Annotated in this window: 49 protein-coding genes, 1 tRNA gene and 1 pseudogene (1 of these 51 only partly in view); 30 read left to right on the forward strand and 21 right to left on the reverse strand. The window is 73.3% G+C overall.

Going from position 1 to position 57,037, the window contains the following annotated elements; all coding sequences use genetic code 11:
- A protein-coding gene (locus IH44_RS0101510; protein ID WP_030457506.1) for an RNA-guided endonuclease TnpB family protein crosses the window boundary here: on the reverse strand, nt 1–829 show its 5' portion. The gene continues 428 nt to the left of window position 1, outside the view; only the first 829 of its 1,257 coding nucleotides appear in the window; it begins with the start codon at nt 827–829; its stop codon lies beyond the left edge, outside the window.
- Nucleotides 830–955: 126 nt separating this feature from the next.
- Here IH44_RS0101510 and IH44_RS0101515 point away from each other — a divergent pair, with 126 nt between their 5' ends.
- Complete coding sequence (locus tag IH44_RS0101515) at nt 956–2,203, forward strand: RNA polymerase sigma factor (RefSeq protein ID WP_030457507.1); 1,248 nt, start codon at nt 956–958, stop codon at nt 2,201–2,203.
- Nucleotides 2,204–2,228: 25 nt separating this feature from the next.
- Here IH44_RS0101515 and IH44_RS0101520 read toward each other — a convergent pair whose 3' ends face one another.
- Nucleotides 2,229–3,416, reverse strand: a complete 1,188-nt coding sequence (locus tag IH44_RS0101520) for an ROK family transcriptional regulator (protein ID WP_035953543.1) — start codon at nt 3,414–3,416, stop codon at nt 2,229–2,231.
- A 160-nt stretch (nt 3,417–3,576) separates the two neighbouring features.
- Between IH44_RS0101520 and IH44_RS0101525 the strand changes: the two genes are divergently transcribed.
- Nucleotides 3,577–3,804 (forward strand): hypothetical protein, encoded by a 228-nt coding sequence (locus tag IH44_RS0101525; RefSeq protein WP_030457509.1) that lies wholly within the window; start codon nt 3,577–3,579, stop codon nt 3,802–3,804.
- Nucleotides 3,805–3,852: 48 nt separating this feature from the next.
- Here IH44_RS0101525 and IH44_RS0101530 read toward each other — a convergent pair whose 3' ends face one another.
- From IH44_RS0101530 to IH44_RS0101540, 3 genes are read right to left on the reverse strand one after another with little or no spacing between them, the layout of a single operon-like run.
- Nucleotides 3,853–5,172 (reverse strand): ABC transporter permease, encoded by a 1,320-nt coding sequence (locus IH44_RS0101530; RefSeq protein ID WP_051816429.1) that lies wholly within the window; start codon nt 5,170–5,172, stop codon nt 3,853–3,855.
- On the reverse strand, nt 5,169–5,951 hold the full coding sequence (locus tag IH44_RS0101535) for an ATP-binding cassette domain-containing protein (RefSeq protein WP_369794874.1): 783 nt from the start codon (nt 5,949–5,951) through the stop codon (nt 5,169–5,171). The genes IH44_RS0101530 and IH44_RS0101535 overlap by 4 nt, the downstream gene beginning before the upstream one ends.
- Nucleotides 5,952–5,981: 30 nt before the next feature.
- Nucleotides 5,982–7,085 carry a sugar ABC transporter substrate-binding protein gene (locus tag IH44_RS0101540; protein ID WP_030457512.1) on the reverse strand — a complete coding sequence of 368 codons (1,104 nt, stop codon included), beginning with the start codon at nt 7,083–7,085 and terminating at the stop codon, nt 5,982–5,984.
- Between the two features lie 222 nt (nt 7,086–7,307).
- On the opposite strand from IH44_RS0101540, the gene IH44_RS0101545 reads away from it, so the two are divergent.
- Together IH44_RS0101545 and IH44_RS0101550 are read left to right on the forward strand one after the other, a co-directional pair.
- The gene (locus IH44_RS0101545) at nt 7,308–8,822 is read left to right on the forward strand and encodes an LCP family protein (protein ID WP_030457513.1); all 1,515 of its coding nucleotides are present in this window, start codon (nt 7,308–7,310) and stop codon (nt 8,820–8,822) included.
- A gap of 92 nt (nt 8,823–8,914) precedes the next feature.
- Nucleotides 8,915–9,532 (forward strand): hypothetical protein, encoded by a 618-nt coding sequence (locus IH44_RS0101550; RefSeq protein ID WP_051816430.1) that lies wholly within the window; start codon nt 8,915–8,917, stop codon nt 9,530–9,532.
- Between the two features lie 33 nt (nt 9,533–9,565).
- Here IH44_RS0101550 and IH44_RS0101555 read toward each other — a convergent pair whose 3' ends face one another.
- Entirely contained in the window at nt 9,566–10,111 is a 546-nt protein-coding gene (locus IH44_RS0101555; RefSeq protein ID WP_030457515.1) for an alpha/beta hydrolase, read from the reverse strand.
- Between the two features lie 469 nt (nt 10,112–10,580).
- Between IH44_RS0101555 and IH44_RS0101560 the strand changes: the two genes are divergently transcribed.
- From IH44_RS0101560 to IH44_RS0101585, 6 genes are all read left to right on the forward strand, one after another.
- Nucleotides 10,581–11,843, forward strand: a complete 1,263-nt coding sequence (locus IH44_RS0101560) for an ATP-binding protein (RefSeq protein WP_030457516.1) — start codon at nt 10,581–10,583, stop codon at nt 11,841–11,843.
- Complete coding sequence (locus tag IH44_RS0101565) at nt 11,840–12,241, forward strand: roadblock/LC7 domain-containing protein (RefSeq protein ID WP_030457517.1); 402 nt, start codon at nt 11,840–11,842, stop codon at nt 12,239–12,241. Before IH44_RS0101560 ends, IH44_RS0101565 begins: the two co-directional genes overlap by 4 nt.
- Entirely contained in the window at nt 12,238–12,618 is a 381-nt protein-coding gene (locus IH44_RS0101570; protein ID WP_030457518.1) for a DUF742 domain-containing protein, read from the forward strand. Before IH44_RS0101565 ends, IH44_RS0101570 begins: the two co-directional genes overlap by 4 nt.
- Nucleotides 12,593–13,204 carry an ATP/GTP-binding protein gene (locus tag IH44_RS0101575; RefSeq protein WP_030457519.1) on the forward strand — a complete coding sequence of 204 codons (612 nt, stop codon included), beginning with the start codon at nt 12,593–12,595 and terminating at the stop codon, nt 13,202–13,204. The genes IH44_RS0101570 and IH44_RS0101575 overlap by 26 nt, the downstream gene beginning before the upstream one ends.
- A gap of 15 nt (nt 13,205–13,219) precedes the next feature.
- The gene (locus IH44_RS0101580) at nt 13,220–14,542 is read left to right on the forward strand and encodes a cytochrome P450 (RefSeq protein WP_030457520.1); all 1,323 of its coding nucleotides are present in this window, start codon (nt 13,220–13,222) and stop codon (nt 14,540–14,542) included.
- Between the two features lie 240 nt (nt 14,543–14,782).
- Entirely contained in the window at nt 14,783–15,892 is a 1,110-nt protein-coding gene (locus IH44_RS0101585) for a tryptophan dimethylallyltransferase family protein (RefSeq protein WP_232794781.1), read from the forward strand.
- 121 nt (nt 15,893–16,013) lie between these two features.
- On the opposite strand, the gene IH44_RS0101590 is transcribed toward IH44_RS0101585, so the two are convergent.
- Both IH44_RS0101590 and IH44_RS0101595 read right to left on the reverse strand, forming a co-directional pair.
- The gene (locus tag IH44_RS0101590) at nt 16,014–17,303 is read right to left on the reverse strand and encodes an NAD(P)/FAD-dependent oxidoreductase (protein ID WP_030457522.1); all 1,290 of its coding nucleotides are present in this window, start codon (nt 17,301–17,303) and stop codon (nt 16,014–16,016) included.
- Nucleotides 17,304–17,515: 212 nt separating this feature from the next.
- Nucleotides 17,516–17,586, reverse strand: a tRNA-Gly gene (locus IH44_RS0101595).
- A 449-nt stretch (nt 17,587–18,035) separates the two neighbouring features.
- Between IH44_RS0101595 and dcd the strand changes: the two genes are divergently transcribed.
- Nucleotides 18,036–18,611 carry a dCTP deaminase gene (gene dcd, locus IH44_RS0101605; RefSeq protein WP_030457523.1) on the forward strand — a complete coding sequence of 192 codons (576 nt, stop codon included), beginning with the start codon at nt 18,036–18,038 and terminating at the stop codon, nt 18,609–18,611.
- A gap of 64 nt (nt 18,612–18,675) precedes the next feature.
- Here the strand turns inward: dcd and IH44_RS49285 are convergent, their stop codons facing one another.
- The 4 genes and pseudogenes from IH44_RS49285 to IH44_RS0101625 form a co-directional block, all read right to left on the reverse strand.
- A complete protein-coding gene (locus IH44_RS49285; protein WP_030457524.1) occupies nt 18,676–19,569 on the reverse strand; it encodes a metal-dependent hydrolase in 894 nt (297 codons plus the stop codon).
- Nucleotides 19,570–19,639: 70 nt separating this feature from the next.
- A complete protein-coding gene (locus tag IH44_RS40450; protein ID WP_035953550.1) occupies nt 19,640–20,599 on the reverse strand; it encodes a Yip1 family protein in 960 nt (319 codons plus the stop codon).
- Between the two features lie 199 nt (nt 20,600–20,798).
- A pseudogene (locus tag IH44_RS0101620) lies at nt 20,799–21,872 on the reverse strand (sugar phosphate nucleotidyltransferase); the annotation flags it as partial.
- 358 nt (nt 21,873–22,230) lie between these two features.
- On the reverse strand, nt 22,231–24,444 hold the full coding sequence (locus IH44_RS0101625) for a (Fe-S)-binding protein (RefSeq protein WP_030457527.1): 2,214 nt from the start codon (nt 24,442–24,444) through the stop codon (nt 22,231–22,233).
- 302 nt (nt 24,445–24,746) lie between these two features.
- Between IH44_RS0101625 and dnaK the strand changes: the two genes are divergently transcribed.
- The 5 genes from dnaK (at nt 24,747) to IH44_RS0101650 (ending at nt 30,238) form a co-directional block, all read left to right on the forward strand.
- Complete coding sequence (gene dnaK / locus IH44_RS0101630) at nt 24,747–26,594, forward strand: molecular chaperone DnaK (protein ID WP_030457528.1); 1,848 nt, start codon at nt 24,747–24,749, stop codon at nt 26,592–26,594.
- A complete protein-coding gene (gene grpE, locus IH44_RS0101635; protein ID WP_030457529.1) occupies nt 26,591–27,181 on the forward strand; it encodes a nucleotide exchange factor GrpE in 591 nt (196 codons plus the stop codon). The genes dnaK and grpE overlap by 4 nt, the downstream gene beginning before the upstream one ends.
- Before the next feature lie 136 nt (nt 27,182–27,317).
- Entirely contained in the window at nt 27,318–28,469 is a 1,152-nt protein-coding gene (gene dnaJ, locus IH44_RS0101640; RefSeq protein ID WP_030457530.1) for a molecular chaperone DnaJ, read from the forward strand.
- Between the two features lie 7 nt (nt 28,470–28,476).
- Nucleotides 28,477–29,007: a heat shock protein transcriptional repressor HspR gene (locus tag IH44_RS0101645; protein ID WP_030457531.1), complete on the forward strand. Its 531-nt coding sequence runs from the start codon at nt 28,477–28,479 to the stop codon at nt 29,005–29,007.
- A 205-nt stretch (nt 29,008–29,212) separates the two neighbouring features.
- Entirely contained in the window at nt 29,213–30,238 is a 1,026-nt protein-coding gene (locus IH44_RS0101650; RefSeq protein WP_030457532.1) for a hypothetical protein, read from the forward strand.
- 20 nt (nt 30,239–30,258) lie between these two features.
- Here IH44_RS0101650 and IH44_RS46160 read toward each other — a convergent pair whose 3' ends face one another.
- Nucleotides 30,259–30,429 (reverse strand): hypothetical protein, encoded by a 171-nt coding sequence (locus tag IH44_RS46160; protein ID WP_157852055.1) that lies wholly within the window; start codon nt 30,427–30,429, stop codon nt 30,259–30,261.
- Nucleotides 30,430–30,769: 340 nt separating this feature from the next.
- On the opposite strand from IH44_RS46160, the gene IH44_RS0101660 reads away from it, so the two are divergent.
- Entirely contained in the window at nt 30,770–31,378 is a 609-nt protein-coding gene (locus tag IH44_RS0101660) for a hypothetical protein (protein WP_157852057.1), read from the forward strand.
- A gap of 15 nt (nt 31,379–31,393) precedes the next feature.
- Here the strand turns inward: IH44_RS0101660 and IH44_RS0101665 are convergent, their stop codons facing one another.
- The 7 genes from IH44_RS0101665 to IH44_RS0101695 form a co-directional block, all read right to left on the reverse strand.
- Nucleotides 31,394–32,359, reverse strand: coding sequence for a LuxR C-terminal-related transcriptional regulator (locus IH44_RS0101665; protein ID WP_030457534.1), 966 nt, complete (start codon nt 32,357–32,359; stop codon nt 31,394–31,396).
- Complete coding sequence (locus tag IH44_RS42305) at nt 32,356–33,369, reverse strand: LuxR C-terminal-related transcriptional regulator (RefSeq protein WP_051816431.1); 1,014 nt, start codon at nt 33,367–33,369, stop codon at nt 32,356–32,358. Before IH44_RS42305 ends, IH44_RS0101665 begins: the two co-directional genes overlap by 4 nt.
- Entirely contained in the window at nt 33,366–34,319 is a 954-nt protein-coding gene (locus IH44_RS0101675) for a LuxR C-terminal-related transcriptional regulator (RefSeq protein WP_051816432.1), read from the reverse strand. Before IH44_RS0101675 ends, IH44_RS42305 begins: the two co-directional genes overlap by 4 nt.
- On the reverse strand, nt 34,316–35,305 hold the full coding sequence (locus IH44_RS0101680) for a LuxR C-terminal-related transcriptional regulator (RefSeq protein WP_081966672.1): 990 nt from the start codon (nt 35,303–35,305) through the stop codon (nt 34,316–34,318). Before IH44_RS0101680 ends, IH44_RS0101675 begins: the two co-directional genes overlap by 4 nt.
- Complete coding sequence (locus IH44_RS49290; RefSeq protein WP_051816433.1) at nt 35,298–36,371, reverse strand: LuxR C-terminal-related transcriptional regulator; 1,074 nt, start codon at nt 36,369–36,371, stop codon at nt 35,298–35,300. The genes IH44_RS0101680 and IH44_RS49290 overlap by 8 nt, the downstream gene beginning before the upstream one ends.
- Nucleotides 36,364–37,611, reverse strand: a complete 1,248-nt coding sequence (locus IH44_RS0101690) for a LuxR family transcriptional regulator (RefSeq protein WP_157852059.1) — start codon at nt 37,609–37,611, stop codon at nt 36,364–36,366. Before IH44_RS0101690 ends, IH44_RS49290 begins: the two co-directional genes overlap by 8 nt.
- 701 nt (nt 37,612–38,312) lie before the next feature.
- Entirely contained in the window at nt 38,313–39,413 is a 1,101-nt protein-coding gene (locus IH44_RS0101695) for a C4-dicarboxylate ABC transporter (protein WP_030457540.1), read from the reverse strand.
- 70 nt (nt 39,414–39,483) lie between these two features.
- Between IH44_RS0101695 and IH44_RS0101700 the strand changes: the two genes are divergently transcribed.
- From IH44_RS0101700 to pyrE, 13 genes are all read left to right on the forward strand, one after another.
- Nucleotides 39,484–40,413, forward strand: coding sequence for a LysR family transcriptional regulator (locus IH44_RS0101700; protein WP_030457541.1), 930 nt, complete (start codon nt 39,484–39,486; stop codon nt 40,411–40,413).
- Nucleotides 40,414–40,514: 101 nt separating this feature from the next.
- A complete protein-coding gene (gene clpB, locus IH44_RS0101705) occupies nt 40,515–43,118 on the forward strand; it encodes an ATP-dependent chaperone ClpB (protein ID WP_030457542.1) in 2,604 nt (867 codons plus the stop codon).
- 179 nt (nt 43,119–43,297) lie between these two features.
- Entirely contained in the window at nt 43,298–43,858 is a 561-nt protein-coding gene (locus tag IH44_RS0101710) for a YbjN domain-containing protein (protein ID WP_030457543.1), read from the forward strand.
- Nucleotides 43,859–44,052: 194 nt separating this feature from the next.
- Complete coding sequence (locus IH44_RS0101715) at nt 44,053–45,231, forward strand: pyridoxal phosphate-dependent aminotransferase (protein ID WP_035953556.1); 1,179 nt, start codon at nt 44,053–44,055, stop codon at nt 45,229–45,231.
- A gap of 195 nt (nt 45,232–45,426) precedes the next feature.
- The gene (locus tag IH44_RS0101720; protein ID WP_081966675.1) at nt 45,427–47,325 is read left to right on the forward strand and encodes an alpha-galactosidase; all 1,899 of its coding nucleotides are present in this window, start codon (nt 45,427–45,429) and stop codon (nt 47,323–47,325) included.
- Between the two features lie 35 nt (nt 47,326–47,360).
- Nucleotides 47,361–48,650 carry a hypothetical protein gene (locus tag IH44_RS0101725; RefSeq protein ID WP_051816434.1) on the forward strand — a complete coding sequence of 430 codons (1,290 nt, stop codon included), beginning with the start codon at nt 47,361–47,363 and terminating at the stop codon, nt 48,648–48,650.
- Nucleotides 48,641–49,612 carry a dimethylarginine dimethylaminohydrolase family protein gene (locus IH44_RS42315; RefSeq protein ID WP_051816435.1) on the forward strand — a complete coding sequence of 324 codons (972 nt, stop codon included), beginning with the start codon at nt 48,641–48,643 and terminating at the stop codon, nt 49,610–49,612. Before IH44_RS0101725 ends, IH44_RS42315 begins: the two co-directional genes overlap by 10 nt.
- Before the next feature lie 9 nt (nt 49,613–49,621).
- Nucleotides 49,622–50,596 carry a glycosyltransferase family 2 protein gene (locus tag IH44_RS0101735; RefSeq protein ID WP_030457548.1) on the forward strand — a complete coding sequence of 325 codons (975 nt, stop codon included), beginning with the start codon at nt 49,622–49,624 and terminating at the stop codon, nt 50,594–50,596.
- Nucleotides 50,586–51,836 (forward strand): MFS transporter, encoded by a 1,251-nt coding sequence (locus tag IH44_RS0101740; RefSeq protein WP_051816436.1) that lies wholly within the window; start codon nt 50,586–50,588, stop codon nt 51,834–51,836. Before IH44_RS0101735 ends, IH44_RS0101740 begins: the two co-directional genes overlap by 11 nt.
- Nucleotides 51,837–52,213: 377 nt before the next feature.
- Nucleotides 52,214–52,801: a DUF2617 family protein gene (locus tag IH44_RS0101745; protein WP_051816437.1), complete on the forward strand. Its 588-nt coding sequence runs from the start codon at nt 52,214–52,216 to the stop codon at nt 52,799–52,801.
- A gap of 79 nt (nt 52,802–52,880) precedes the next feature.
- Nucleotides 52,881–54,566, forward strand: a complete 1,686-nt coding sequence (locus IH44_RS0101750) for a hypothetical protein (protein ID WP_081966676.1) — start codon at nt 52,881–52,883, stop codon at nt 54,564–54,566.
- Nucleotides 54,567–54,715: 149 nt separating this feature from the next.
- Entirely contained in the window at nt 54,716–55,597 is an 882-nt protein-coding gene (locus IH44_RS0101755; RefSeq protein ID WP_081966677.1) for a CoxG family protein, read from the forward strand.
- Between the two features lie 31 nt (nt 55,598–55,628).
- Nucleotides 55,629–56,165 carry an orotate phosphoribosyltransferase gene (gene pyrE, locus IH44_RS0101760; RefSeq protein WP_030457553.1) on the forward strand — a complete coding sequence of 179 codons (537 nt, stop codon included), beginning with the start codon at nt 55,629–55,631 and terminating at the stop codon, nt 56,163–56,165.
- 102 nt (nt 56,166–56,267) lie between these two features.
- On the opposite strand, the gene IH44_RS0101765 is transcribed toward pyrE, so the two are convergent.
- On the reverse strand, nt 56,268–56,996 hold the full coding sequence (locus IH44_RS0101765; RefSeq protein WP_030457554.1) for a DedA family protein: 729 nt from the start codon (nt 56,994–56,996) through the stop codon (nt 56,268–56,270).
- Nucleotides 56,997–57,037 lie beyond the last annotated feature (41 nt).

Consider the following 57,037-nt stretch of genomic DNA (forward strand, 5'->3'; position numbering starts at 1 on the left):
GGTCCTCCAGGTACACCGCTTGGTTCTCGCGGACGATCCCGGTGGTCAGCTTGTGCAGCCAGTCCCGGCGGCTGTCGGCCACCTTGGCGTGCGCCCTGGCGGCCTTCCGGCGGGCCTTCTCCCGGTTCTTCGAGCCCTTCGCCTTGCGGGACAGCTCCCGCTGCGCGGCCTTCAGCCGTTTCTCCGCCTTGCGCAGCAAACGCGGGTTGTCGACCACTTCCCCGGTCGACAGCACCGCATAGGAGGCCAGGCCGAGGTCGATCCCGACCTCGCCACCGGCCTCCGGCAGCGGTTCGGGTTCGACGTCCACCACGAACGAGGCGTGGTACCGACCCGCTGCGTCCAGCACCACCGTCACCGACGACGGCACGGCAGGCAGCGCACGCGACCACCGCACCCGCACGTCACCGATCTTCGCCAGGTTCAGCTTCCCGTTCGACCGGATCCGGAACCCGTTGCGGGTGAACCGCAACGACTGCCGGGAGTCCTTGCGCGACTTGAACCGCGGCAGCCCCACCGGCCGCCCGGCACGCTTGCCGGAGACGGAGTCGAAGAAGTTCCGGTATCCCGCGTCCAGATCCCGCAACGACTGGATCAGCGGATCCGCCCCCACCGAAGCCAGCCACGAACGCTCGGTGGTCTTCTTCGCCGCGGTGATCACCAGCTTCTGCAGCTCCGCGACCTTCGGATACGGCAGACCGGCCCTCCGGGCCTCACGCCGCACCTCCAACGCGTCGTTGTACACCACCCGAGCACACCCGAACGTCCGCGCCAGCACGGCCCGCTGGACCGACGTCGGATACAGCCGGTACGAGTACCGAAGATGCACCAGGCCAGCCTGTCCGGGACCACTGACAACGACCCGCGCCAGAACTCCTGATGACTGCCCCGCCACCATGAGCCAAGGACCTTCTCCTCACCCGGTTCGAAGGTCAGCACCTCTCGGGAGGACAAGATGGGATTCCCCGTCCCGGCCGCCGACCAGGACCTGCTGCGCGCGCTCGCGCCGCAGGTCCTGGCGGCGTTGCTGCGCCGTCACGCCGGTGCCTTCGACGCCTGCGAGGACGCGGTGCAGGAGGCGCTGCTCGCGGCGGCCGAGCAGTGGCCGCGGGAGGGGCGGCCGGCCAATCCGCGCGGCTGGCTGGTGACGGTCGCCTCGCGCCGGCTGGTGGACCTGGTCCGGGCCGACCGGGCCCGCCGGGAGCGGGAGGAGCGGCTGTTCCTGGCCACCCCGCAGTCCGAGCTGCTCGGCCGCCCGGCGGACGCCGACCCGGACGCCGACCGGGACGACTCGCTGGCCCTGCTGTTCCTGTGCTGCCACCCGGCGCTGACCGCGCCGAGCCGGATCGCGCTGACGCTGCGGGCGGTGGGCGGCCTGAGCACCGCGCAGATCGCGGCGGCGTTCCTGGTCCCCGAGGCCACCATGGCGCAGCGGATCAGCCGGGCCAAGCAGACCATCCGCTCCTCGGGCCTGCCGTTCGCGCTGCCCGCCCCGGCCGAGGCGGACGGCCGGCTGCGCGAGGTGCTGCAGGTGCTGTACCTGGTCTTCAACGAGGGCTACACGTCCACCGCGGGCGGTGACCTGACGGCCCCCCGGCTGTCCGACGAGGCGATCCGGCTGACCAGGCTGCTGCACCGGCTGCTGCCGCGGGACGCCGAGGTGATGGGCCTGCTGGCGCTGATGCTGCTGACGGACGCCCGGCGCCCGGCCCGGACCGGCCCGAACGGCGAGCTGGTGCCGCTGGCCGAGCAGGACCGCACCCGGTGGGACGCGGCGGCGGTCGCGGAGGGCACCGCCCTGGTCGAACGGGCCCTGCCGGCCGGGCGGGTGGGCCCGTACCAGCTGCAGGCGGCGATCGCGGCGCTGCACGACGAGGCCCCGGACGTGACCGCCACCGACTGGCCGCAGATCCTGGCCCTGTACGACCTGCTGCTCCGGGTCGCCCCGGGCCCGGTGCCCGCGCTGAACCGCGCCGTGGCCCTGGCCGAGGTCCGCGGCCCGGCCGCCGCCCTGGCCGAACTCGACTCGCTCTCAGCCGAGTTGGACCGCCACCACCGCTACCACGCGGTCCGCGCCGAGCTCCTCTCCCGCACCGGCGACACCCCCGCCGCCACCACCGCCTTCCACCGCGCCGCGGCCCTGGCCCCCACCCTCCCCGAACGCCGCTACCTCACCGAACGCGCCCACGCCCTCCCTCAGTAGCCCCGCCGGCCCCGCGCAGCGGCCTTCACCCCCCGACCGCCACCGCCACCGCCGCGTCGATCGCCCCGTACAGCTCCGAGCGCAGCCCGAGCCGACTGGTCCGGATCTCGACGGCCTCGGCGACGGCGGGCTGGGCGTAGCGGTCCACCGACTCGCGGATGCCGTGGACGAGCGGGGCGCCGGCCTGGCCGAGTTCGCCGCCGATGACGATGGCGGCGGGGTTGAGGCAGTTGACCAGGTCGGCGAGGACGCGGCCGATGGTGCGGCCGGCTTCGCCGATGACGCGGGCGGCGGCCGGGATGTCGGCGAGCCGGTCGAGCGGCGGGAGGTCGACGTGTTCGCCGGGGCGGGCGCCGGGGGCGAGGACGTGGGCCAGGCGGCGGCGGACCTCGACGATGGAGGCGACGGACTCCAGGCAGCCGCGGTTGCCGCAGCGGCACCAGGTGCCGGTGTCGGGGAGCTGGATGTGGCCGATCTCGCCGGAGATGCCGCTGGCGCCGCGGTAGATGCGTCCGTCGAGCAGGAGTCCGGCGCCGATGCCGGTGGAGGCCTTGACGTAGACGAGGTCGTTGACGGTGCCGCCGGTGCCGTGGGCGCGTTCCCCGCGGGCGCCCATCTCGGCGTCGTTGCCGACGGTGACGGGCCGGTCGAAGACCCGGCCGAGTTCGGCGGCGGGGTCCATGCCGATCCACTGGGAGAGGGTGGAGGGGGCGCGGACCACGTTGGTGCGGGTGTCGAGGGCGCCGGGGATGCCGGCGGCGATGGCGGTGATCTCGTCGAGGCGGTGCCCGGCGGCGTCGAGGGCCTGGCGGGCGAGCGTCTCGGCGGCTTCGAGGACTTCGCGCGGGTGGTTGTCGACGTCGAGGTGGGCGGTGGCTTCGCCGAGGACGGTGCCGGAGGTGTCGGCGACGGCGGCGGTGACGTGGGTGTGGCCGAAGTCGAAGGCGAGCACCAGGGCGTGGGCGCGGCGCAGGGTGACGGCGGCGGCGCGGCGGCCGCGGCCGGCGGTCGTCGCCGCGGTGGCGGTGGTCTCGCTGACGAGCCCTTCGTCGAGCAGGTCGGTGACGGCGCTGCTGACGGCGGAGCGGGAGAGCCCGGTGAGCCGGCTGATCTCGGTGCGGCTGAGCGTGCCGTGCTCGCCGAGGACGGCGAGCAGGGCGGCCCGGGTGCGCAGGCGGCGGGCCGAGGGGGCCGGGGTGGCGGGGGCTGTCATGCACGGAACGGTAGCGGACTCGCCGACCATTTTCACCGTTGAACGGATTATTTGACGTTCTGCTCGTCCTCTTGACGGACGAATTGGCCTATACCTATGGTCTAGGGCAGCAGTAGTACCTCATGTGCCGGTACGAGGACGCGCCGGGAGAGGAAGGCCGATGAACGCCACCCAGAGCCGTCATCGCTGGTGCGTCGAGATTCCGCACGCCAACGAGATCCGCTCCGGCCGCCACCTGTTCATCGTGGACGCCGCCGCCGAGGAGGACGCCCGCCGCGAGGCGATCGAGCGCGCCGAGTCGGCCGAGGCCCGCCGCCACCGCCGCGACGCCGACCTGGACCTGGCCCAGGTCACCGTGGTCCACCTGGGACTGCTCCGCACGCACTGATCCCCCGCCGGCCACCGGGCCGACGGGGGATCTCACCGCTCGGAGGCGCTACGCCCGCCCGGCCGACTTCTGGGTCCGCCGCGCCAGCGAGTCGATCACCACGGCGGCCAGCAGCACCGCACCGGTGATCATGAACTGGATCGCGTTGCTCAGTCCCTGGATGTTCATCCCGGACTGGATCGAGCCGATCACCAGCGCACCGAGCAGCGCCGACCAGGTCGACCCCCGCCCGCCGAACAGGCTGGTGCCGCCGATGACGGCCGCCGCGATGGCGTTCATCAGCAGGTTGCCGCCGCCGGAGGTCTGCGAGGCCGACTGGATCTGCGCGGCCAGGAACAGGCCGCCGATCGCCGCCATGGTGGAACAGATCATGAACACCGTGATCCGCACCAGCGAGACGTTGATGCCGGCCCGCCGGGCGCCCTCGATGTTCCCGCCCAGCGCGAACACCTTCCGCCCGTACGGGGTGCGGCGCAGCACGAACTCCAGCACCACCACGAAGACCACGAACACCAGCAGCGCCAGCGGCAGCCCCTTGTACTGGTTGAGCGTGTAGGCCACCAGGAACCCGACCACGGCCAGCGCCGCGCTGCGCACCAGGATGTCGGTGAGCGTCCGGTACGGGACGCCGGAGGCCCGGCGGCGCCGGGCGTCCAGCAGCGAGGAGCCGAGGAAGAGCACCACGCCGGCCGCCGCCAGTCCGTAGGCGGCGATCTGCTGCCCGTAGATGGTGGAGTACAGCCGGGAGACGATGTCCTTGCCGGACAGGTTGACGGTGCCGCTGGCGCCCAGGATCTGCAGCATCAGGCCGTTCCAGCCGAGGTTGCCGGCCAGGGTGACGACGAACGCCGGGACGCCGACCTTGGCGAAGAACAGGCCCTGCACCAGGCCGACCACCGCGCCGCCGACCAGCGCGGACAGCAGCGCCACCCACTGGTTGACGCCGTGGGTGACGTTCATGACCGCGAAGATCGCCGCGCACAGGCCGCTGACCGAGCCGACCGACAGGTCGATCTCGCCGAGCAGCAGCACGAACACCACGCCGAGCGCGATCATGCCGGTGCCGACGATCTGCTGGGAGAGGTTGGAGAGGTTCTGCGCGGACAGGAAGCTGCTGTTCAGCGAGCCGAACACGGCCCAGATGACGATCAGCGCGACCACCACCGGGGCCGAGCCGAGCTCACCGCTGGTCAGCCGCCGCTTGAACTCGATCAGGTAGCCCTTGAGGCCCTCCTGCCGGACGATCAGCCGCGGGTCGACGGCCGGGGTGGCCTCCGCGGCGACCGGCACGGGCGCGTTGACGCCGCCGGCCGGCATGGAGTCCTCGGGCAGCGGCCGGTGCCCGGGCTCCGGGGTGTCCCCGCTCATCGCTCGCCTCCCTCACCGCGGGCCTGCCGGCGGGTCACGGCGTTGTCCGTGGCACCGGTGATGGCCGAGATGATCTGCTCCTGGTTGGTGGAGTGCTTGTCGAAGACCCCGTTGTTGCGGCCCAGCCGCAGCACCGCGACGGTGTCCGCGACCGCCATCACGTCGGCCATGTTGTGGCTGATCAGGATCACCCCGAGGCGCTGGTCGCGCAGCCGCTCGACCAGGTCGAGGACCTGCGCGGTCTGCTCGACGCCGAGCGCGGCGGTCGGTTCGTCCAGGATCACCACCTTGGGCGAGCCGATCAGCGCCCGGGCGATCGCCACCACCTGGCGCTGGCCGCCGGAGAGCGAGGCGATCGGGATCCGCACGCTGGGGATCCGGATGGAGAGGGTGTCCAGCAGCTGCCGGGAGCGCTTCTCCATGGCGACCTCGTCCAGGACCAGCCCGAACTGCTTGATCTCCCGGCCGAGGAACAGGTTGCCGACCACGTCCAGGTTGTCGCACAGCGCGAGGTCCTGGTAGACGGTGGCGATGCCCAGGTGCTGGGCGTCCTGCGGCCGGTGGATGGACACCGGCCGGCCCTCCCACTCGATGACGCCTTCGTCCGGCTGGTTGACCCCGGCGATGGTCTTCACCAGCGTCGACTTGCCGGCGCCGTTGTCGCCGACCAGCGCGACCACCTCGCCGGCCCGCACCTCCAGCTCGATGCCGGTGAGCGCCTGGACGGCGCCGAACCGCTTCGAGATGCCCCGCAGTGCCAGTACGGTCTCACCCGCCACCGCGACCACCTCCTCTCCGGTGGAAGGCGGTCACTGGATCCCGGCGGCCTGGCAGGCCGAGGCGTAGTCGGGGGTGCAGATCTGCTGCGCGGTGTACAGGCCGTCGGCGATCACGGTGGACTTGATGTTGTCCTTGGTGAGCACGGTCGGGGCGATCAGCAGCGAGTCGACCTTGGTGCCGCTGCCGTTGGTCGAGGTGGTGGGCTTCAGCGAGGCGCCCAGGCTCTTGCCCTGGGCCAGCTGCACCGCCATCTCGCCGGCCGCGTCCGCCTCCGGCTTGTACGGCTTGTAGATCGACATGGTCTGCGTCCCGGCCAGGATCCGCTGCACCGCGTCGAGCTGGGCGTCCTGGCCGGTCAGCGGGACGCTCAGGTTGGCCGCCTTGAGGGCGGTGGCGATGCCGGCCGCCATGCCGTCGTTGGCGGAGTAGACGCCGACCACGTTCGGGGCGCCGATCGCGGTGATCGCGGCGGCGGCCTCCTGGTTGGCGGTGTTCGGGTCCCACTGCGGGGTGTCGTATTCCTTGCCGATCTTCAGCTTGCCGTCGATCGCGCTGTGCGCGCCGGCCTTGAAGTCGGCCGCGTTCGGGTCGGTCGGCGAGCCGTTGATCATGACGATCTGGCCGCTGGACGCCTTGTCGCCGACCGCCTTGACCAGCGCCTCGCCCTGCAGTTCGCCGACCTTGTGGTTGTCGAAGGAGACGTACGCGTCCACCGGGCCCTGGGCGAGCCGGTCGTAGGCGATCACCTTGACGCCCGCGTCGTGCGCCTTCTGCACCGAGGACTGGATCGCCTTGGAGTCGACCGCGTCCAGGATCAGCACCTGGTCGCCCTTGGTCAGCGCGGTGTCCACCTGGGTCTGCTGCTGCGTCGCGTCCTGGTTGGCGTTGTAGTAGTCGATCTGCGCGTTCGGCGCCAGCGACTTGATCTTCGCCTCGATCAGCGGGCGGTCGAACTGCTCGTACCGGGTGGTCTTGGACTCCGGCAGCAGCAGGCCGATCTTCACCGCCTGGTTCGCGCTGCCCGAGGAGCCCGAGGAGCCGGACGACTGCTTCGCGCTGCCGCAGGCGGCCAGGCCCGCGGCGAGCGAGGCCGCGGTGACCGCGACGGCGATCCGACGGAGACCGGTGTGCATGATGCCCTCTTCCTGTGGATGGCGCCCCCGTCACCGAGTGTGAGAACGCTCGGCCGCCGCCACGATCGGGACTGGGCCGAGCGGGTGGCGGTGCCCCGTCCGGCCGGTCCGCCGGGGGCCGGGCGAGGACGGGTGTGACTTCACCCGTCCGGGTTTGTATGCTTCGCTCGACTTCTACAGCCTTGTAGAAGTTCGGTCGGCGGCAACGGGTGAGGGGGCGTCATGTCCGCACGCAGGGCGAGGACCGGTCACGGCGGCACGCGCGGCCGCGGCCACCGGGTGCGGCGGATCGCGCTGTGGACCACCGCGGGCACCGTCTCGCTGACCGTGCTGGCCGGCGGGCTGCTGTACTACCGGCTCAACGGCAACCTGAGCACCTTCGGCAGCGACGGCCTCAGCAAGGAGCGCCCGGCCGCCGCCAGTGCCGACGCCGAGGGCCGCACCCCCGTCAACCTGCTGCTGATCGGCTCCGACTCCCGTGCGGGCAGCAACAAGGACCTCGGCGGCGGCCAGGACGGCGGCGCCCGCTCGGACACCGCGATCCTGCTGCACGTCTACGCCGACCACAGGCACGCCGTCGGGGTGTCCATCCCGCGCGACTCGCTGGTCGAGGTCCCGCCCTGCATGCTGCCGAACAAGACCTGGACCAAGGACCAGCCCAGCGCCATGTTCAACAGCGCCTTCTCGGTCGGCGACACCGACCAGGGCAACCCGGCCTGCACCCAGAACACCGTGGAGAAGCTCACCGGGCTGCGCATCGACCACACCATGGTGGTCAACTTCCAGGGCTTCGCCGACATGACCACCGCGGTCGGCGGCGTCGACGTCTGCCTGCCCAAGGCCGTCTACGAGGGCGACCTCAACCCCAACCTCGGGCACCGCGGCAAGGAGCTGTTCAAGCAGGGCCACCAGACCATCTCCGGCCAGGCCGCGCTCGACTACGTCCGGATCCGGCACGGCCTCGGCGACGGCTCCGACATCGGCCGCACCAAGCGCCAGCAGGCCTTCCTCTCCTCGCTGATCAAGCAGGTCAAGGCGAAGGGCATGGACCCCACCACGCTGCTGCCGCTGGCCGACGCCGCCACCAAGGCGCTCACCGTGGACGAGGGCCTCGGCTCGGCCGGCAAGCTGGTCGACTTCGCCATGTCGCTCAAGAACCTCGACCTGCACGACATCAAGTTCCTCACCGTCCCCTGGCGCTACCAGGGCGAGCGGGTCGCCCTGCTGCACCCCGACGCCGACCAGCTGTGGGCCGCGCTGAAGGCCGACCGCACCCTGGACGGGCAGGACACCGCCCCGAGCCCCGCCGCCGCCGACCCGAGCCCCGCCGCGCCCACCACCACCGCGCCCGCCAAGGTCGACGGCGCCGGCGTCCGGGTCGCCGTCTACAACGGCACCGAGACCGCCGGGCTGACCACCCGGGCCGCCCAGGCCCTGGAGGGGTCCGGGTTCACCGTCACCGGCCGGGCCAACGCCTCCTCCCGCACCCACCGCAGCACCCTGGTCGAGTACGGGGCCGGCGAGAAGGCCAAGGCCGAGAAGGTCGCCGCGCTCTTCCCCGGCGCCGTCCTGCAGGCCGGCGGCCAGGCCGGGATCTCCCTCACCCTGGGCGCCGACTACGCCGCCGCCGGCGGCACCACCGCCGCCCCGCCGGTGCCCACCGGCCCGCTGCCCACCAGCGTCAGCCAGGCCCGCTCCGCCGACGAGGACGCCTGCGCCGACCTCACCTACGGCTGAGCCCGCGACCGCACCCGCGCACCCGCGCACCCGCACCGACCCCGCCCGCGCCGACCGCCGGGCGCTCCACCACTCACGGGGGGACAGCGGCGATGGACCCGCACACCGGCAGCGGCCCCACCCAGCAGGACCGGGCCGACTTCGAGTACGCCCTCGGCCGGGCCCTGGCCGACCCGGCGGTGCGCGCCGCGCTCGCCGACGACCCCCGGCGGACCGCCCGGCTGCGGACCCTGGCCCGGCAGCACTCCGCCCGGATCCTGGCCGCCGCCGAACCCGAGTACCTGGCCTACCGGCGGCTCCGCGACACCGTCCCCGAACCGCCCGCCCGGACCGCCGACCCGCGCGAGCGGCTCACCGGCTGGCTGGGCGCGCTGGCCCTGATCGTGCCGATCGTCAGCGGCAGCGCCGCCGCCGTGTTCTTCCTGCTCGGCGCCGTCCTCGACCTGTCCCGCCCGCACGCCGGACCGGCCGGGGAACTGCGCGCCGCCGCCTGGACCACCGTCGCCGTCGCGGTGGCCGGCGCGCTGGTCGGACTGCTCGGCCTGCTGCTCACCGCCGCCTGGCGGCGCACCGACCCGGCCGGCGACCCGCAGCACGAGCAGCAGGTCGCGGCCGCCCGCACCGCCTGGCGCAGCACCCTGCTGGAACGCGGCCTGCTGCCGTTCCTGCTCGCCGGCCCGGACGACGGGCCCGGGCCCACCGGACGCTGAACCGGGCTCCTGCGGACCGCCGTTGACGACTGGTCAGCCCGCGGACGGGAGCAGCCGGCCGAGCAGCCGGCGGCCGTCGGGCCAGTCGCCGAGGCCGGAGGCGGCGTTGATGTGGCCGAGCCGGCCGGCCTCGACGAGTTCGGCGCCGAGCGCGGCGGCGGTGGCCCGGGCGTGGTCGAGGGTGGCGTAGGGGTCGTCGGCGCTGGCCACCACGAGGGTGCGGAAGGGCAGCGGGGCGGGGCGCGGGCGGTGGTAGCCGGTGGCCCCGGCGGGGAAGGCGGGGCCGTGCGGGTCGGGGGCGGCGACCAGCAGCGCGCCGACGACGTCCGGGTCGGCGTGGTCGGCGGCCCACTCCACCAGGGTGTTGCAGCCGAGGCTGTGGGCGACGACCAGCTTGGGTCCCGGGGTGCGCCGCAGGGCGGCGTCCAGGTCGGCGACCCAGGCGTCGCGTTCCGGGTCGTCCCAGGAGTCGTGCTCGACCCAGACGGTGCGCGGGTCGGCGGCGTGCCAGCGGTACTGCCAGTGCCCGGGGCCGGAGTTGCCGATTCCCGCGAGGTGCACATACGTGACGGATTCCATGGAGACCTCGTGCTCGGCCGCCCGGGGGCGGTCGGGGGCGGCCCCGGCCCCGCGGCGGGAGGGGCGGATCGTGTGTCCGCACCTTAACGGCAGGTTGCGCGGCGTGGCGTTCTCCGGCCGGTACCGGCCGGACCGCATGGTGGCGCACTTCTTGACGCCGCGTCGGAAAAAACCCGGAACTCGCGCGTTGCTCCCCCGATCGGGGCCCGCCCTGTGATAAACGGCCCGGTGGGAGGCGGTGGAGCGGCCGCGGGGCCGGATCGGACCGGGTACTGACGATCGATCAGGGCGCTGACCTGCGGTTCCAACTCCCCTTGTCCACTTCGCTGCAGACGCATCTTCACGCCGATGTGGACGATCGTTCACCTGTTCGCCCGATGATACGATCATCCCGCTTGGGGGAGCGGCGGGTTCACCCTGCGATGACGGGGATTCAGCAGTCGGCCGCCAGTCGCCTGAAGAGAGTCTTATGACGAAATACACAGCGAACCCATTGCTCTGGGTTCTCTTCCTCGTCCTGGCCGCCGCGATCCTCGTCGTGGTCCGCCAGCGCAAGGCAGCCGCGGCACTCCGACAGGAGATCGACGGGCTCCGGGAGCACTACACCGACCTGGAACACCACTATACGCAGTCGGTCGCCTCCGCTCAGGAACAAGCGGACGAAGCAACCAAAACGGTATTGAAGTCCGCCATGCGGACGCTCCAGGGCCTCGCGGCGGAACAGCAGTTGATCCTCTCCCGGCTGCAGGTCAAGTACGGCGAGTCGGTGATCCTGCAGGACCTCCTGGAGGTCGACCACACCAACTCCCAGTTCGGCCGCCGCGCCCAGTCCATCGCCGTCCTGTGCGGCGGCTGGCTCGGCCGCCACCGCGACGTCGCCTCGGTGTACGACGTGGTGCGCTCCGCGCAGGGCCGCATCCGCCACTACCGCCGGGTGGAGATCCTCTCCCAGGTGGACTTCGGCATCTCCAGCCGCGCGGTGGAGCCGGTCGCCCTGGCGCTGGCCGAGCTGTTCGACAACGCGACCTCGTACTCCAGCCCCGACACCGTGGTGGAGGTCAACATCCGCACCGTGCCCAAGGGCGTGGTGGTCGTGGTGGACGACGCCGGCGTCGGCATGAACGACGAGGAACGGGCCCGCGCGGAGCGGCTGCTGACCACCGACCGGGTCACCGGCGTCGGCGGCCTCGGCAACCCGCCGCAGTTCGGCCTCGCGGTGATCGGCGTGCTCTCCGAGCGCTTCGGCTTCGAGGTCTCGGTGGACTCCTCCTCCCCGTACGGCGGTGTCCGCTCGGTGCTGCTGCTGCCGCACGAGCTGCTCACCAACATGCCGGAGCGGCGCCCCCAGCAGCCCGCCCCCGGCCCCGCCCAGCCCCAGGCACCCGTCCAGGGCCAGGCGCCCGCACCCGTCGCCCGACCGGCGGCGCAGCCGGTCCCGCTGCCCGCCGCCGCGGTCCCTCCCGCGGCGATCGAGTCGTTCGGCTCCACCGACGACGGCCTGCCCATCCGCCGCCGCAAGCGGCCGATGGCGATCGTCCCGACGGCCGAATCCGCCCCCTACGGCGCGCCCGCAGCGCCCGCCGCCCCCGCGTCCCGCTCCGGGGCGCAGACCGCGGCGATGCTGGGGGCTTTCCAGCGCGGCACCAGGTCCGGTCGCGCCACCCAGCGGGACGACGCGAACCAGACGACCAGCACCCGCGGTGCAAGCAGTGAAGGGCATGAGTTCTCGTGAACGACGATCTGTCTTGGATGCTCGACAGCGCGCTGGAGATCCCCGGGGCCCTGCACGCGGTCCTGATCTCCGCCGACGGCCTGCTGATGGCCCGCACCAGGGACATCGACAAGGACAACGCCGACCGGGTGGCCGCCGCGATGAGCGGCGTGCAGTCGCTCAGCCGCTCGCTCGGCTTCTTCTGCGACAACCCGACGCAGCGCTGGCAGCAGACCCTGGTCGAGTTCGACGGCGGCTGGGTGTTCCTGATCTCCGCCGGTGACGGCGCCTACCTGGGCGTCTCCGCGCTGCCGGACGTCGACATGCAGGACATCACCTTCCGGATGCAGCAACTCGTGGGCCAGCTCGGCAAGTTCCTCGCCGCACCGCCCCGCGAGGACCTGGGGGTCCGCCGGTGAGGGGCAGCGGCGAGGACTTCGAGTTCGAGCCCGTGGACTTAGTCCGCGCCTACATCATCACCAAGGGGCGGGAGCTGCCCGACGAGCAGCAGCTGTCCCTGATCACCCTGGTCACCGCCACCCCGGAGGAAGGCCGCCGCCCCACCCGGCTCACCCCGGAGGAGCAGCGCCTGCTGGACATCTGCTCGGCCGGCTACCTCTCGGTCGCCGAGGTGGCGGGTCACACCCGGCTCCCGCTGGGCGTGGTCCGCATCGTCCTGGCCGCGCTCACCGAGAGCGGCCACCTGATGACCCGTCCGCCGGTCCCGAGGGCCCGGAACGCCGACAAGGACCTTCTGGAGGAGGTGCTCAATGGGCTTCACCGCAAGTTCGGATGACCGGGGCGGGCTGACCACCGACGACTACGTCGCCGGAGGTGCCACCCAGACCGCCGTGAAGATCCTGGTCGTCGGACACTTCGCCGTCGGCAAGACCACCTTCATCGGCTCGATCTCCGAGATCGAACCGCTGTCCACCGAAGAGACCATGACCCAGGCCGCCGAGGCCGTCGACGACCTCAAGGGCGTCCGGGGCAAGACCACCACCACGGTCGCCCTGGACTTCGGCCGCCTCACCATCAGCGAACGCGTGGTGCTCTACCTGTTCGGCACCCCCGGGCAGACCCGCTTCGTCCAGATGTGGGAGGACATGGCCCGCGGCGCCCTCGGCGCGCTGATCCTGGTCGACCCCGAACGGCTCGCCGACTCCTTCCCCGTCATCGACCTGATCGAGCAGTACGGGCTGGACTACGCCATCGCCGTCAACCACTTCGACGGAAACCCGGAGCGCGCCGAGCGGGCGCTGCGGGAGGCCCTCGACCTGCTCGACGAAACCCCGGTCGTCACCTGCGACGCGCGCAACGAGAAATCGTCGGCCGCCGCACTCACCACTCTCGTCCGCTATTTGCTGGACCGCGCCAGCTAGGAGCAACACGCAGCCATGGACGCTCAGTCTTCCGCCCCGGTACCCCCGCCCGGGTGCCCGGCCCACGGCGGCCGAGTGCCGCTGTACGGACCGGAGTTCGCCGCCGACCCGCAGTCGTACTACGACTACCTCCGGCACTACGGCCCGACCGCCCCGGTCGAGCTCTCCCCCGGGGTGAACGCCACCCTGGTCACCGAGTACTCGGCCGCCCTGCAACTGCTGCAGGACCCCACCTCCTACCGTCGTGACTCCCGCCGCTGGCGGGAGCTCAACGAGGGCCGGGTCCCGATGGACAGCCCGGTGCTGCCGCTGCTGGTGCACCGCCCGAACGCGCTGTTCTCGGACGGCGCCGAGCACCTGCGGCTGCGTCAGGCCATCACCGACAGCATGGCCCGGATCGACCAGCGCCGGCTGGCCCGCAGCACCCGGCAGGTCTCCGACTTCCTGCTCGCCCAGTTCGGCTACCGCGGCTCCGCGGACCTGCTGAGCGCCTACGCCAAGCAGCTGCCGCTGTTCGTCTTCAACGAGCTGTTCGGCTGCCCCGCCGACATCGGCGACCGGGTGATGTTCGGCATCTCCGGCATGTTCGACGGCGTGAACGCCGAGCAGTCCGCCCAGGTGCTGTTCGGCGCGGTCGGCGAGCTGATCGCGCTCAAGCGCAGCCGGCCCGGCGAGGACGTCACCTCCTGGCTGCTGCAGCACCACGCCAAGCTCTCCGACGAGGAGATGGTCCACCAGCTCTCGCTGCTGCTGGGCGCCGGCGTCGAACCGCTCGGCAACCTGCTCGGCAACACCCTGCACCGGCTGCTCACCCACGACGCCTACGCGCACCAGGGCGGTCTGATCGACGAGGCGATCGACGACACCCTGTGGGAGAACCCGCCGATCTCCAACCTCGGCCCGCACTACCCCGCCGCCGACGGGGAGTTCGCCGGCGAGAAGGTCCAGGCCGGCGACCTGCTGCTGGTCAGCTACGCGGCCGCCAACAGCAGCCCGATCCTGGCCGCCGAGCGCCGCGCCAGCAGCCGGGCCCACCTGGCCTGGAGCGCCGGACCGCACGCCTGCCCGTCCAAGGACCCGGCCCGGCAGATCGCCATGACCGCGCTGGAGAACCTGTTCAACAAGCTGCCGGACATCGAACTCGCCGTCCCGGAGCAGATGTTGAGCTGGCGCCCCGGCCCGTTCAACCGCGCGCTGGTCTCGCTGCCCGTCCGGTTCACCCCGAGCGAGTCGGCCCAGCGCCCGCAGGCCACCGAGTCCGCCAAGCCGGCCCAGGCCGCACAACCCGCCGGAAAGGGTGGACGTTGGAGCCAGTTCCTCAACTGGTTGTCCAAGTGACCTTCACAACACTTGTCTCCCCGTCATTCCGGCATGAACCCTGAAAAACCCGGGTAATCAGCGCGAATGCCCGCGCCATATGCCATGGCGCCGATGACCGGAGAACAGGAGGGTGTCGTGGACCACATATCCCAAGACGCCGCCGAGACCCGCAGCCCGTTCCTCCCAGGGCCCACCGCTCCCGGCGGCCGCCCTCTCCGCACCGACGTCCCCCGGCCACTGGGCCGGGGGACAGCTCTGTTGCCGCCCAGACCGTCCGGACGCACCGTCGGCGGCCACACGGCCCGTCAACTCCTCGACCTGTGCGCCCTGGTGGGCCTGGACGCGGGTGACTCCGCCGCTTACGCCCGCGCCCTGACCGACGCGCTCGGCCCGGTGGTGCACCGGCCGCTCGACCTGCCGCCCGCCGTCCGGACCTTCCTCTCCGACGACCACACCCCCGTCGAGTTCTCGCTCTCGCTGTCCGCCGGCACCGCCCCCTCGCTGCGGATCCTGCTCGAACCGGCCAGCGGCTTCGGCACCCTGGGCGAGAGCGGCCGGCTCGCCCTGCGCGCGGTGCACGAACTGGCCCGCCGCTGGGACATCGCCACCGACCAACTCGACCTGATCCAGGACCTCTTCCTCCCCGACGACCCGCAGGGGAGCTTCGCGCTCTGGATCGCCCTGGAGCTTTCCCCCGGCGGCGTCCCCCGGATGAAGGCCTACCTCAACCCCTCCGCGTCCGGCCCCGACCGGGCCGGCGCCACCGTGCGCGAGGCCCTGCGCCGGCTCGGCCACCACCGGGCGTACGACAGCCTCCCGCCCGCCGACCGGCTGGTCTTCCTCGCCCTCGACCTCGGCGACTGGGACACCCCCCGGCTGAAGCTGTACACCGCCCACCACGAGCTGCGGGCCTCCGCCGTCAGCACGCTCAACCGGATGGCCCACGGCCCCTCGCCCGCCGAGACCGAAGCCTTCCTGCACACCGCCTCCGGGCTGCCGGCCGGCCGCGACGGCGTCTTCGACCGCCGCCCCGTGCTCACCTGCCACGCCTTCACCGACCCGGCGGCGGACCGCCCCAGCGGCTTCACCCTGCACGTCCCGGTCCGCGACTACGCCCGCGACGACCGCGAGGTGCTGGGCCGCGCCGAGACCCTGCTGACCCGGTACGGGATCGACCCCGCCGTGCTCCGCGACTCGTTGGGCGCCCTCACCCCGCGACGGCTGGAGGACGGCGTCGGCCTGATCGCCTACCTGGCCATGGTCCACCAGGAGGGGCGCGCCGCCCGGCTGACCGCCTACCTCTCCTCCGAGGCGTACCAGGTCCGCCCGCCCGGCGGACGGCCGGGCGGACCGCGGCCGGTGCGCTGACCCGCCGCACCGCCGCACCGCCGCTCCCCCGCCGTCCGCCGACGGCCGCAGCTGCCGGAGGAAACCCCGTGACCCCCTGTATCACGGGCATCCCGAGGAACCCTCCGCTGCGGCCCAGGCGCTACGCCTCCGCCAGCTGGCGCAGGTAGCCGTTCACGTCGACCTGGACCGAGGCCCCCGCCGACAGCCCGTACCGGCGGCCGATGCCCTCCAGGTAGCCGTCGACCTCCTTGGCCATCACGTCGGCGCCCGGCAGCAGCGACTCGCCGGTCACCAGCCGCACCACCCAGCGCGCCTGCGCCTCCACCAGCCGGGTGATCGACCCCACCGGGCGGACCAGGCCCAGGAAGTACAGCCCCGGCCGCTCCGGGTCCACCACCCGCCGGTACAGCCGCACCGGGCCCCGCCCGCCCGCCGGGTGGTCCGCCGGCAGGAACGGCATCGTCCAGCCGAAGCCGGTGCAGAACACCAGCGCGTCCGCCTCCTCGGCGCTCCCGTCCGTGAAGCGGACCGTCGACCCGGACAGCTCCGCGATGCCCGGACGGGGCCGGACCGCGCCGTGCCGGATCCGCTGCAGGATCTCGTCCGAGACCGTCACCGGCGACTGGAAGATCCGGTTCGGCGGCTCCGGCAGGCCGTACTCGGTCAGCGGGCCGCGGGCCACCCGCAGCGCCTCCTCGATGAACTCCTGCTGCTCCGGCAGCGACTTGGAGCTGAACCACGGCGCCACCGCGATCATGTCCACCGACATGCCGAACAGCTGCTTGGGCACCACGTGCTGGCCGTTGCGCACCGAGAGCACGGTGCGCTCCGCGTGCCGCGACACGTCCGCCGCGATGTCCACCGCCGACGCCCCCAGGCCCACCACGACCACCCGCTGCCCGGCGAACTCGGCGCCGTCCACGTAGTCCATCGAGTGCAGCACCCGGCCGGTGAACGTCTCCGCCCCCGCCGGCAGCGGGTTCGGCAGCAGCGGCACGTCGTGGTGCCCCGACGCCACCACCACCTGGTCGAAGGTCCGGCTGCTCTCCACCCCCCGCGCGTCCCGGCTCACCACCGTCCATATGCCGTGCGGGTCCTGACGTATCGACACCACCTCGGTGCGGAACTCGATGTACGGCAGCAGCCCCGCCCACTCGGCGAACTCCCGCAGGTACACCGCCATGTCCCGGTGGCTCGGGTACAGCGGCATCTCCTCCCCCATCGGGAAGGACTCGAAGCCGGTCAGCTGCTTCGCACTGTTCAGGTGCAGCGCCCGGTACGCCGGCCCCGGCTCCCCCGCCGACGGCCGCCGCCAGATCCCGCCCACCCCGGGCGACTTCTCCAGGCAGACGAAGTCCAGCCCGCGCTCGCGCAGCGCGTACGCCGCCGCCAGCCCCGACAGCCCCGCCCCGATCACACAGACACCCACCGCGACCTCCAGGAATCGCTCAGCCGTTAACTCGCCGCTCCCCGAACAATCTTGACCCTCCAGCATAAGCAGCCCCCGCACCACCCCCGAGACCCACGAGCCCCGCCGCCCGCACCCACCGACCACCGCCCGCCGCCCGCACCCACCGCCCGCCGTCCGCCTTACGGAAACGACGAAAGCCCCCGGGCCGGTGGCCTGGGGGCTCTCTGCGGAGCGGGCGACGAGAATCGAACTCGCGCTCTAAGCTTGGGAAGCTCATGTTCTACCATTAAACTACGCCCGCAGCTGACGGCCCGTCAGTGACGGCCCGATCAAGGACCACTGTACCCCATGGCGCCGGGCAGTGAGCGCAGGGTTTCCGCGGCGGCGAGCCTGGGCGGAGGGTGTCCGGTAGATCCCCTAATGTGACGCTGTCGGCGGAAGCGTGGGAAGGGGACCGATGGAGCAGCGCACCGTGGTTCGTTGTGCCGAGGGGCACGTGTTCAGTACGGCGGCGTTTCCGATGCAGCACTTGCAGGAGGGCCGGCTGGGCCCGGGGCGGCTGTTGCGGTGCCCCCGGTGCGGGCGGTTGCGGAGCTCGGTGCCGGCGGACGTCTCGGAGCTGTCGGCGGACGAGCTGGCCCGCGGGCTGCGGCTGGTGGCGGCGGAGTCGCTGGCGTAGCGGGTGGGCCGGAGCGGTCCACGGGGCGGGCGCTTTTGGGCGCCCGCCCCGTGGCACGTACCCTCGGGGGCGTGCTGCTCTCCGACAACGACATCCGTGCCGAGATCGACAAGGGGCGGGTCGTGATCGACCCGTTCGAGCCGTCGATGGTCCAGCCGTCGAGTATCGACGTCCGACTGGACCGCTTCTTCCGGGTCTTCGAGAACCACCGCTACCCGCACATCGACCCCTCCGAGGAGCAGCCCGACCTGACCCGGCTGGTCGAGCCGGAGAACGACGACGCGTTCATCCTGCACCCGGGCGAGTTCGTGCTGGCCTCCACCTACGAGGTGATCACGCTGCCGGACGACGTGGCCTCCCGGCTGGAGGGCAAGTCGAGCCTCGGCCGGCTCGGCCTGCTGACGCACTCGACGGCGGGCTTCATCGACCCGGGCTTCAGCGGGCACGTGACGCTGGAGCTGTCGAACGTGGCGACGCTGCCGATCAAGCTGTACCCGGGGATGAAGATCGGGCAGCTGTGCCTGTTCCGGCTGTCCTCCCCGGCCGAGCACCCGTACGGCTCGGAGCGCTACGGCTCGCGCTACCAGGGCCAGCGCGGCCCGACGCCGTCCCGCTCCTACCTGAACTTCCACCGCACCGAGGTCTGATCGGGGCGCACGCGGCGAGGGCCGGTCCCGGCGGACGGGGCCGGCCCTCGCCGCGTGCGCGCGCTCAGGCGCGGGCGGGGGTGGTGACGGCGACGAGTTCGGTGCCGTCCGCGGAGAGGGTCAGCTCGGCGCGCAGGGCGGTGAGCCGGCCGAGGCGGTGCAGGTGGGTGCCGCCGCAGGCGATGGCGGCGGGGCCCTCGGGGAGTTCGGCGTGCCAGCGGCGGCGGGCGGTGAGCTCGGGGCCGGGGGTGTCGATGCCGATCGGGGCGTCGGCGGCGACCCAGGCGGCCAGCCGGGCGTTGACGTCCGCGGTGAGGGCGGGGAGGGCGTCGGCGAGTGCCGGGAGGGTGTCGGTGGCGTCGACGGTGAAGCCCTTCTTCTTCAGCGACTTGCCGATCCGGTAGGTGTCGGTGCTGGCGGCGGTGTCCATCACCGAGCTGTCCATGGCGAGGCTGTCGAAGTCGGGGTGGCCGAGGGCGTCGGCGCGGCCCGGGTCCTTGCGCCAGCGGTCGGCGAGCGCACCGTTCAGGGCGAGGGCCAGCAGGTGGCAGCCGGTGTGCGCGGCCGACAGGCCGGCCCGGCGCTCGGCGTCGACGGCGAGCGCCGCGGTGCGCCCGACCGCCTCGGGCCCGAGCGCGCCGCCGGGCAGCACGTGCAGCACCAGCCAGGACCACTCCTCGTCGCCGCGCCGGACCGGGATGTCGGCGCCGACCGCGAACTCCCCGCCGGGCCCGGCCGCGCCGGTCAGGCAGTCGACCACGGGGTGGACGGTGCCGTCGACGGCGAGGGTGCCGAGGTCGGCGGGCTGGTCGGGCCAGGTGTGGTCGACCGGGTGGAACGGGGTCGCCGCGGTGACCACCGCGGTGCGGCCGTCCGGCAGGTCGTGCACGGCGAGGACCGGCGACTCGCCGGTCACCTCCCCGGCCGGAAAGCTGACGTGGGTGGTGGGCAGGCTCATGCGCGGGCTCCGGACGGGAAGTGAGGGTGGGCCGAACACCCCACCCTACAAAGCCGGACGGCCGCTCCGGTCAGCCCAGGGTGGGCAGTTTGATCAGCACCAGCAGCGCCAGCAGCTGCACCGCGGCGGCGCCGGCCGCCTTGCCCCAGGGCAGGTCGTGGATCCGCCGCACCATGACGGTCAGCAGCACCGCGCAGCCCACCCAGGTCGCCCAGCCGACCGCCTGCACCACGGGGTTGCCGATCGGCAGGAAGAGCGCGAGCAGCAGCCGCGGGGCGTCGGTGGTCCAGCTGATCAGCGCGGCCAGGCCGACCGTGGACTGCCAGGGGCCGTCGCCGCCGAACTGCCGGGCCAGCACGTAGGTGACCGCGGAGAGCACCCCGCCGGCCAGCGTGAAGCCGAGCGCGGCGCCGCCGATCGCCCACAGGGCGACCGCGAAGGCGGAGTGCACCACCTGGTCGTAGGTGGCGTCGAGGGCGAACACCGCGAGCACGCCGTACAGCAGCGACACGCACAGCGCGGGCAGCCACACCTGGTGGTCGCGCATCCGGTCGAAGGTGGCGCTCGGGCTGCGGTACATCCCGACCAGCAGCTGCCGCCAGGGCAGCCGGGGCCCGCCCGCGTGCGGCGCGGCCTGGCCGCCGGCCCGGTAGACCGCCACGTTGTCGGCCGGCCCGGGGGCCTGGCCGTAGCCGTCCTGGCCGTAGCCGTCCTGGCCCGGCCCGCCGCCGTGGCCCCCGCCGTACCCGTCGTCGTAGCCGTACCCGTAGCCGTCCTGGCCGCCGTACGGGTACGCCGGCTGGTCGCCGTACGGGGCTTCGCCGTAGGGGGCCTCGCCGTAGGGCTGCTCGCCGACCGCGAAGGCCCTGGTGTGGCCCGGCTGGTCGCCCGGGCCGACCGGGCCGGGGTGCGGGGCGGTGAAGTACTCGGGGACCCCGGTGGGCGCGCCCGGGTACGGGTCGCCCTGCGGGGCGCCCCAGCCGTGCCGGGGGTCGGCGCCCCGTCCGTCGTCGTGTCGATTGCCAGCCACGTCTCGACGGTACCCGCAACGGCTGACCCCCCGTCGGGTGATCATGGCGGCGGGGCCGGATTGCAGCCGTCCTGTGACGGTGCGCCCCGGCCCCGCGGAAGGCCGTGCGAAGTGGTGCGGGAGGTCAGCCGACGACGCCGGCGCCGGGCGCGTGCACCGCGGCGGCGTTGCTCAGGCCGGCCTCGCAGCCGCCGGGGCCGGCGGACAGCCGCACGGCGCCGACCGGGAGCCGGGTGCCGCAGGCGATCCGCAGGCCGGGCGGGAGCTCGTTCTCGGCCTCCAGGACGGCGCCGTCGCCGATCACCACGCCGTCCAGCGCGCAGCGCTCACCGATCCCGGCGTAGGCGCCGACGATGGAGTCCTTGACGTACGCGCCGGCCTCGATCCGGGCGCCCGGCAGCACCACGCTGCCCTCGACGATGGCACCGGCCCCGATCCGGGCGCCCTCGGAGACCACGGTGCCGGAGCTCAGCACGGCGGCCGGGTCGACGACCGAGCCGGGCAGCAGCAGCGCCTCGCCGGTGGGGCCGGGGACGGCCGGGGAGTCGACCTTGCCGAGCACCAGGTCGGCCGAGCCGCGGACGAACGCGCCGGGGGTGCCCAGGTCGAGCCAGTACGAGGTGTCGACGACGCCGCGCAGCAGCGCGCCGGTGGCCAGCAGCTCGGGGAAGGTCTCGCGCTCGACCGAGACCTCGCGGCCGGCCGGGATCCGGTCGATCACCGAGCGGGTGAATACGTAGCAGCCCGCGTTGATCTGGTCGGTGACGATCTGCTCGGGGGTCTCGGGCTTCTCCAGGAAGGCCAGCACCCGCCCGTCCGGGTCGGTCGGGACGAGGCCGAAGGCGCGCGGGTCGGCCACCCGGGTGAGGTGCAGGGTGACGTCGGCGCCGGAGGCGCTGTGCCCGTCGCGCAGGGCGGCGATGTCCAGGCCGGACAGGATGTCGCCGTTGAAGACCAGCACCGGCTCGTCCGGGCCGCAGGTCAGGCCGGAGGCGGCGTTGCGGATCGCGCCGCCGGTGCCCAGCGGCTCCTCCTCGGTGAGGTAGACCAGCTCGATGCCGTAGGGGCTGCCGTCCTGGAAGTGGTCGACGAAGACCTCGGCGAGGTACGAGGTGGCGAGCACCACCCGGGTGACGCCGGCCGCGGCGGCCCGGGCGAGCTGGTGCGCGATGAACGGGACCCCCGCCACGGGCAGCATGGGTTTCGGCGTGTGGGTGGTCAGCGGACGGAGGCGGGTGCCCTTGCCTCCGACCAGCATGATCGCCTGGGTCATGGTGTTGTCTCCCGTAGTCGAATCCGGCGGCCCGGCACGACAGGGTCCGGTGCGCTCGCTCGATGAACTGGCCGGGGCAGCGTGCCATGGCCTCCGACGGAACCGGCCCTTCCCGTGGTTCCGCCGCACACTCTATTTGCTCGAATATCGTCCCCGTACCACCACCCCGGTCGAGCAGGCGTGCGACCCGGCGCGCCGGTGCCGCGGCGGCGTCCGGCGCCGTGCCCCGGCCGCCCGGCCCGGCGGGCGGCAGTGGGCCGATCTGCCCGGATACGTCTCCCGATCCGGGCCCGGACGCGCCCGGACCCCGGAGCCGCGGCGGGCGTCCGGGGTCCGGGATCCGGGGTGCGCGGGGGCGTCAGGCGTCCACCGGCTCCGCGTCGGCGGCGGGGAGGGCCTTGACCGACTCCAGCAGCAGCTGGGCCACGTCGACGACCTTCAGGTGCTCCTTGGCCGCGCCCTCGTTCTTCTTGCCGTTGACCGAGTCGGAGAGCATCACCAGGCAGAACGGGCAGGCGGTGGAGACGATGTCCGGGTTGAGGGAGAGCGCCTCGTCCACCCGCTCGGTGTTGATCCGCTTGCCGATCCGCTCCTCCATCCACATCCGGGCGCCGCCGGCGCCGCAGCAGAAGCCGCGCTCCTTGTGGCGGTGCATCTCCTCGTTGCGCAGGCCGGGCACCTTGCCGATGATCTCGCGCGGCGGGGTGTAGACCTTGTTGTGCCGGCCGAGGTAGCACGGGTCGTGGTAGGTGATCAGGCCCTCCACCGGGTTCACCGGCAGCAGCTTGCCCTCGTCGATCAGGTGCTGCAGCAGCTGGGTGTGGTGGATGACCTCGAAGTGGCCGCCGAGCTGCGGGTACTCGTTGGCGATGGTGTTGAAGCAGTGCGGGCAGGTGGCGACGATCCGCTTGGTCGGCGCGTCCTCCAGCGCGGCGTTCAGGGTCTCGACGTTCTGCGCGCCGAGCATCTGGAACAGGAACTCGTTGCCCAGGCGGCGCGGGGAGTCACCGGTGCAGGTCTCCTCCTTGCCGAGGATCGCGAACTTCACGCCCGCGGTGTGCAGCAGTTCGGCGAAGGCCTTGGTGGTCTTCTTGGCCCGGTCCTCCAGGGCGCCCGCGCAGCCGACCCAGTACAGGTACTCGACCTCGGCGGGGTCGATGTCCTCGCCGATCACCGGTACCTCGATGCCGGTCTCCTTCTTCAGCTCCTTGACCCAGTCCAGGCGCGCCTTGGTGGCCAGGCCCCACGGGTTGCCCTTGTTCTCCAGGTTCTTGAGCATCGTCCCGGCCTCGGTCGGGAAGCTGCTCTCGATCATCACCTGGTAGCGGCGCATGTCGACGATGTGGTCGATGTGCTCGATGTCGACCGGGCACTGCTCGACGCAGGCGCCGCAGGTGGTGCAGGACCACAGCACGTCCGGGTCGATGACGCCGTTCTCTTCCGCGGTGCCGATCAGCGGGCGCTCGGCCTCGGCCAGCGCGGCGGCGGGGACGTCCTTGAGCTGCTCGGCCGTCGCCTTCTCCTCGCCCTCCATGTCCTTGCCACCGCCTGCGAGCAGGTACGGGGCCTTGGCGAAGGCGTGCTCGCGCAGGCTCATGATCAGCAGCTTGGGCGACAGCGGCTTGCCGGTGTTCCAGGCCGGGCACTGCGACTGGCAGCGGCCGCACTCGGTGCAGGTGGAGAAGTCGAGGATGCCCTTCCAGGAGAAGTGCTCGACCTGGGAGACGCCGAACACGGCGTCGTCCGCCGGGTCCTCGAAGTCGATCGGGGCGCCGTTGCTGGTCATCGGGCGCAGCGCGCCGAGCGCGGTGGCGCCGTCCTCCTCGCGCTTGAAGTAGATGTTGAAGAACGCCAGGAAGCGGTGCCAGGCGACGCCCATCGAGGGGTTGACGCCGATGGTGATCGCCCAGGCGAAGGAGATGCAGATCTTCAGCATGGCGAACAGGTAGACCAGGTTCACCAGGGTGCCGTGCGCGGTGCCGTGGAAGGCGGCCGCGATCGGGTACGAGACCAGGTAGGCCGGGTCGTAGGAGTCGAGGCCCTCCAGGGCGCCCTCCAGGCCGCGCAGCATCATGATGCACAGGCCGATGCCGAGGATCGTGTACTCGACGTAGAACGCCTGCCAGGCGATCGAGCCGGCGAACCGGGACTTGCGGCCGGCCCGGGAGGGCAGGCTGAGCAGGCGGATCGCCATCAGGACCAGGATGCCCAGGGTGGTCAGGGTGCCGATCAGCTCGACGAAGATGTTCCACGGCAGCCAGTGGCCGATCACCGGGAGCGCGAACTCGGCGTCGAAGAGCTGCCCGAAGGCGTTCACCAGGGTGAGCACCAGCGAGAAGAAGCCGACCGCGACGAACCAGTGGGCGACGCCGACGACGCCCCAGCGGTTCATCCGGGTGTGGCCCAGGAACTCCTTGGCCACGGTGGCCACCCGCTGCGCGGGTTGGCCGAAGCGGGTGCCGTCGGCGGAGCCGGTGCGCACCACCTTGTAGATGTACAGCGCCGCACGGGCGGCGAGCGCGGTGCCGATCACGAAGGTGACCAGCGAGATGACGATCGCTGCTAGCTGCATCGGCTCTCCGTCTCCAGCGGCTTGTTCCCAGTGGTACCAGTCCTCCACAGAGTGTACTGGTCGGTAACTTGGAGGGCTGACCCGCCGGACATTACCGCGCGTTAACACCCCACCAGAAGATGTTCAAGGTATGGCGGCAGTCACTAAGTCCAGACTCACCCGCCCGGACCAGCCCACCCGCCCGGCGCGACATAAGCGCTCAGTAAAGTTGAGCGACACGGACTCAAAGCTGTTGACGCCGCCGGATCGGTCGTGCATCCTTGAGCCCGTACTGCTCAACTTCTTCCCCGGAGGTATTCACGATGGCACGCGCGGTCGGCATCGACCTCGGTACGACGAACTCCGTCGTCAGTGTTCTTGAGGGCGGTGAGCCCACGGTCATCACCAACGCCGAGGGCGCTCGGACCACGCCGTCCGTCGTCGCCTTCGCCAAGAACGGCGAGGTGCTCGTCGGCGAGGTCGCCAAGCGCCAGGCGGTCACCAACGTCGACCGGACCATCCGGTCGGTCAAGCGCCACATGGGCACCGACTGGAAGATCGGCATCGACGGCAAGGACTTCACGCCGCAGCAGATCTCCGCCTTCGTCCTGCAGAAGCTCAAGCGGGACGCCGAGGCCTACCTGGGCGAGACGGTCACCGACGCGGTGATCACCGTCCCGGCGTACTTCAACGACTCCGAGCGCCAGGCCACCAAGGAGGCCGGCGAGATCGCGGGCCTGAACGTCCTGCGCATCGTCAACGAGCCGACCGCGGCCGCCCTGGCCTACGGCCTGGACAAGGACGACCAGACCATCCTGGTCTTCGACCTCGGCGGCGGCACCTTCGACGTGTCGCTGCTGGAGATCGGCGACGGCGTGGTCGAGGTCAAGGCCACCAACGGCGACAACCACCTCGGCGGCGACGACTGGGACCAGCGGGTCGTCGACCACCTGGTGAAGGTCTTCCAGTCCGGCCACGGCGTCGACCTGTCCAAGGACAAGATGGCCGTCCAGCGCCTGCGCGAGGCCGCCGAGAAGGCCAAGATCGAGCTGTCCTCGTCCTCCGAGACCTCGATCAACCTGCCCTACATCACGGCCTCCGCCGAGGGCCCGCTGCACCTGGACGAGAAGCTCACCCGCTCCCAGTTCCAGCAGCTCACCTCGGACCTGCTGGACCGCTGCAAGGTCCCGTTCCACAACGTGATCAAGGACGCCGGCATCCAGCTGTCCGAGATCGACCACGTGGTCCTGGTCGGCGGCTCGACCCGCATGCCGGCCGTCGCCGAGCTCGTCAAGGAGCTGACCGGCGGCAAGGACGCCAACAAGGGCGTCAACCCGGACGAGGTCGTCGCCATCGGCGCCTCCCTGCAGGCCGGCGTGCTCAAGGGCGAGGTCAAGGACGTCCTGCTGCTCGACGTCACCCCGCTGTCCCTCGGCATCGAGACCAAGGGCGGCATCATGACCAAGCTGATCGAGCGCAACACCACGATCCCGACCAAGCGCTCCGAGATCTTCACCACCGCCGAGGACAACCAGCCCTCCGTGCAGATCCAGGTCTACCAGGGCGAGCGCGAGATCGCGGCGTACAACAAGAAGCTCGGCATGTTCGAGCTGACCGGCCTGCCGCCGGCGCCCCGCGGCCTGCCGCAGATCGAGGTCACCTTCGACATCGACGCCAACGGCATCATGCACGTGGCCGCGAAGGACCTCGGCACCGGCAAGGAGCAGAAGATGACCGTCACCGGCGGCTCCTCGCTGCCGAAGGACGAGGTCAACCGCATGCGCGAGGAGGCCGAGCGCTACGCGGAGGAGGACACCAAGCGCCGCGAGGCCGTCGAGACCCGCAACCAGGGCGAGCAGCTCGTCTACTCGACCGAGAAGTTCATCGCGGACAACGCGGACAAGCTCCCGGCCGACGTCAAGACCGAGGTCGAGACCGCCATCGGCGAGCTCAAGGAGACCCTCAAGGGCGAGGACATCGCGGCCATCCGCACCGCCACCGAGAAGGTCTCCACCACCGCCCAGAAGCTCGGCGCGGCGCTGTACGCGCAGGCCGACGGCGCGGGCGCGGCGGCCGGTGCGGCCGGTGCCGGCGAGGCGGGCGCCAAGGACGACGACGTGGTCGACGCCGAGATCGTCGACGACGAGAAGCCCAAGGGCGGTGCGGCATGACGGAGAAGCCGCAGGGCGAGCAGCCCGGCGACGACTCCGCCGCCGAGGAGGCAGTGCTCAAGGCAGCCGAGGAGGCCGTCGCGGGCGCCGGTGCCGACGAGCTGGCCGCCGCCAAGCGCGAGGCCGGCGAGCGCACCGCCGACCTGCAGCGGCTCCAGGCCGAGTACCAGAACTACCGCAAGCGGGTCGAGCGCGACCGCTCCACCGTTCGCGAGATCGCCGTCTCCAACATCCTGGAGTCGCTGGTCCCGGTGCTGGACGACATCGGCCGGGCCCGCGAGCACGGCGAGGTGACGGGCGGCTTCAAGTCGGTCGCCGAGTCGCTGGAGACGGTCGTCGCCAAGCTCGGGCTGCAGCAGTTCGGCAAGGAGGGCGAGCCCTTCGACCCGACGATCCACGAGGCGCTGATGCACAGCTACTCGTCGGACGTGACGGAGGACACCTGCGTGCAGATCCTCCAGCCCGGGTACCGGATCGGCGAGCGGATCATCCGCCCGGCGATGGTCGCGGTCGCGGAGCCCCAGCCGGGCACCCAGACCACCGGCGAGCCGGACGGCGACAAGGCTGACGGTTCGTCCGACAGCTGAGTAGAGTCCCCGTGCGCTGCGGAGTCGTACGTCGTCCAGTACGGCGGCCGGCTCCGCAGCGCCGTATCAGGGCACCGCACCGCGGTGCCGACAGGCAACAGAACTTCGGTTTCCCGGGAGGTGGCGGTCAAAGGCCATGAGCGCTAAGGACTACGTGGAGAAGGACTACTACAAGGTCCTCGGCGTGCCCAAGGACGCCACCCCCGCAGAGATCAAGAAGACCTACCGCAAGCTGGCCCGCGAGTTCCACCCGGACGCGAACAAGGGCGACGCCAAGGCCGAGGAGCGCTTCAAGGACATCTCCGAGGCCTACGACGTGCTCTCGGACGAGAAGCGCCGCAAGGAGTACGACGAGGCCCGCTCGCTGTTCGCGGGCGGCGGCTTCCGGCCCGGCGGTGCGGGCGGCGCGTCCGGCGGCTTCGACTTCGGCGACCTCTTCAACGGCGGCGGCGGCACGGGCGGCGGCGGGATCGGCGACGTGTTCGGCGGCCTGTTCAACCGCGGCGGCCGGCAGGCCGCCCAGCCGCGCCGCGGGGCCGACGTCGAGACCGAGGTCACGCTGAACTTCGAGGAGGCCGTGGACGGCGCGACCGTGCCGCTGCGGATGACCTCCCAGGCCGCCTGCCGCGCCTGCGCCGGCACCGGCGCCAAGGCCGGCACCACCCCGCGGGTCTGTCCGACCTGCGTCGGCGCCGGCACCGTCAGCCGCGGCCAGGGCGCCTTCGCGCTCTCCGAGCCCTGCCGGGACTGCAAGGGCCGCGGCATGATCGTCGACGACCCGTGCACCGTCTGCCACGGCAGCGGCCGGGCCTCCTCCGCCCGCACCATGCAGGTCCGCATCCCGGCCGGCGTGCAGGACAGCCAGCGGATCCGGCTCAAGGGCAAGGGCGCCCAGGGCGAGCGCGGCGGCCAGCCCGGAGACCTGTACGTCACCGTGCACGTCGACCCGCACCCGGTGTTCGGGCGCAAGGGCGACAACCTGACGGTGACCGTGCCGGTGAGCTTCCCCGAAGCCGCCCTCGGCGGGACCATCGAGGTGCCGACCCTGAACGGCCCGGCCGTGAAGCTCAAGCTGCCGCCCGGCAGCGCCAACGGCTTGACCATGCGGGCCCGCGGCAAGGGCGCCACCCGCAAGGACGGCACCCGCGGCGACCTGCTGGTCACCGTGGAGGTCACGGTGCCCAAGCACGTCGACGGAGACGCGCTGACCGCACTGGAGCAGTACCGCGAGGCCACCGCCTCGGACGACCCGCGAGCCGCCCTGTTCAAGGCGGCGGAGGGAGCGTGAGACCCCGATGAGTCCCCACCCCGACAGTAGCCACGGCGGCGACGGCACCGGCCGGATCGGCCCCGGCCCCGGTCTCGGCGAGGGCCTGCCCGGCGGCGGCCGCCCGCGCGCCGCCGCCCCGCCCTACGTCCTCACCGAGGACACCCCGGTCTACGTCATCTCGGTCGCCGCCGAGCTCTCCGGCCTGCACCCGCAGACCCTCCGCCAGTACGACCGCCTCGGCCTGGTCAGCCCCGACCGCACCGCCGGCCGCGGCCGCCGCTACTCCGCCCGGGACATCCAGCAGCTGCGCGAGGTCCAGCGGCTCTCCCAGGACGAGGGCATCAACCTGGCCGGAATCAAGCGCATCATCGAACTCGAGAACCAGGTCACCGCCCTGCAGTCCCGCGTGAGCGAACTCGTCGACGCCCTGGAGGGCGCCGCCGCCACCCTCCAGCAGCGCGAGGCCGCCGTCCACGCCTCCTACCGCCGCGACCTGGTCCCCTACCAGCAGGTCCAGCAGTCCAGCGCCCTGGTGGTCTGGCGGCCCAAGCGCTGAGCAGAGGACACTGAGCCGTCGACGCCCCTACCGTTCGGGGGGTGTCGGCGGCGTCGCAATGCTGGAAGAGTCTCCGGGTGCCCGCCGGGGAATGCGCGGCACAAACAGGAATCCTCGACCAGGCAGTTTTACCTATCATCCATAGTGGCCACTTGGTCGGCCCTGTACCGCAACGCCCTGGGCCCGAACGGAGGGGGAGTAGTCAATGCGCGCAATCCGGGACTCCGGGCAGGCCGACTTCGGCAGTGGGCCGCTCTCCGCCGCAGCACATGAGATGTACCTGTCCATTGTGCGATCCGGTGGGCGGGCCACCACCGAGGAGGCCGGAACGGCACAAAAGGAGATCCAGGAACTCCTCGATTTCGGGCTGCTGATCCACGACACCGACGATCAGTCAGGCGTGGTGGCCGTCGATCCCAGGGCTCTGTCCGCATCGCTCAGCACCGCCTGGCAGCGCGAGGCGGCCCAGCTGCTCAACCGATCGGCCACGCTGACTGCCGAACTACGGGAACTCGGCGACGTGTTCAGCGAGTTGAACAGCCAGGGCGCAACCGGCGGGAAGATCGAATACGTCCGGGGCAAGGACCGGATCAACGAGCGGCTGGCGGCCCTGGTCGACAACTGCTCGCAGGAGCTGCTGACCGCCCAACCCGGCGGGGGACGCACTGCGGACACCGTCCGCGCCGCCATCAACCAGGACCTCCAGGTGCTCCGCCGGGGCGGCATCACCCGGAGCATCTACCAGCCGAGCGCGCGGTACTCGAGCCCCACCCTGGAGTACGTGGAGACGATGACCGACGCGGGGAGCGAGATCCGCACCCTGGGCGAACCGTTCTCCATCATGATCATCATAGACCGCAAGGTCGCGGTCATCCCCGGCAGCAAGGACATGACACAGGCTGCGTTCATCAAGGACCAGGCCGTCATCGACTACCTGATCAACGCCTTCGAGTCGCTCTGGGAACGGGCGATCCCGTTCCGCGCGAGCCGCGAAGTCCCTCCCCAGGTCCTTTCGAGTCTGCGCCAGCAGATCGTCCGTTCGATGGCCCAGGGCATCGGCCACCGGGTCATCGCGCGCAACCTCGGGCTGAGCGAGCGCACGCTGGCGCGCCACATCGCGGAGATGCGGGAGGACTACGGGGTCGACACGCTGTTCCAACTCGGCTGGAAGCTGGCGCAGGAGGCCGAGAGGGCGGGCTCCCCCGACCCGTCCAAGAACACTCTCGGCTGACGGCTGCTGCCGGCCGGCGCCTACTGCCAGCGGCTGTCGAGGAAGAACGTCTGGGTGGTAGGAGCGGGAAGAGCCTTGGCAGAGATGCTGGCGGGGTCCCAGATACTGTCCGCCGAGGCCACGCCCGAGCTGACGGTCAGGGCGGCAGCCATGAGGACGAAGGTGGCAATGAGGCGACGCGCGGTACGCACGTGGGCCCTCCCTCCAAGAGTGATCATGTCGACGGATCTCGAACACGCAAATCTGGGCAGTATTAATAATGCCCAGTCGCGCTGAGACAGGGTAGCCGTTCGGCATGTCATCTCACTGCCATGCAGTGAGATGACACTGGATGGCGGTGGACGGCATCGCCAACCTGCGGCGACGATCAGTGGGCCCAAAACTCGCGTCGGTCGGATCAGCCAGCGGGGGACAACGCGAGTGGCATGACCTCGGCAATTCGGTCTTGACCTACGAATGTCAGCAGCATTCGCACCCACGCCACACCACTGGTGGGCCATGCCCCCGCCGACTGATTCCTGCGGAGTAGACATGAGTGAGCACCACTTGCAGCACCGCGCCGAAGGACGCCGGGCACGCGTGTTCCTGGCCGCGCCGCTGATGCGGCTGACCGGGCCGGCGGACAGCGTGGTGACGTTGGCCAGCCGGACTCGGCTGACCACGCTGCGGAGCACGCTGCTGGACAGCGGGGCGGCGGTGTACAGCGCGCACCACAGTGACGCGTGGACGGTGGCGGGGCGGGCGCCGGAGCAGCGGGTGCCCTCGGACTTCCGGGCCATGCAGAGCGCGGACCTGGTGTTCGCGTACGTCGGTGCGCCGCTGTCGGCCGGGGTGAGCCTGGAGCTCGGGTGGGCTTCGGCGCTGCGCAAGCCGATCGTGCTGCTGGTGGACGAGGCGATCACGCACAACCCGCTGATCGCCACCATCGAGCAGGTCTCGCCGGTGCTCCCGCTGGTCTTCGACGACACCTGGTCGCAGGAGGCGCTGCACCACACCGTGGAGACCGCGCTGGACTGGGCCGGGATGGCGCTGTCGCTGCGCGGCGGCTTCTGGACCGCGCCGGGCGACCAGTTCCCGCGGCCGCGCCGCGAGCACGCCGGCCCGTACGGCTTCTGGTCCCCGGAGATCGCCACCGGCTGACGTCCCGTCACCCGGTCAGTCGGTTCCCCGCATCTGCCAGCCCAGTTGGAACAGGGTCTCCGCGTCGTGGAGTTCGCGCAGCCGGGAGATGTGCGCGGCGACGGTCCGTTCGCCGAGGCCCAGCCGGGAGGCGATCGTCTTCTGGGTCAGGCCCTGGGCGAGCAGCCGGCCGACCTGTTCGTGGACCGGGACGACGCTCTCGCCCTCGTGCTCGGCGGAGCGCCACTGGACCCGGTCGGCCCGCTCCCAGTCCCGTTCGAAGGCGGCGACCAGGAACGAGACCACCGCCGGGTCCTCGATGAACGCGGCACTGGAGTTGTCGGCCGACGCCGGGACGACGGCGATCCGGCGGTCGAAGACCAGCATCCGGCTGAACGGTTCGCTCAGGGTGCGGAACCGGCCTCCCCAGCCGGTGACCTGCTCCGCCCAGCGCACCGTCGGCCCGTCCAGCAGCGCGGTCGGCTCGTAGACGGTGCGGATGCTCGCCCCGCGCTCCAGGAAGCGGCGGGTGCGTTCCAGCGACTCCTCCAGCAGGTCCGCCGGCCCGGCGCCGCCCGGGTGCAGCGACAGCTCCTCCTCGTGCGCCTCGCTCGCCAACTGCAGGACGCGGTGCCGGATCTGCTCGGTCCGGTCGACGTGCTGCACCACGCTGGAGCGGTCCGCCCGGCGCGGGGTCGCGTCGTAGGCGTGGGTGAGGTCCTCCAGCAGCGCGGGCATCTCCTCCGCGCGCAGCAGCATCCGGGTGCCCTCGGCGCGCAGTTCGGCGCTGATCCGGTCGCTGACCGCCCGCGGGTCGACCGCCGTCAGCGACTGCTCGGCCGCGTCGTGCACCAGCAGCCCGAGCTCCATCAGCCGCAGCACCCCGGTCGGGTCCTGCTCCACCGCCTCGCGGAACGCCACCCGTCCGCCCTGGTCCAGGATCTGCTGGTAGAGCCGTCGCTCCGACTCGCTCGGCAGTGCGGCCGCGTTCGCCTCGCTCACAGCCCACCCTCCTTCTCGGCCGTCCGCCCCGGGGGCTGCTCCCCGGGCGGTGCGGCGGGTCGTCCGGACGCCCCGCGCAGCTGCCAGCCGAGCTGGAACAGGGTCTCCGCATCGTAGAACTCGCGCAGCCGGGCGATGTGCCCGGCCACCGTCCGCGGCGACAGGCCCAGCCGGGAGGCGATCGCCTTCTGGGTCAGCCCGGCCGCGAGCAGGTCGGTGAGTTCGGACGGGACACCGGTCGGACGCGGACGGCCGGCGGCGGCCTGCCAGTCGACCCGCTCGGCCCGCGCCCAGTCGCGCTCGAAGCGGTCCACCAAGGTGGCCAGCACCGCCGGGTCCTCGATGATCATCGCCTGCCGGTCGTCCGCGGCGGCCGAGACCACCGCCGCCCGCCGGTCGAAGATCACCATCCGCTGGAACGGCTCGTCCAGCACCCGGAAGCGCTCGCCCGCCGCCGTGAGCGTCGCCGCGTAGTCCACCGTGGGCGGATCGGCGAGGGCGCCCGGCTGGTAGAGGGTGCGCAGCTCGATGCCGGTGGCCAGGAAGCCCAGCGAACGGGCCCGGGTCTGCTGCATCACCCGGACCGGCCGGGCCCCGCCCGGCTGCGCCGCCAAGGTCTCCTCGCGCATCTCGGACTCGATCCGGGCGATGTGGTGCGCGATCTGCTGCCCCGCCACCAACCGCAACGGCCGGGACGGGCGGCCCCGCCGCGGCGCCGCGTCGTACGCCTGGACCAGGTCCTCCAGCCGGGACGCGGCGTGCTCGGCCGCCCGCAGCATCCCGTTGGCCGCGCTGCGCAGCTCCGCGCTCGCCCGCTCCCCGAACGCCCGCGGGTGCGCGGCCGTCAGCATCTGCCCGTGGTCGTGGTGCAGCAGCAGCCCCAGCTCGATCAGGCCGAGCGTGGCGTCCGGGTCCTGCTCCATCGCCTCCCGCAGCAGCACCATCCCGCCCTGGGCGACCACTTCGCGGTACAGGGCGCGCTCGGCGTCGTTCGGCAGACGGGGGCTCACCGGTCCACCTCCCGCATCAGCCAACCGAGCTGGAAGAGCGTCTGCGCGTCGTGGTGCTCGCGCAGCCGGGCGAGGTGGGCGGCGACGGTCCGCTCGGAGAGGCCGAGGCGGGAGGCGATCGCCTTCTGGGTCAGCCCGGCCGCCAGCAGGCCGGTCAGCGCGGCAGGCACGCCGGTCGGCCGCGGACGGCCCGCGGCGGCGTGCCAGTCGACGACCGCGGCCCGCGACCAGTCGCGCTCGAAACGCTCGACCAGCACGGCGACCACGGCCGGATCCTCGACGAACGCGGCGCTGGCGTTGTCGGCGGAGGCCGGAAGCACGGCCACCTTGCGGTCGAAGACCAGCAGCCGGGTGAACGGCTCGTCCAGGACCCGGATCCGCTCGCCGAGGTCGGTGACGTCGGCCGCGTACGAGGCGGTGGGCAGGTCGGTGAGGGCGGCTGGCTCGTAGACGGTGCGCAGGGCGATCCCGGCGGCCAAGTGTCCCCTGGTGAGCTCGAGGGACTGCTTCAGGAACTGCTGCGGCCGGGCACCGCCGGGCTGGGCGGCCAGGATCTCCTCGTGCGTCTCGGCCTCGATCTGCAGGATGCCGTGCCGGATCTGCGTCATGTCGTGGACGTGGCGCACCACGCTGGACCGCTCGACCCGGCCGAGCGCCGCCTCGTACGCCTGGCTGAACGACTCGAGCAGGGCGGGAGCCTCCTCGGCGCGCAGCAGCAGCCCGGCCCCCTCCGCCCGCATCCGGGCACCGAGCCGCCCGGCGGCGGTGCGCGGGCTGACGGCGGTCAGCGACTCGTCGACCACGTGGTGCACCAGCAGCCCGAGTTCGATCAGCCGGAGCGTGGCGTCCGGGTCCTGCTGCATCGCCTCGCGGAACATCACCCGGCCGCCCTGGGACAGGACTTCGCGGTAGAGGGCTCGGTCGGCTTCGTTCGGCAGGCGGGGGCTCATCGGTCCGCCTCCCGCATCAGCCAGCCGAGTTGGAAGAGGGTCTCGGCGTCGTAGCGCTCGCGGAGGCGGGCGATGTGTTCGGCGACGGTGCGCTCGGAGACGCCGAGGCGGGAGGCGATGGCGCGTTGGGTGAGGCCGGTGGCGAGCAGGCGGCCGATCTGTTCGGTGGGCGGGGGGACGGCGGTGCCGGCGAGGTCGTGCCAGGGGACGCGTTCGGCGCGGTCCCAGTCGCGGTGGAAGAGGCCGACCAGGTGGTCGACCACGGCGCGGTCCTCGATGAAGGCGGCGGTGCGGTTGTCGGCGGAGGCGGAGATGATCACCGTCCGGCGGTCGAAGATCAGCATCCGGGTGAAGTCCTCGTCCAGGGAGCGCAGTCGCATGCCCCAGCCGGTGGCCCGCACCGCGTAGTCGATCACCGCCGGGTCGGACTTCACGGTCGGCTGGTAGAGGATGTCCATCCGGGCGCCGGCGGCCAGGGCCTTCTCGGCGCGGGCGCTCTTCTCCAGGTACACCACCGGGCGGTGGCCGGGCTGGGCGGCCAGCACCTCCTCGCGGAAGTCGGCCTCGATCTGGAGCAGGCGGTGCCGGATCCGGTCCACGTCCAGCACGTGGGTGATCTGCCGGCCGTGGTCCTGGTGGCGGACGGCGCTGTCGAACGCGTCGGCGAGGACGTCGAGTTCGGTGGGGACGTGCTCGGCGGCCGCGAACATCCGGGTGCCCGCCTCGCGCAGTTCGCGGCTCAGCCGGCCGCTGACGGTGCGCGGGTTGACGGCGGTGAGCTGCTCGCTCTCGTCGTGCTGGACCAGCAGTCCGAGCGCGAGCAGCCGGGCGGTGGCGGCGGCGTCCTGCTCGGTCGCCTCGCGGACCGAGACCTGGCCGCCGGCCCGCAGCACGGCCAGGTAGAGCGCCTTCTCGGTCGGGCCGGGAGCGGGTGGCGCGAGGGCGGGTGGCGCGGGAGCGGGTGGCGCGGGGTGGGCGTCAGGCATCGTGCTTGCCCCTCCGCATCAGCCAGCCGAGTTGGAACAGGGTCTCGGCGTCGTAGCACTCGCGCAGGTGGGCGATGTGGGCGGCGACGGTGCGTTCGGACAGGCCGAGGCGGGAGGCGATGGCCTTCTGGGTGAGGCCCTGGGCGAGCAGGCGGCCGACCTGGTCGACGGCGGTGCGGGTGGGGGCGCTGTCGAGGAGGCTGTGCCAGGAGACGCGTTCGGCCCGGGTCCAGTCGCGTTCGAAGTTGGCGACGATCATGGCCACGGTGGCGGGGTCGGAGATCACCGCGGCCCGGTCCGGGTCGTCGGCGGCGGGCACCACGGCGGTGGTCCGGTCGAAGACCAGGGCGCGCTGGAAGGGCTCGTCGAGCAGCCGGACCTCGCCGCCGGCCCGGGTGACGGTGTCGGCGTAGCGGACCGTGGCGGGTTCGGTGAGGACGGTCGGCTGGTAGAGGGTGAGGATGCGGCAGCCGCGGTGCAGGATCGGGAGGTCCTGGCTCAGGGAGAGTTCCAGGGCGGCGGGCACCAGCGGTCCGGGGTGCGAGGTCAGGGCCTCTTCCCGGCAGGTGGAGCCGAGTTGGGCGATCCGCTGGCGGATGTGTTCGCGGCCGGTGAGCTGGTGGTCGGCCGGGACGGGCTCGGCCGGGCGGGGCACGCTGTCGTAGGCGGCGATCAGCGGGTCGAGGTCGGCGGCCAGGCGTTCGGCCAGGTTGAGCAGGCGGGCGGCCTCGGTGTTCATCTCGGTGCTGAGGGTGTCGGCCACGAAACGGGGGTTGACGGCCAGGTAGGAGCCGTCGAGGCCGTCGGAGACCAGCAGGCCGGTGCGCAGCAGCCCGGCGAGGACGTGCTGCCGCTGCACGGGGACGGCGTCGGCCGCGATCCGGCCGCCGGCTTCCAGCACGTCCAGGTAGAGGCGCCAGGCCGCCGCGTCGATCGGCCCGCAGGTGCCCGCGGGCGCGGGGACGGGGCGGGCCGCCGGTCCGCAGGCGGGACGGACGGGCGCCTGGACGGTGGAGGTCGGGACGGGTGCGGGGGCCGGGGCGGGAGCGGGGATCGGGTCAGCCACGTCCGCTGCCTCCTCGCATCAGCCAGCCGAGCTGGAACAGGGTGCCGGCCCCGTACAGGTCGCGCAGCCGGGAGATGTGGCCGGCGACGGTGCGTTCGGAGAGGCCGAGGCGGGTGGCGACGGCGCGCTGGGTGAGGCCCTGGGCGAGCAGGCGGCCGACCCGGTCGGTGATGGTGCGGGTGAGCGTGCGGGCGTCGAGGCCGTGCCAGTGGACCTGTTCGGCGCGGGCCCAGTCGCGTTCGAAGCCGGCCACCAGGTAGGCGATCGCGGCGGGGTCCTCGACGAACGCGGCGCGGCTGTGGTCCTCGGCGGCGGGGATCACGGCGACCCGCCGGTCGATGACGATCAGGCGGAGGAACGGCTCGTCCAGGACCCGCAGTTGGGCGCCGTGCTCGGTCATCGTGGTGGCGTGCCGGACGGCGCTGTCCGCGGTGAGCGCGACGGGCTGGTAGAGGGCGCGCAGGGTGGCGCCCCGGCTGAGCATCCGCCGGTCCTGGGTGTGGGCGAGTTCGAGGACGGCGGGCGGGCGGAGCCCGGGCTGGGCGCTGAGCAGTTCGAGGCGGCAGTCGGAGACCAGTTGGGCGATCCGCAGCCGGATGCCCTCCTGGCCGTCGACGTAGACGGCCTGCCCGGTCCGGTCGGCGGGCCGGGGGACGGCGTCGTAGGCGCGGGCGAGCGGGTCGAGCGCGGCGGGCAGCCGGCCGGCGTCGAGCAGCAGGCGGGTGGCGCGGGAGCGCAGGTCGGCGCCGAGGCGTTCGGCGACGGCGCGCGGGCTGACCGCGACGTAGCAGCCGTCGATCCGGTTGGGCAGCATCAGGCCGATCGCCACCAGCTGGTCCAGCAGGGCCCGTTGGCGTTCGGGGGTGCGGCCGGTGCCGGGCGGGGGCGGCGCGTCCAGCGGGATCCGGCCGCCGGCGGCGAGGACGGCCAGGTAGAGCTGGGTGGCCTCCTCCTCGGGCAGTCCGGCTTCCGGGCCGAACGGGAGGTCGGCGTTGGCGGACGGGAGGTCTGCGTCGACGGACGGAAGGTCGGCGCCGGCGGGCGGGAGGTCGGTGTCGACGGTTGCCGGGCCCGGGTCGGCGGGCGGCGCGGGCGGTACGGGCGGCGCGGACGGACCGTCGAGCGGGTCGGTCGGCGCTCCGGCCGGGCCGGAAGGCGCACCTGACGGTGTGTTGGATAGCCCGCCGGGTGTGCCGGGCCGACCGGCGTCCGGATCGGACTTCGGGTGGTCCGCTGCCACGTCGAGCACTCCCTGCCGTCTTCCTCCGCTTGCGGATGATGATTCCAGCAGGGCCGTCGGGTGCGACGGCGGGAGTCACCCCCGCGGACCGGGCGCGTCCCCCGGGCCGGGTGCGGTCTGCACCCGGATCCCGGAGGACCCGCTCGTGTTACGCCGGCGTCATTGGCGCTTCGGTGAGGCGGAGCAGCAACGCCTCACCGATCCGGTCACGGTAGCCACCACCACACGTGGCGTCCCGGCCGGTGCTCTTCCCCCCGTTGCGCAGATACGAACGCACCTGTCGCCCCCACGCGAAGAGCAAGTCGCCGACTCGGGCTGCGGCTGCCCCGGACGACCTGGCGTGACTCCACCCTCACAGCGGGGCGAACTCCGAACAAGTGCTCTCCGGCTGCAGGTTCCCGCAAGTGCAGGAACCTGCAGCAAACACCTCGCTCCCGCGCCCCGAATCGCGCCTTTCCCGGAATGCCCCCCTCCCCTGAGCAGCCATTCGGCGTCCGGCGGCGGGCGTCCGGAACGGTGGCGTCGCGGCGGCCCGGAATGTCACTGCCCCGGACCGGAATTCGGCAATCCTCCGCCGAATCCACCGATCCGGAATCCGTCGCACCGAATGCCGCCCGGCTCCCGGACGCGGTCACCCGGCATCCCGGCACCCGCCACCGCCAGGGCCGCCCGGGCCGTCCCCGGAGCGCTCCGGGCGCACGTCAGAGCAGGCGCCCCGCCCGCAGGCCGGCCGCGGTCCGGGCCAGCGCCACCGCCCAGGCGGTGAGCAGCAGCAGGTAGAGCGCGGCGGCGAGGGCGGTGAATCCGCCGAATCCGGTGTGCCGGGCCAGTGCGGTGGCTCCGGTGACGAGGGTGCCGACCGGGAAGGTGAATGCCCACCAGGTCATTGCGAACGGCATTTCGGCACGCAGTGCACGCAGGTTGGCAACGAGTGCCACCGCCAGCCACAGCAGCGCGAATCCCATCACCGTGACGCCGTACACCTCGGCCAGCCCCCGGGCGGCGGCCGCCGCGCCGGGGCCCGCGCCGGGCAGCGCGAGCGGCACCGCGTCGGCGAACTGGTGGACGGCGGTGGTGGACTGGCCCAGCGGCCCGAGCACCAGGAACAGCGACGGGGTGAGCACCAGGGCGGGCAGCTTGCTGTGCAGCAGTCCGCCGAGGACCACCGGCAGCAGCGCCAGGGTGGCCAGCAGGCTGGCGCCGAACATCGCCACGCACCCGTACAGCAGCGCCTGCCGGGCCGCCCCCGCGGGCAGGTGCGGCACCAGGGCGGGGCCGAGCGCCGCGGACACCATCGGCGCGACCACCGGCAGCAGCCAGGTCGGGTTGGCCTCCAGCGCGGACAGCCGGTGCCGGGTGATCATCAGGTAGGGCAGTCCGGCGGCCACCACCAGCGCGTACCCGGTGCCCACCGTCCACAGCAGCACGTCCAGCGCGAGGGCCGGGCCGGTGCCGAGCAGCGGGCCGCCGACGGTCAGCGCGCCGTAGCCGACGGCCAGCAGGGCCATCGGCGGGCAGCCGTAGAAGACGGCGGCGGACGGGTCCTCCAGCAGGGTGCGCCGGGCCTGCTCGCGGTGCCGGGCCAGGTGGACGGCCCGGCCGGCCAGCAGGGCGGCCAGCATCAGCAGCGAGAGCGTCCAGACCGCCTCGGCGAGGGCGGTGCGGCCGGGGACGTCCACCGGCAGCGCGGCGGCGGCGTTGCCGGTGATCGCGGTGCCCATCACGGCGGCGTACCAGTTGGGTCCGAGCCGGGAGAGGTCGAGGGAGCGCAGGGTGGTGCGCGGCGCGAGGAGGGTTGCCATGGCTCCACCCTCCGCCGGTGCCGGGGACGCGGGTAGCGAGCCGTCCGCTATGAGGACATAGCCTGGGCCTATGGCTCTCTCCCCGCACGTCCCGGAACTCGGCGCCCTGGAGCTGCTGCTCGCCGTGGCCCGGCTGGGCAGCGTCGGGCGGGCCGCCGCCGAACTGGGCGTCAGCCAGCCCGCCGCCAGCGCCCGGATCAAGGGCATGGAGCGGCAGATCGGGGTGGCGCTGCTGGAGCGCTCGCCGCGCGGCTCCCGGCCCACCGAGGCGGGCCGGCTGGTGGTCGAGTGGGCCCGGCAGGTGGTGGAGGCGGCGCAGGCGCTGGACGCCGGGATCGACGCGCTGCGCGGCCGCCGGGACGCCCGGCTGCGGGTGGTGGCCAGCCTGACCGTCGCCGAGTACCTGATGCCGGGCTGGCTGCTGGCCCTGAACGAGGCCAGCCCGGGCACCGCCGTCACGCTGCGCACCGCGAACTCGCACGACGTCGCCGCCCAGGTGCTGGCCGGCGAGGCCGACCTGGGCTTCGTCGAGGGCACCTCCACCCCGGCCGGCCTGTCCGGCGCGGTGGTGGCCGCCGACCGGCTGGTGGTGGTGGTCTCCCCCGAGCACCGCTGGGCCCGCCGCCGCGCCCCGGTGACCGGCGCCGAGCTGGCCGCCACCCCGCTGGTGCTGCGCGAGGTCGGCTCCGGCACCCGGGAGGTGCTGGAGGAGGCGCTGGCCCCGTACGGCGGGCCGGCGGCGCCCCGGCTGGAGCTGGCCTCCTCGACGGCGCTGAAGGCGGCCGCGATGACCGGCGCGGGCCCGGTCTGCCTGAGCGAGCTGGCGGTGAAGGAGGAGCTGGCCACCCGCCGGCTGGTGGCCGTGCCGCTGGACGGGCTGGAGCTGCAGCGCCCGCTGCGCGCGGTCTGGCCGGCCGGCCAGCGCCCGGCTGGACCGGCCCGCCAGCTGCTCGGGCTGACCCGGGCGGCCCGGCCCGCCGGGGCCGTCCGGAAGGACTGAGCGGAAACCCTTCGTAAAACCTGAGCGGAATAGACTCAACTTAGTGCATGCTGTATCCAGCAGACTCGCACCAGTTCCGAGACGAGAGGGGTATGCCCGCAGTGGACGCCAGTAAGTTCACCAGCAAGACGCAGGAGGCGCTGTCCTCCGCCATCCGGCAGGCCAGCGCCGCGGGGAACCCGGACGTCAAGCCGGTGCACATCCTGCTGGCCCTGCTCGACCAGCCGGAGGGCCTGGCCCGCCCGCTGCTGGAGGCCGTCGGGGCGGACGCCGCGCGCGTCACCGCCGCCGCCCGCCAGCAGGCCGCCGCCCAGCCGGCCGCCCAGGGCTCCACCGTCGCCGCGCCGAACCTCGCGCGCGACACCCTCGCGGTGCTGGAGGAGGCCGGGAAGCGCGCCGCCGACCTGGACGACCAGTACGTCTCCACCGAGCACCTGCTGGTCGGCCTGGCCGCCGAGGGCGGGCAGGTGGCCGAGCTGCTGAAGCAGCAGGGCGCCACCGCCAAGGCGCTGCTGGCCGCGTTCAAGGAGGTCCGCGGCAGCGCCCGGGTCACCTCGCCGGACCCGGAGGGCACCTACAAGGCCCTGGAGAAGTACGGCTCCGACCTGACGCAGGCCGCCCGGGACGGCAAGCTCGACCCGGTGATCGGCCGCGACCAGGAGATCCGCCGGGTGGTGCAGGTGCTCTCCCGGCGCACCAAGAACAACCCGGTGCTGATCGGCGAGCCCGGCGTCGGCAAGACCGCCGTGGTCGAGGGCCTGGCCCAGCGGATCGTCGCGGGCGACGTGCCGGAGTCGCTGCGCGGCAAGCGCCTGGTCGCGCTCGACCTAGCGGCGATGGTCGCGGGCGCGAAGTTCCGCGGCGAGTTCGAGGAGCGGCTGAAGGCCGTCCTGAACGACATCAAGGCCTCCGACGGCCAGGTGGTCACCTTCATCGACGAGCTGCACACCATGGTCGGCGCGGGCGCCGGCGGCGACTCCGCGATGGACGCGGGCAACATGCTCAAGCCGATGCTGGCCCGCGGCGAGCTGCGGATGGTCGGCGCCACCACGCTGGACGAGTACCGCGAGCGGATCGAGAAGGACCCGGCCCTGGAGCGCCGCTTCCAGCAGGTGATGGTCGGCGAGCCGACCGTCGAGGACACCATCGCGATCCTGCGCGGCCTCAAGGGCCGCTACGAGGCGCACCACAAGGTGGAGATCACCGACGCCGCCCTGGTCGCCGCGGCGACGCTGTCCAACCGGTACATCACCGCCCGCTTCCTGCCGGACAAGGCGATCGACCTGGTCGACGAGTCCGCCTCCCGGCTGCGGATGGAGATCGACTCCTCCCCGGTCGAGATCGACGAGCTGCAGCGCTCGGTCGACCGGCTGCGGATGGAGGAGCTGGCGCTGGAGAAGGAGTCCGACCCGGCCTCGGTCGAGCGGCTCGGCAAGCTCCGGCGCGACCTCGCGGACAAGCAGGAGCAGCTGAGCACCCTCAACGCCCGCTGGGAGCAGGAGAAGAAGTCGCTCAACCGGGTCGGCGAGCTCAAGGAGCGCCTCGACGACCTGCGCGGCGCCCTGGACCGCGCCCAGCGCGACGGCGACTTCGAGCGCGCCTCCAAGCTGCTGTACGCCGAGATCCCGGCCGCCGAGCGGGAGTTGACCGAGGCGCAGGACCGCGCGGCGGACGAGCCCAGCACCACCATGGTCAAGGAGCAGGTCGGCCCGGACGACGTGGCCGACGTGGTCGCGTCCTGGACGGGCATCCCGGCCGGCCGGCTGCTGGAGGGCGAGAGCGCCAAGCTGCTGCGGATGGAGGAGGAGCTCGGCAAGCGCCTGATCGGCCAGCACGAGGCCGTCCGCGCCGTCTCCGACGCGGTCCGCCGCACCCGCTCCGGCATCGCCGACCCGGACCGTCCGACCGGCTCGTTCCTGTTCCTCGGCCCGACCGGCGTCGGCAAGACCGAGCTGGCCAAGGCCCTGGCGGACTTCCTCTTCGACGACGAGCGCGCCATGGTCCGGATCGACATGAGCGAGTACGGCGAGAAGCACTCGGTCTCCCGCCTGGTCGGCGCCCCGCCCGGGTACGTCGGCTACGAGGAGGGCGGCCAGCTCACCGAGGCGGTCCGCCGCCGCCCGTACAGCGTGGTCCTGCTGGACGAGGTGGAGAAGGCCCACCCCGAGGTGTTCGACGTGCTGCTCCAGGTGCTGGACGACGGCCGGCTCACCGACGGCCAGGGCCGCACGGTGGACTTCCGCAACGCGATCCTGATCCTCACCTCCAACCTCGGCTCGCAGTACCTGGTCGACCCGAACACGCCGGAGGAGCGGAAGAAGGAGCTGGTGCTGGAGACGGTCCGGCAGTCCTTCAAGCCGGAGTTCCTGAACCGGCTGGACGACATCGTGGTCTTCGACCCGCTGGGCACCGAGGAGCTCAGCCGGATCGTCGACCTCCAGGTCGCCGCGCTGGCCCGCCGCCTGCACGAGCGCCGGCTCACCCTGGACGTCACCCCGGCCGCCCGGGACTGGCTCTCGCTGACCGGCTACGACCCGGCGTACGGCGCCCGGCCGCTGCGCCGGCTGGTGCAGTCCGCGATCGGCGACCAGCTGGCCAAGGAGATCCTCTCCGGCCGGGTGCACGACGGCGAGACGGTCGTGGTCGACCACGACGGCGTCTCCGACCGGCTGAGCGTCGGGCCGCGCACCTCGCTGGACAAGTGACGATCCGTCACCGGACGCCGGTGCCGCCGCGGTCGGCGGCACCGGCGGCACGGCCCGCCGGGACATGATCACGCGGCGGGCCGCACCCTGTGCCGCGGGCCCCGAATGAGGCAGGATGGAGGCCAGGAAAGGCGGCCCCCCATCGGCAGCCGACCGTGCACCGTGAAAGGGACACCCCCGTGAGCATCGACCCGTCGTCCATCCCGTCCTTCGGCCTGCCTCAGCCGCCGCAGGGTGGCGGCCAGCCCGGTGGCGCTCCGGCCGGGCCGCCGGTGATCGTCCCGGACCAGAACCTGGTGGCCCAGCTGCTCGACCAGATGCAGCTCAAGCACGTGGTGGACGAGGAGGGCGACCTCACCGCCCCCTGGGAGAACTTCCGCGTCTACTACATGTTCCGCGGCGACCACAAGGAGCTGTTCGCGGTCCGCGCGTTCTACGACCGCCCGTTCCCGCTCGAGCAGAAGCCCGAGATCCTCGCCCTGATCGACGAGTGGAACCGCGAGACCCTGTGGCCCAAGGTCTACACCCACACCCACGACGACGGCATCGTCCGGCTGATCGGTGAGTCCCAGATGATCGTCGGCAGCGGCGTCAACCTGGAGTACTTCGTCGGCACCACCGCCAACTGGACCCAGGCCGCGGTCGGCTTCGAGCAGTGGATGGCCGAGCAGCTCGGCGACCAGGCCAAGCCCGCCGACGACGAGGCCGCCCCCGAGGACGGCCCGGCCGACGAGGCCTGAGCCCCACCCCGCACCCCGGACGGGCCCGCCCCTGCACCCGCAGGCGGCGGGCCCGTCCGCATGAACGCCCCACCCGCACCACGACGCCCCGCCCGGAGGACGCACTCCGGGGCGTCCCGGGCTGAGGGGCCTTGGCGGGTGCTGCGCGCGGCTGGATGATGGGGCCCGACCACCCTGTCTGTGAGGAGCCACCGATGAGCACCAGGCCGCTGCTGAACCGCCGGCTGGAGGGCATGGGTACGACGATCTTCGCCGAGATGTCGGCCCTGGCCACCGCGACCGGTTCGATCAACCTCGGCCAGGGGTTCCCGGACACCGACGGGCCGGAGGAGGTCCGCGAGGCGGCCGTGCGGGCGCTGCGCGAGGGCCTGGGCAACCAGTACCCGCCGGGGCCGGGCGTGCCCGAGCTGCGCGCCGCGATCGCCGAGCACCAGCAGCGGTTCTACGGCCTCTCCTACGACCCGGACACCGAGGTGCTGGTCACCGCCGGCGCCACCGAGGCGATCGCCGCCGCCCTGCTGGCGCTGCTGGAGCCCGGCGACGAGGTGATCGCCTTCGAGCCGTTCTACGACTCCTACGCCGCCTGCATCGCGATGGCCGGCGCGGTCCGCGTCCCGCTCACCCTGCGCGCCCCCGCCTTCCGGCCCGACCTGGACGAGCTGCGCTCCCTGATCACCCCGCGCACCCGGCTGCTGCTCGTCAACACCCCGCACAACCCGACCGGCACCGTCCTCACCCCCGAGGAACTCGCCGCCGTCGCCGAACTCGCCGTCGAGCACGACCTGTTGGTCGTCACCGACGAGGTCTACGAGCACCTGGTCTTCACCGGCGCCCACCACCCGCTCGCCGCCCTCCCCGGCATGCGCGAGCGCACCGTCACCATCTCCTCCGCCGGCAAGACCTTCTCCTTCACCGGCTGGAAGGTCGGCTGGGTCACCGGCACGCCCGCCCTGGTCGCCGCCGTCCGGACCGCCAAGCAGTACCTGACGTACGTCTCGGCCGGCCCGTTCCAGTACGCCGTCGCCGAGGCCCTGCGCCTGCCCGACAGCTACTACGCCGACTTCCGCGCCGACCTGCACCGCAAGCGCGACCTGCTCGCCGCGGGCCTCGCCGCCGCCGGCTTCCGGGTCTTCGAGCCGCAGGGCACGTACTTCATCACCACCGACATCACCCCGCTCGGCGAGAAGGACGGCACCGCGTTCTGCCGCGCCCTCCCCGAGCGCTGCGGCGTGGTCGCCATCCCGAACGCGGTCTTCTACGACGACACCGAGGCCGGCCTCAGCCAGGTCCGGTTCGCCTTCTGCAAGCGGACCGAGGTGCTGGAGGAGGCGGTGGAGCGCCTGCACGGCCTGCGCGGCCTGCACGCCCGGTAGCGGACCCGCCCGGCCCCGGTGACGGCAGCACGCCGTCACCGGGGCCTTTCGCGTGTCCGGGGCCGGGTACCGACAGTCGGAATGTTTGTTTACGTTCGCCAACGTTGATTCATCCCGCCAAATCTGCCGATTCGTTGACGCTTCCCGTTTGATCATGGTTGGCTTCGCCACACGATCCGACAGGAGGGAACAGCAATGAAGGTGTTACCGCAGATGCGCCTGGTGGTCCGGTTCGAGTCGGGGCGGGAGAGCGGGTTCGGCCCCTTCGTGCTCGGGGAAGCGGTCGACACCGCCCGCACCCCCGAGAGCCCCGGGGTCAGCGTGGGTGCGGCGGCGCCCCACCGGGTGACCGTGCGCCCGCCGGACGGCGAGCGGATCGCCTCCGTCGAGTACCTGCTGCGGGCCCCGATGGGGAACTTCGACCAGGTCGTCCCGCCGGACAGCGGCCGGTGGTTCATGAACCTGATGCACGCCACCGGCTTCTGGAAGCACGGCCGGCTCGCCCGGTCGAAGATCGACGACGTCAAGGTCCCGCTCTACCTGTTCACCGGGCGGGACGGGAACGTGGAACTGGCGATGGGCGTCGTCGGCGACCTCGTCGAGACCGACCTGCGCCTGCTGGAGCCCGTCTCCGACCGGGCGTTGAACGTCCACACCGGCGGCGTCGAGGTGGGCATCCGCCGCGGTACGGAGGAGTACCCGCTGCCCGGGTCCGTCCTGGCCGCCGACGGCTCCCTGACCGAGTACGTCTACCTCCGCTCCGGTCCCCGGGAGGACCGCTCGCCGTGGCTCGACGTCCTGCGGGACTTCTCCGAACGGACCAGGTCCGCCTTCGGGCCGGCGGACCGGCTGGTGCCCGCGTCCTTCGAACCCTTCTGGTGCAGTTGGACCGACTGGGCCAGCGACGACATCGGCGAGGAGATGGTCCTGGAGAACGTCCGGATCGGACTCGACCTCGGGGTGCGGAACTTCATCATCGACGACGGCTGGTTCGGCCCCGGTCTCGACACCGCCTACGAGACCCCGCTGAACATCGGCGACTGGACGCCCGACCCCGCCAAGTTCCCCGACCTCCCCCAACTGGTGCGCCGCATCGACACGATGGGCGGACGCGCCGTCATCTGGTGCGCCCCGCACGCCGTCGGACCGGCCGCCGCCTGCTTCGCCGACCGCCGCCGCCTGCTGATCGCCCCGCGCTCCGGCGAACCCGTCCTGGGCGAGACCCAGTTCCACTCGCTGTGCTTCATGAACGCCGAGGCCCGCCGGACGATGGCCGACATCTGCGTGCGGCTGGCCCGGGAGTACGGCTTCCACGGGGCGAAGTACGACCTGTTCAACTGGATACCCGACCTGCGGTGCGAGAGCCCGCACCACGAGCACGACCTGGAATCGATGCTCACCGGCCTGCGGCTGATGCTGGCGGACGCGGACCGGCGCACCCGCGAGGTCTCCCCCGACCACATCGTCGAGCTCAAGCAGAACTACGGCACGGCGCTCCTCACCCCGTACGGCACCTGCATGCGGGCCGGCGACGCGCCCTTCGACCCGCGGACGAACTTCCTGCGCACCCTGCACGTCCAGGCGTACACCCCCGCCGCGCTCAACGACTACCAGACCTTCGGGCCCGACGACACGCCGCAGGACGTCGCAGTGTCCGTCATCACCATGCTGGCCGCCGGAATCCCGGCCTACGGGGCGGACTTCACCCGCCTCCCGGAGCAGGGCCGGGACGTCCTGCGCTGGTACCACCGCCTCTACGCCGACAACATGAGCGGCTTCCTCGGCCACCGGACCGTCCACGACTCCTCGCACGGCGTGCTGCGGGCGGCGGCCGCCGAGCAGGACGTCGTGTTCGTCCTCCAGCCGTCCACCGCGTGCCGGATCGACCGGCCGTCCCTCGTCCTCAACGGCGGCTACGCGACCCGGCTGACCGTGGACGCCCGGGCCGCCGGGCTCTCCCACACCGTGCTGTCGCCCTCCGGCGTGCCGCTCACCGCGCCGCGCCCGCACCCCGGCGGCCCGCTCGGCATCGACGTCCCGCCGGGCGGCGGCATCCGCTTCGCCCGGCCCGCCGGGAACGGGGCGGCCGCATGACCCGGAGCCCCGAAGTCCCCGACCGGGAAAGGTCGTTGGCCGCCGCCCGGCGCACCCTGGACGCCCTCCGCCGCGCCGTTCCCGAGGAGCCCGCCGCCGGCGCGGACCTCTCCCTGGTCGCCGAGGCGGTGGCCGTGGTGGCCTCCTCCCGGGGCGGGAGCAGCCTCCTGCACCAGGTGCTCTCCGACCGGTCCGACGTGCTCTCCCTCGGAGGCGAGCACACCGCGCTGTACAAGCTGAACCGGCTCGACCGCGGCCCGGACGGCTCCGACGCGCTGGCCCCGGACACCGCGTTCGACCGGGCCGAACTCTCCCGGGACTTCGTGTCCCTGCTCGGTTCGGGCGGCCACCGGCCCCCGCACGACCCCGCCGACCGGACCCGGTACGCGGCCGTCGTGACCCGCCGGCTCGCCCTGCAGTGGCCGCTGGAGGAGATCGGGTACCCGGCCGTGCGGGACGCCGTCGACCACGCGGTCCGGGCCTGCGCCCGCCCCGAGGACCCCGATGCGCTGTTCGCCGCCGTCCTGCACCGCCTGCGGGCCGGCCACCCCCGCCTCGACCCGTCCTGCTACGACCTGCCGCCCGCGCTGCGCGGCCCGGCCGCCGGGGGCGACCTGCGCCCGCCCCACGACGGCTACTGCATCGAGGAACCGCCGTTCGTCGTCCCGCGCGCCCGCCCGGCCGCCGACGCCGACGCCCTGCGCCGGCACCCCCTGGTGATCAAGTCGTCCGTCGACGCCTACCGGCTGCCGCTGCTGCGCCGGCTGCTGCCCCACGCCCGCATCCGGGTGGTCCACCTGACCCGCAACCCCGCCGCGAGCGTCAACGGCCTCTATGACGGCTGGCGCGACCGGGGGTTCTTCTCGTACGACGTCTCCGGGCAGCACCCCCTGTCGATCGCCGGGTACTCCGAACTCGGCGCGGCGGCCCGGCGCTGGTGGAACTTCGACCTCCCGCCCGGCTGGGCGGACCTCGTCGACCAGCCGCTGGAACGGGTGTGCGCGCACCAGTGGGCCGGGGCCCACCGGGCGGTCCTGGACGGGCTCGGGCCCGGCACCGCGGACGCCGTCCTGCGCGTGCCGTTCGAGCGGATCCTCGACCCCGCCACCCGGGAACGGACCCTCCGGTCGGTCTTCGCCTTCGCCGGCCTCCCGCAACCGCCCGGGCCGGTACCGCTCCCGGTCGTGATGGCGACCGCCCGCCCCCGGCCGGCCCGCTGGCGCGAACGGGCCGGGCTGGTGCTCCCCGCCGTCGACCACCCGGACGTCCGGGCCGTCGCGGACGAACTCGGCTACCGCAAGGGCCAGGAGGAGCAGTGGACGTGACCGCCGCCGCCCACCACGGCCCGGGCTGGCGCCCCCGCCCCGGCCGACAGGAGGACGACCTCGCCCCCGGCGGGGCCTGGGCGCCCCTGCGGGTGAGCCGCGACTGCGACCCGCTCACCGACGTCGCCCTGCACCTCCCGCCCGCCGCACTCCTCACCGCCGGACCGCCGGACGCCCTCCAGCACCTGGAACGGATCGACCACGACGCGCTCCGCCGCGACCTGGACGGGCTCGCCGGGGCCTACCGCGCGCTGGGCGTCACCGTGCACGAGCTGCCCGCCCCGGCACCCCCCGGCGGCAACCCGTACCGCGGCGCCAACGCGGTGTACGCACGCGACCTGCTGTGGATGACCCGGGCCGGCGCCGTGATCCCGCGGATGGCGAGCAGCGTCCGCGCGGGCGAGGAACTGCAGGCCCACCGGCTGTGCGCCCGGCTCGGCGTGCCGGTGGCCCGGACCATCGGCGCCGACGGCCTCTTCGAGGGCGCCGACGCCGCGTGGCTGCGTCCCGACCTCGTCGCCGTGGGCCTCGGCGTCCGCACCAACGGGGCGGGCGCCCGGCAGGTCGAGGACGAGGCCCGGGCCCAGGGCGCGCGGGTGCTGCGGCTGTCCGTGCCACCCGGCGTGCAGCACCTGCTGGGCGTCCTCCAGGTGCTCGACGCGGACCTGCTGGCCGCCCGGACCTCGCTCCTGCGCCCCGGGGAGGTCAGGCACCTGCGCGACCTGGGTTTCACCGTGCTCGACGTCCCCGAGTCCGACGAGGTCCGCACCCGGCTGGCGTTCAACTTCGTCACGGTGGCGCCGCGGGCGGTCCTCCTGCCGGACGGCTGCCCGGACACCGCGGCCCTGCTGGCCCGGCACGGGGTCGAGTGCGCCGCCCGCGTGCCGATCCCGGAACTCGCCAAGGGCGCGGGCGGCCCCGCCTGCGCCACCGGCATCCTCGCCCGCACCTCCCAGGACTGAGGTAACCCCGTGCCGACTCTCAGCATCGTCGTGCCCTTCCACAACGTCGCCCCCTACTTCCCGGCCCTCCTGGAGTCGCTGGCCGCGCAGGAGCTCCGGGACACCGAGGTCGTCCTGGTCGACGACGGCTCCACCGACGCCAGCCCCCGGATCGCCGCCGAACGGGTCGCCCGGGACGGGCGGTTCCACCTCCTCACCGGCCCCCACCGGGGCCTCAGCGCCGCCCGCAACACCGGCGCCCGCCGGGCCACCGGCGACTACCTGGCGTTCGCCGACTCCGACGACGTCGTCCCGCCGGCCGCCTACCGGCTCCTGGTGGAGTCCCTGGAGGACACCGGCTCCGACTTCGCCTCCGGGGACGTCCGCCGCCTCGACTCCACCGGCACCCACCGCCACCCCCGGTACGCCGACGTCTTCGCCGCTCCGCGCCGCCGCACCCACATCACCCGCGACCACGCCCTGATCCTCGACCGGATGATCTGGAACAAGGTGTTCCGCCGCTCCTTCTGGGACCGCCACCGCCTCGCCTTCGCCCTCCCCCAGTACGAGGACGCGCCCGTCACCGTCCGGGCCCACATCGAGGCCGGGGCCGTGGACGTGCTCGCGGAGGTCGTCTACCACTGGCGCATCCGCGAGGAGGGCGAGCGCTCCATCACCCAGCGCCTCCACGAGCCCGACAACATCGCGGCCCGGATGCGGATGACGGCGGTCACCGGCGACCTCGTCCGCACCCGCGCCCCCGAACTGCTGCCGGCCTACGAACGGGACATGTGCCTGGGCGACCTGCGGGTCGCGATGCGCGCGCTGCTGGAGAACACCGACCGGGCGATGGCCACCGCCCTGGAACTCGGCCGCGGCTTCCTCTCCCGGGTGGACCCCCGGGTGCTGGAACAGCTCCCCGGACCGGACCGGCACCGGCTCGGCCTCCTGCTCGCCGGGCGGACCGACGAACTGCGCGCCGTCCTCAGCGCCGATGGGCAGTAGCACGGCGGCCGCGCCCCGGACGGCTCCCCGGCGGGCCGTCCGGCTGCTGCGCCAGGAGGCCGACTTCCGCCGCGTCTACCTCTCCCAGCTGGTCAGCCTCGGGGGCGACTGGTTCGCGGTGGTCCCGCTGCTGGCCCTGCTCCAGGAGCTGACCGGCGGTCCGCTGTGGGGGGCGCTCGTCCTCGCCGCCGACACCCTGGTCATCGCCGCGCTGTCCCCGTACGCCGGGGTGGTCGTCGACCGGGTCGACCGCCGCCGGCTGATGGTGCTCTGCGACCTGCTCTCGGCCGGTTTCGTCGCCACCCTGTTCCTGGTCCGGAGCGGGTCGACCGTGTGGATCGCCCTGGTCGCGCTGGGCGGCGTCGCGGGCGTGAAGGCGTTCCACGGCCCCGCCGCGAGCGCCGCGCTCCCCCACCTGGTGCCGAGGTCCGACCTGTTGACGGCCAACGCCCTCGGCGGCGGCGCCTGGGGCGTCATGCTCGCCGCGGGCGCCTCGCTGGGCGCGCTGCTCACCTCCGTCCTCGGCATCGGTTGGTGCTTCGCCCTGGACGTGCTCTCCTTCGCCGTCTCCGCGGCCCTGGTCGGCCGGGTCCGCCGGCCCTTCGACGACGGCCGGGGCGACCGGCCGCGCCGGCGGGTGCGGGGGCTGGTCCGGGACGACCTCCGCGAGACGGCGTCGTTCGCCCGCCGGGACCGCCGGATCGTCGCCCTGCTGCTCGCCAAGCCGGGCACCGCCCTGGGCAACGGGGTGCTGGCCCTCTTCCCCGCCCTGGCGGCGACCGTGTTCCACGTCGGCGCGTTCGGCGTCGGCCTGCTGTACGCCGCCCGCGGGGTGGGCGCGCTGATCGGCCCGGTGCTGGGGCGGCGGCTGCTGTCCGGACGGGAGGAGCGGATCCGGCTCCTCACCCTGGCCTCGACCCTGCTGTTCGGCGCCGCCTACGCGGGCTTCTCCGCGGTCACCTGGTTCCCGGCCGCCGTGCTGCTGGTCGTGGCGGCCCACGTCGGCGGCAGCATGAACTCCACGCTGTCCTCCTACGCCCTGCAGTCGGCCACCCCGGACGGCCTCCGCGGGCGCGTCCTCAGCGTCGACCTGATGTTCTCCACCCTGTCCCTGGGCGCGAGCCAGCTCCTGGCCGGGGCCCTCTCGGCGGTCGTCGCCCCGTCCCCGGCCGCGCTGTGCGTCGCGGGCGTCGTGACCGGCTACGGCGCCCTCTGGTGGGCCCTCTCCCGGGAGCCGTGACCGCGGCGGGGGAATCCGGGAGCGCCCGGCGACGGCCGGGGGCGGGCGGGGACGGGTGGGCGCGGGGGTGTGCGGGGTGCACCACCGGCGCGCACGGCGCGTGACACCCGCGCAGGGGAGTGCGGTGAACAGAGTGCAACCCGGGACCGATCACACCCAGTCGGGCACAGGCCCCAGAACGGTGAATGAGTGCCAAACATGGGTAAATCCCTGACGGACCCGGAGAATTCGTGCTTCTCTGCTGCTGAATCTCCAGCCGGAATCCTTCCTTCCACGGTCGGCCGCGCCCCGGATCGGACAGTCTCGAACAGCCTCACGGATGAGGGGCGGACTCCGGTCCCAGGGGGCGCGCACGGAGCTGAAACGCGGAGCCGAGCATGCTCACCACCCTGCAGACCTCCTACACGGACACCCGCGCCGGCGACCTGGCCTGGCAGCTGGGCGGCGAACCGCTGCCCGCGCTGGCCGTCCGCGACCTCAGACTCGACGGCGCCCCCGGCGCCCCGGACGGCCTCCGGGGCACCCTCCAGCTGCGGCTGCTGGGCGCCTCGCACCAGGTGGTGCTGGCGGCCGGCCCGGGCGACTGCCTGGAGACGGTGGCCTGCCTGCCGGGCCGCCGCACCCCGCTGCCCGCCCGGGTGGCGGAGCAGGTGGCCGGCTGGGAGTACGAGTTCGCCGCCCGGATCGAGGAGCTGCCGCCGTACGTGTTCGAGGCCCGGGCCCAGGAGCTGCTGGCCCTGGTCGAGGGGCACCCGCGGGCGCTGGCGGGGGTCTTCCCAGGCGATCCGAGCGCCTTCACCGCGCTGGTCGCGCACTGCGAGGACCGCCGGGTGCACTGGCGGACGTGGCACGCCTACCCGCAGGAGGGCCGGCTGGTGTGCACCCGTTCCTCGCTCTCGCTGCCGGGCAGCGCACCGGCCGACGGCCCGGCCGGGCCCGGGGAACCGGCGCAGGTCGGCTGGTGAGCGGGCGTCAACCCGGCACCCCGCCCTGTCCCCCGGATGGGTGCAGCCATTCACCCGGGCTCTCGCCTAGCGTTCATTCATGATCAACCACCCGGTCGGACGACCCGCGCAGCCGGGTCCGGACGCCGCCCCGCCCCCGCCCGCGGCCGACCCCCGGCCCACCGCCCCGCGCGCCGCGGGCCCCGGCGGCGCGGTCCGGGCCGGCGGCGCCGTACCGACGGCGGTGGCTCCCCGTCCGGCCCGGATCCTGGTCCTGCTGGCCGCGTTCGTCTGCGCGGCCTGCGGCCTGGTGTACGAACTCGAACTGGTCGCCCTCGGCGGCTACCTGCTGGGCGACTCGGTCACCCAGACCTCCGTGGTGCTGTCGGTGATGGTGTTCGCCATGGGCGTCGGCTCGCTGCTCGCCAAGGGCCTCACCCGCCGCCCGGCCACCTCCTTCGCGCTGGTCGAGTACGCGCTGTCGCTGGTCGGCGGCCTGTCCGCGCTCGCCCTGTACTGCGGCTGGGCCTGGCTGCACCAGCCGCGCGCCACCCTGGTGGCGCTGATCGCCGCCACCGTGCTGATCGGCCTGCTGATCGGCGCCGAGATCCCGCTGCTGATGACGCTGATCCAGCGGATCCGGCAGGAGCACGCCGGCCGCGCCGTCGCCGACCTGTTCGCCGCCGACTACGTGGGCGCGCTGATCGGCGGCCTGGCCTTCCCGTTCGTCCTGCTGCCCGCCCTAGGCCAGACCGCCGGGGCGCTGCTGACCGGCGCGGTGAACGCGGTGGCGGGCGCCGCCGTGGTGCTCTGGCTGTTCCGGACCGAGCCCGCCCCGCGCACCCGGCTGCTGCTGTGGACCGGCTGCGGCCTGGTGCTGGCCCTGCTCGCGCTGGCCGCCGCCTGCACCGGCGCGATCGAACGGGCCGCCCGGCACGCGCTGTACGGCGGCCCGATCCGGTTCGCCACCCAGAGCCGCTACCAGGAGATCGTGCTGGCCGGCGGCGCGGACGAGGCCCCCCGGGTGCCCGCGCAGCGCGGCGCGCCGCCGCTGGAGCTGTTCCTGGACGGCCGGCTGGCGGTCTGCGGCCCCGACGAGTACCGCGACCACGAGGCGCTGGTGCGCCCCGCGCTGGCCGCCGGGCCGAGCGGCCGGGTGCTGGTGCTGGGCGGCGACGGCCTGGCGCTGCGCGAAGTGCTGCTGCACCCGGCGGTGCGCAGCGTGCTGGTGGTGGAGCGGGACCCGGAGCTGTCCGGGCTGGCCCGCCGGGACGCCGCGTTCGCCGCGCTCACCGGGAACGCCTTCGACGACCCGCGGGTGCGGCTGGTCCAGGCCGAGCCGATGGGCTGGCTGCGCGGGTCCGCCGAGCGGTTCGACGTGATCGTCTCGGACCTGGACGGCGCCGTCTCGGGCGGCAAGTACCGCTCGCTGGAGTTCTTCGGCCTGGCCGCCGGACGGCTGGCCCCCGAGGGCCGGCTGGCGGTCCGCGGCGGGGCGCCGGACGCCCCGGGCGGCGGGCTGTGGGCGGACGAGTCCGGGCTGGCCGCCGCGGGCCTGTCGGCCGTCGCGTACCGGGCGGGCGGGCCGTCCGGCGAGGACTGCGGGGAGCCGGGCCCGGCCTCGGCCTTCCTGCTGGCCGCCCGCACCGCCCCCGCGCTGGGCCTGTCCCCGGACGTTCCGGCCCCGCGCTCGCTGACGGTGCCCGCGCTGCGGGCCGCCGAGGCCCGGCTGGCCGCCGGCCGGCCCTCCCCGCTGCCGCCGCCGCACACCCTGCTGGGGCCGTGAACCGGCCTCCGCCACCGGGCAGTTCGGGCCGTGCGCGGGGCCGCCGGGGCGGCCGGGCCCGGTGCGCGCTGCGCCCATTGGCGGGTTGGTCGGCCCGGCTTCGCGTGGAGGGCTCGGCACGGCGGCGGGCGGTCGGTAGGCTCGCCGGTATGGAGCATGAGGTTGTCGTCCCGGTGCCCGCCGAGGTGGTCCGGGAGGCGCTGCTGGACCGTGAGCTGCTGGCCCGCTGCGTGCCGGGGCTGAGCGCGGTCGCGTCGGCGTCCGCCCCGGGGGGGGCCGACAGCCGGCTCAGGATCCGGGTCGCCGGGTCCACCATCACCTTCGCCGGCCGGCTGACCGTGGGCGACTGGCAGGACGGCGCGCTCGCCGTGCGGCTGAGCGGCGAGGAGATCCGCGGCGCGGCCCCGGTGGCCGCCGGCCTGCGGATCACCCTGGCCGAGCGCACCGGCGAGACCGCGATCCGGTTCGCCACCGAGCTGACCGCCGCGGGCCGGCTGGCCGGTTTCGAGGCCGAGGCGCTGGAGGCGACCGGCCGCCGGCTGATCGACCGGGCGGTGGCGGCGCTGGTCGCCGAGGTGTCCGAGCCCGCCGACCGGGACGGCGAGGAGGCGGACGACGACCCGGCCGACGGCGCGACGGTGGTCTTCCTGGACGAGCGCGAGCGCGGCCAGGACCTCGACGACGACCTCTCCGACCTGATCTCCTTCGACGACGCGGACGACCTGCCCACCCCGGTGCCCGCCGCCCCGCGCCCGGAGCCCGGCTACGACCAGGAGGGCGCCCCGGTGCGGCGCAGCATCGTCGGCCGCTCCGCGGAGGAGGTCGACCACGCCCCGCCGCACGGCCGGTACGCGCCCGCCCCGCCGGCCCACAGCGCCCGGGCCCGGGCGGCCTCCCGCTGGGGCGGCTCGGAGCCGACGCTGCTGCCCGGCGCGCACGGCGAGCGCAGCGCGCTGCCGTGGATGATCGGCGGCGGGGTGGCGCTGATCGGCGGCGCGGTGGTGCTGGTCCGGGCCCTGCGGCGGCGCTGAGCCCGTCGGCGGCCCCCTAAACTGGCTGTCCATGAGCAACGACCGGGACGCCCTGCTGGCGCAGATCAAGGACAAGGCCGTCGTGCACGGCAAGGTCACCCTCTCCTCCGGCCTGGAGGCCGACTACTACGTCGACCTGCGCCGGATCACGCTGGACGCCGAGGCGGCGCCGCTGGTCGGCAAGGTGATGCTGGACGCGGCCGCGGACCTGGAGTTCGACGCGGTGGGCGGCCTGACCCTGGGCGCCGACCCGGTGGCCGCGGCGATGCTGCACGCGGCGGCGGCCCGCGGCCGCAAGCTGGACGCCTTCGTGGTCCGCAAGGCGGGCAAGGCGCACGGCCTGCAGCGCCGGATCGAGGGCCCGGACGTGAAGGGCCGCCGGGTGCTGGCGGTGGAGGACACCTCGACCACCGGCGGCTCGGTGCTGACCGCCGTGGAGGCGCTGCGCGAGGCGGGCGCCGAGGTGGTCGGCGTCGCGGTGATCGTGGAGCGCGGCGCGGCCCCGGCGATCGCCGAGGCGGGCCTGCCGTACGTCACCGCGTACACCCTGGACGACCTGGGGCTCTGAGCCTCCGGCCGGCCGGCCCGCGTTCCACGTGGAACAACGGCGAGGGCCCCGACCACCGGGTGGTGGTCGGGGCCCTCGCCGTTGCCGGGCCGGGGCCGCGGCTCAGTGCTTGCGGTGGCGGCCGCTGGAGACCGGCTCGCCCTGCTGCGCGGCGGCGGTGCCGCCCTCGGCCGCGGCGGCCTTCTTCTTCTTCCGATCGCGGATCACCTCGACGAAGATCGGCGAGACCGAGATCAGGATGATCAGCGCCATCGCGGGCAGCAGGTACTTGTCGATCACCGGGGCGAGCTGGTCGCCGGTGAAGTAGCCGATCAGCAGCATGGTCTCGGTCCACAGCACCGCGCCCACGACGTTCCAGACGAAGAAGGTCTTGGCGGGCATCTGCAGGGTGCCGGCGACCGGGTTCAGGAAGGTCCGCACGATCGGGATGAAGCGGGCCATCACCACGGCCTTGGCCGGGCCGAACTTCTCGAAGTACTCCTCCGCCTTGCCCACGTACTCGGGCCGGAAGATCTTCGAGTTCGGCTTGTCGAACATCTTCGGGCCGACCTTGCGGCCGAGCAGGTGCCCGAGTTGCGCCCCGACGATCGCGCACAGCGGTGCGCCGATCAGCAGGACGGCGATGTTCATCTGGGCCCCGGGGCCGAGCACCTTCTCGGCGGCACCGGAGGCGGCGACGCCGGCCAGGATCAGCAGCGAGTCACCGGGGAAGAAGAACCCGACCAGCAGGCCGGTCTCGGCGAAGATGATCGCCAGGATCCCGATGGCGCCGACGGAGGCGACGAGCTGTTTGGCGTCAAGGACATTGACGGCGAGCTGGATGTGTTCCACGCGCGCAGGATAGCCCGTACTGCTTTGCGAAGCCTTAACCG

This window comes from Kitasatospora sp. NRRL B-11411 (assembly GCF_000721345.1).
GTDB classification, from domain to species: domain Bacteria; phylum Actinomycetota; class Actinomycetes; order Streptomycetales; family Streptomycetaceae; genus Kitasatospora; species Kitasatospora cineracea.

What these genes read in the sequence shown, in the direction of transcription:
- IH44_RS0101515 (WP_030457507.1), top strand. Translation starts at nt 956, where the DNA reads ATGGGATTCCCCGTCCCGGCCGCCGACCAGGACCTGCTGCGCGCGCTC.
- IH44_RS0101520 (WP_035953543.1), bottom strand. Translation starts at nt 3,416, where the DNA reads ATGACAGCCCCCGCCACCCCGGCCCCCTCGGCCCGCCGCCTGCGCACC.
- IH44_RS0101525 (WP_030457509.1), top strand. Translation starts at nt 3,577, where the DNA reads ATGAACGCCACCCAGAGCCGTCATCGCTGGTGCGTCGAGATTCCGCAC.
- IH44_RS0101530 (WP_051816429.1), bottom strand. Translation starts at nt 5,172, where the DNA reads ATGAGCGGGGACACCCCGGAGCCCGGGCACCGGCCGCTGCCCGAGGAC.
- IH44_RS0101540 (WP_030457512.1), bottom strand. Translation starts at nt 7,085, where the DNA reads ATGCACACCGGTCTCCGTCGGATCGCCGTCGCGGTCACCGCGGCCTCG.
- IH44_RS0101545 (WP_030457513.1), top strand. Translation starts at nt 7,308, where the DNA reads ATGTCCGCACGCAGGGCGAGGACCGGTCACGGCGGCACGCGCGGCCGC.
- IH44_RS0101550 (WP_051816430.1), top strand. Translation starts at nt 8,915, where the DNA reads ATGGACCCGCACACCGGCAGCGGCCCCACCCAGCAGGACCGGGCCGAC.
- IH44_RS0101555 (WP_030457515.1), bottom strand. Translation starts at nt 10,111, where the DNA reads ATGGAATCCGTCACGTATGTGCACCTCGCGGGAATCGGCAACTCCGGC.
- IH44_RS0101560 (WP_030457516.1), top strand. Translation starts at nt 10,581, where the DNA reads ATGACGAAATACACAGCGAACCCATTGCTCTGGGTTCTCTTCCTCGTC.
- IH44_RS0101575 (WP_030457519.1), top strand. Translation starts at nt 12,593, where the DNA reads ATGGGCTTCACCGCAAGTTCGGATGACCGGGGCGGGCTGACCACCGAC.
- IH44_RS0101580 (WP_030457520.1), top strand. Translation starts at nt 13,220, where the DNA reads ATGGACGCTCAGTCTTCCGCCCCGGTACCCCCGCCCGGGTGCCCGGCC.
- IH44_RS49285 (WP_030457524.1), bottom strand. Translation starts at nt 19,569, where the DNA reads ATGAGCCTGCCCACCACCCACGTCAGCTTTCCGGCCGGGGAGGTGACC.
- IH44_RS0101625 (WP_030457527.1), bottom strand. Translation starts at nt 24,444, where the DNA reads ATGCAGCTAGCAGCGATCGTCATCTCGCTGGTCACCTTCGTGATCGGC.
- dnaK (WP_030457528.1), top strand. Translation starts at nt 24,747, where the DNA reads ATGGCACGCGCGGTCGGCATCGACCTCGGTACGACGAACTCCGTCGTC.
- grpE (WP_030457529.1), top strand. Translation starts at nt 26,591, where the DNA reads ATGACGGAGAAGCCGCAGGGCGAGCAGCCCGGCGACGACTCCGCCGCC.
- dnaJ (WP_030457530.1), top strand. Translation starts at nt 27,318, where the DNA reads ATGAGCGCTAAGGACTACGTGGAGAAGGACTACTACAAGGTCCTCGGC.
- IH44_RS0101645 (WP_030457531.1), top strand. Translation starts at nt 28,477, where the DNA reads ATGAGTCCCCACCCCGACAGTAGCCACGGCGGCGACGGCACCGGCCGG.
- IH44_RS0101650 (WP_030457532.1), top strand. Translation starts at nt 29,213, where the DNA reads ATGCGCGCAATCCGGGACTCCGGGCAGGCCGACTTCGGCAGTGGGCCG.
- IH44_RS0101660 (WP_157852057.1), top strand. Translation starts at nt 30,770, where the DNA reads ATGAGTGAGCACCACTTGCAGCACCGCGCCGAAGGACGCCGGGCACGC.
- IH44_RS0101675 (WP_051816432.1), bottom strand. Translation starts at nt 34,319, where the DNA reads ATGAGCCCCCGCCTGCCGAACGAAGCCGACCGAGCCCTCTACCGCGAA.
- IH44_RS0101680 (WP_081966672.1), bottom strand. Translation starts at nt 35,305, where the DNA reads ATGCCTGACGCCCACCCCGCGCCACCCGCTCCCGCGCCACCCGCCCTC.
- IH44_RS0101695 (WP_030457540.1), bottom strand. Translation starts at nt 39,413, where the DNA reads ATGGCAACCCTCCTCGCGCCGCGCACCACCCTGCGCTCCCTCGACCTC.
- IH44_RS0101700 (WP_030457541.1), top strand. Translation starts at nt 39,484, where the DNA reads ATGGCTCTCTCCCCGCACGTCCCGGAACTCGGCGCCCTGGAGCTGCTG.
- IH44_RS0101715 (WP_035953556.1), top strand. Translation starts at nt 44,053, where the DNA reads ATGAGCACCAGGCCGCTGCTGAACCGCCGGCTGGAGGGCATGGGTACG.
- IH44_RS0101720 (WP_081966675.1), top strand. Translation starts at nt 45,427, where the DNA reads ATGAAGGTGTTACCGCAGATGCGCCTGGTGGTCCGGTTCGAGTCGGGG.
- IH44_RS0101740 (WP_051816436.1), top strand. Translation starts at nt 50,586, where the DNA reads ATGGGCAGTAGCACGGCGGCCGCGCCCCGGACGGCTCCCCGGCGGGCC.
- IH44_RS0101745 (WP_051816437.1), top strand. Translation starts at nt 52,214, where the DNA reads ATGCTCACCACCCTGCAGACCTCCTACACGGACACCCGCGCCGGCGAC.
- IH44_RS0101750 (WP_081966676.1), top strand. Translation starts at nt 52,881, where the DNA reads ATGATCAACCACCCGGTCGGACGACCCGCGCAGCCGGGTCCGGACGCC.
- IH44_RS0101755 (WP_081966677.1), top strand. Translation starts at nt 54,716, where the DNA reads ATGGAGCATGAGGTTGTCGTCCCGGTGCCCGCCGAGGTGGTCCGGGAG.
- pyrE (WP_030457553.1), top strand. Translation starts at nt 55,629, where the DNA reads ATGAGCAACGACCGGGACGCCCTGCTGGCGCAGATCAAGGACAAGGCC.